Here is a 57,671-nt window from a genome sequence, read left to right on the forward strand (position 1 = left end):
CACCACGAAGGAAGCGCCCTTCGTCTATCGGTTAGGACACCAGATTTTCATTCTGGGAAGAGGGGTTCGACTCCCCTAGGGCGTGCCCAGATTTTCGATTGCAGATCACCAGAATTCTGGCGATGAATCGCGTGCAACCCCATGTCACGCAGCGTCCTTGTCCAACGCCCCCACGTAGACCAGCATCGTTTCTTGAACGACCCGATCGACCGTCAGGTAATCGATGCGCAGCTGGCTCTTCTCCTGCCATATCTGCACCCGCGACGGACTTTCCAGGAGATCACAGAGAGCCACGGCGAGCGCTTCGGGATCGTGCGGCGGCACAAGAATGCCGGCATCGCCGTGCTCCAGCAGCTGCGGAATGCCGTCGACATTTGTTCCGATGACCGCACAGCGGGCTTCGCGCGCCTCTGAAAGCACGAGCGGTGCGGGGTCGGCATGGGAGGGAAGGACAAAAATATCGGCGCCACGCATGTAGGACGAAGGATTGTCGATCGCGCCGACGAAACTGACGGCCGCGGCGCATTGCATTCTCTCGGCCATCTGCTTGTAGGATAACGCCATCGGGCCGCCGCCGACCACATAGAGGCGAGCGGTAGGATATCTCGCATAGGCGACTTCGAACGCATCCAACAAATCGGGAAGTCCTTTGCGCGGGTGGAGACCGCCGACGAATAGTATGCTCGGCGACTCCAACGTCACCGGCAGCTGCGAGCGGTCCTCAAACCGTGGCGATCCGATCGTACCGTTCAGGACGACGCGCAGCTTCTCCTCCGAAACGCCGCGCTGTCGCATCGAGGCGCTCACCGCTTCGCTGACCGCGATCACCCGCGTGCCCACCCTCATCAGCGTTGCGCTGTCCTCGAATTCGTTATGAACAGTCGTTATCAAAGGCACGCCCGCAAGTTTGCAGATAGGATACGAAAGCACCGCGCTCGTGATCATATGCGCGTGGACGATATCCGGCCGCCACGCGCGCAGATATCTGTGCAGCGCCGCGACCGACCGCAGCAAGTTCAAGGATTTTTTTTCCATGTCGATGAAGACGGTTTCGACGCCGTTGCGCGTCAGCAGTTCCTTGAAGTCGCCGCCGCCGCTGGCAACGCACACCTGATGACCGAGCTTGCTCTGCGCACAGGCAAGATCGACAGCGGCGTGCACATGTCCATTCGATCGATGGGTATGATTTAGAATATGAACAATGCGCATTGTCGAACACCATTACTGAGACAACTGCACGAACACGCTAACGGGAATATAATAGATCAGATATTCGATCGAAATAACAAAAGCTCGATGCGAGCCAGAAATACAAATAATATCATATAATTTACTCACCACCGTTCGAGACAGACTTGATGGATCGAGCGCCGTGCTGGTAGCATAGGCGACGGTGACGACTATCACCTTGTAGATGCCGTCTTTCCTTCTCCAGCCGGAACGATATCCGGCCGCAACATCGCTCTCAGGACCGATAGCAAGGGGGTTTCGTGCAAGACAAGACGAGTGGCAGGCATTCCTGCGCACCTGTATCGTCCGGCATCGGTCGTGCGCTCCGTTTCACCGCCCTCGCCTTCTTCAGCCCATCCACGGATCTGGAGACATCATGTTAGCGTCGAGAGCCCTCAAAGGTGCCAGCTGGCTTGTCTTCTCACGCTTCGTGACCAGAATTATCGATTTTCTGACGCTTCTCGTGCTTGCGCGGATTCTCACGCCTGCCGATTTCGGCGTTGCGGCTTTGGCAACATCCATGGTCGTTATCGTGGACACCGTCCTTGAGGTCCCCGTCACGCAGGCTCTGTTGCGTCTGGATACGATCGACAAAACTCACCTGGACACCGGCTTCACGCTCAGCCTTCTCCGCAGCATCGTTGTCGCCGTCATCCTCGTCGCAATCGTGTGGCCGTTTTCCGTGTTCAATCGAGATCCCTTGCTCATTCCGCTTGTCGCGGTTGTCGCCATCGGGCCAATTGCAAGAGGGTTGAACAGCCCTGGAATGGTCTATTTTGCCAGGGACCTCGGTTTCCGGCAGATTTTCCTCCTCGAAACGTTCGGGAAGGTATGCGCGAGCATCGTCGCCATCACCATCGTATTATCAGGCGGACGATATTGGGCCATCGCGGCAAATTTTGCGACGGCATCGGTCGCAGCAGCGTGCCTCTCCTATGTACTAGCACCGTACCGGCCGGCGTTTTCCCTGTCGCGCCTCAAGGACTTCGCAGGCTTCATCGGCTGGTTCAGCTCGGCGCAGCTCGTTGCCGCATTGAACTGGCAATTCGATCGCTTCCTGATCGGTGCTTTCGCAGACAAACCGACTCTTGGCCGCTATGCCGTTGCAAGCGACGTCGCTGTTATTCCCTCGCAAAGTATCATCGGCCCGGCGCAACAGCCCGTTATGGCAGCGTTTTCACGGATCACGTCCGACCCCGAACGGATGCGGACAGCATTTCTGAAAGCCGTTCGCTTCATCACGATGGTTTCGTTGCCGGTCTGTATCGGTATCTCGCTGACGGCGGATCTGGTGACCGACCTGCTGCTCGGCAATCAATGGAAGGCATCAGCGCCGCTGCTCAGCCTTCTCGCGCTATCCATCCTGCCTATCCCCTATTTCCAGACGTTGAACTCGGCAAGCCTTGCGAGCAATCGACCGCATGTCATCTTCCGGCTGAACGTCATCGATCTCTGCTTTCGCCTCGTCGCGGTTATAGGGGGCTTTTATCTCTACTCGGTGACCGGCGTCAGTATCGCGCGGGTTCTGCTCGCGGCGATCATGTTCTTTTTCTACCTGACGGAAACCAGACGGCTGCTGGCGCTTGGCATCTCCGAACAACTGATGAACATCTGGAAGATACCTGTCGCTGGCGCGGCGATGGCCATCGGCGTCCTCATCCTTCGCGAGGAGATCGCCGGTCGCGGCTGGCATGACGTCGTCGAACTAATCGTGGTGTCCATAGTCGGTGCAGCAATCTATGCCGGGACATTGCTTGGCCTGGGGATGAGGATCGTGGCGGGGGCCGGTCGTCTGGAGCTGGTCGACCGTTGACTTGGCCTCACAAGATCGCGCGCAGAAATCCGATCATCGAGCGATCCCCGACATCAAGCCGATACGACAGGCTTCGTTGAGCTCGTCGGTTCGGCAAGAGCGCGGTCAACAGCAGGAATCCGCCAAGTGCGCACTTCGTCGTCAGCGAGTTGTCGCCGTTCCAGAGCTTTTTGAGAAGCCGCAACGTCGTTGCGACCGGGACTTCGCGCCCTTCCGCGACAGCTAGATAGAAGGAGCGCTCGAGATAGAAGTATGCCTCTTCGGTCGCCACCAGATTCTGCGCCACGTCAAAACGCTGCAGGATCTGCCGCAGATGCCTCATGCGATCGACAAACCGCTTCAGTTCGCGTCGCAAGACCTGCGGATCAACGGCGCGGCCAAGACCGGAGTCGTTGCGACCATGGATCCGGTATCGGCCAAGCGGCTCGGACAGGCTCACGACATCGCCGTAAAACGGCGCCGCAAACAGCATCACGCCGTCGATCCATGGCTCGTAGTCCACCTCGACCAACAGCTCGCAAACGTCGCGCCGAAAGACATTTCCCGAGGTGGGCGGAGAGGTGTAGACGCCGGTGCGCAGGACGCTATTGGTCAGACGACCATCACGGAATCTTTCGAGTTTCGGAACCGGATGACCGGTGATTGGGGCCCCATGCTCATCGATGCGAACGAGTGGGAACTGGAGCTTTGCAACACCGCTATCGAGATGGGCTAAAATCGTCTCGAGGGCACCCGGTGCGAGTTCGTCGTCGGCGTCCAGGAAAAGCAGAAACGGTGCTTGCGTTTTCGCGATGCCATACAGGCAGGCGGCGCGCGCGCCACCATTTTCGACCCGGTAGGCTTCGACCGCCTCGGCGCGGATCACCTCCCATGACGTATCCGTCGATCCGTCATCGATCACGATCAGCTGGCAATCATCGCGTGATTGCGATGTTATGCTCCGGATCGCGTTGGATACATAGCGCTCGTAGTTGAAACAGGTGATGATGATCGCCAGCGAGGGCGGCTTGATGCCGCTTGGGCTCTCTTCCGCTGACCTCGCAGGGTGCGCATTCATAGGTTTGCCCTGGTCACCACTGTCCCGATTACCTTTGCGCGAGCGTGGCGCAGTTGCTGCAAGGCGCTCTGGACTTCACCGATCGTGGTCTTGCCTGCGGTGGCTACGAACAAGACGGCATCGGCATGCGTTGCCAAGGCCAGCGCGTCCTTGGATGCGTCGAGTGCCGGCAGGTCAAGCAGGACGTCGCCCTGAAGGCGCGCGGCATCGAGCAGTCGTCCGACCCGAGGACTGCGAAAATCCGCGAAGAGGTTCGCCTTCTTGTCGGCCGAGTGAATCGGAAGGACAGCGACGCCGTCGAGATTTCGGAAAAGTAGCTCCTGTTGCCCGCCTGATATCGCGGCGTCGGCCAGCGATGTCGGCGCCGCGACGCGTGCCTCTCCGTTCGACCTCTCCGGCCACTCCTTTTCCTGGAACAGCGTCACGTAACGCCCGCTTCCCCTGATGAGTTGGGCGAGGCTGAAGCAGAGCGTCGAAACCCCGCTGCCCGACGACCACCCGACCAGCGCTATGACGATGCTCCTCTCGCTTCGCAGGGTCGAACAGGCAATTTCAACCGACGTCCTCAAATCGCGTATCGCCGTCGCGTAGTGGCATTGCTGCTTGTGAAGGCGGCCGGTGCTAGCAGGGCCATCGCCAACATCGGGCACCGATCCCAAACATGGAACGCCGGTTTCGCGCGCCAGCTCGTCCGCGGTCAGAATCTTCCGATCGAACGCGAAGTTCAACGCCACGAGGCAAGACCCCGCAAACAGGCCAAGCAAACCGCCAAGCAGGATTATCAGCTTCGGCCGCGGACTGGCCGGGCTCAATGGCGTCAGCGCTGCACCAATGATACGGGCGTCGGCATCCGGCGTTGGAATGGCCGGCAACACACCACGCTTCATCGCCTCGTTTGCCGCCTCCACCTGCGCGTCGAGCGCGTCAAGCCTGCCCTGAAGCGCTCCGCCGCCGGCCAGTACGGCTTGAGCCTTGAAGGCGACTGCCTGCATGATATAGGCCGACACAGCAGCATTTGCGACACGGGCCGGCAGCGCGGGATCCGACGAAGCGTATTCTATCTCGATGACATAGGATTGGCCGACGCGACGCGCATCGAGGCGTTTCGCGAAGTTGCTGAAGGCTGCCCGGCGCGCGTCCGTTTCCAGCCGCCGCGTACTGTCGGAGGCGGTCGGGGGGCGGGCCTCGCCGCCCGAAGTCTCGCCACCACCCCAGAGCTTGTGCAGCGGCGACAGGATGCGATCGGCCTCGGTTGGCGCCTGTGGTCCGAGCTCGGGATTAGTCTGCAGGCCAAGGCTATCGAACACGGAGGAAAGCAGCCGCTCGGAGCGTATGATCTGCAACTCGCTGTCGGCCCGGTTGAGGTCGAGCCCTTGCTGAGCCACGCCCTCCAGTCCCGGGATAGCGGCTTGACGCGGTTCAAGCAGCAACGTTGCCGACGAGACATAGGTTCTCGGCAGTGAATTCGCATAAAGGCCCGCAGCGACAAGGCCAAGCGCCGTGCAGGCTATCAGCAGCGTCTTATGCCGGAGCGCGAGCAGGCACATGGTCCGCACGAGGGCCAGAGGCCCATCTGACCCGGCATCCGCGTTTCCGTCGTCGAACCGCCAAAGCCGCGACGAGCGCTCTAATGGCCGGAGGTTGCTGAACATCATTTCGCTTGCACCTCAAGCTCTGTGGACCGGATTGTTCTTTTCGGCAGCGTAGCGGCGCGCTCGGGTTCAAGGCGACCATTCAGGACATCTCGCAAGGCGATGAGATTTCCGCGAACGCGCCCTCGCCTGTCGATGAAGGGTTCGGGCCAGACCAGCCTGCCGAAATTGCTGACAAGGTTGCGGAGGATCTGATCCGTAGCCTGCCCTATCGTCATCGTTCCCTTGCGCAGCATGTAGAGCGGATTGACGATCTGCGAGTAACCCAGCCGTTCTCCGCTTATGCGGCCACTCTTGGCTCCCATGTGGACGCCGTAGGCTCTACCCGATTTCACACAGCGGCCACCGGTTTTTGCAAGCGTCGCGGCAAAATCACGGTCCTCCAACCAGCTGTATAGGACGAGCCGCTCGTCGAAACGCATGCCACTGATGGCGGCGACACGAAAGGCCATGTTGCAACCATAGGGGCTGTATGGCTCGGACCAGGTCCGATCATCGGGTGATGCGGCTTCCAGCAGGCGGACGGCTTCATCGAAACCGATGCCCGGCCCCTTTATCCCATCGGCAACCACGCGCCCGGTGAAGGCGGCGATGCGGCTCTCGTCACGAAAGACGCTGCCTGCCGTCGCCAGCCATTCCCCATCCGCTATGAAATCGTCGTCGAAGAACGCGACGATCTCGGTGTCCGGCGGCAGATCCCGCAGCGCCGTGTTGCGCTGGGCGGCAAGCCCGGAAGGACCGGTGAGGACCCGCACGCCAGGGGTAACGGCAAGATCGCCCGCATCCGAAGGCTCGGCACATGAGACAATGACGCCGATCGGTTTCAATGACTGTGTCTGGAGAAGACGTTTGACGGCTCGGCTGACGATCTCGGGGCGCCCGCGCGTCGCGAACACGGCAGCAATTCGAGGCTTTGCCGGTTTTTCCTTACCATACGAATTCAGGTGCCTCGACGGTTCCTGAAGAAGCGAGAGATACCCCTCGGCGGTATTCTGCCACGAGAAGAGTTTCACGCGCTCCAGTCCCCTGCCGACGAGATCGGCAGCGAGTTCAGGCGACACCTTGAGCGCACGGATATGTCCGATCCATTCGGCCGGATCGAATGGCGAGGCAAGTAAGGCCGCCGGGCCGCAGACCTCGGGCATGCTGGCGCAGTTCGAAGCAACGACCGGGCAACCGCGCGCCATGGCTTCGACGATCGGAAGCCCAAATCCTTCGGCGAAGGACGGGAACGCAAGACACAGGGCGCGTTCCAGCAAATAAGCCAGATCGTCATCCGTCACCCTTCCAAGCAGATGAACGTTTGGTTTGGCTCGAAGGTTCTCGGCGGCAAAAACGGCGCCGCTATCGCCTGCCACGACGAGATCGACGCCGATCTCGGCCAGAGCATCTGCCGCCGTGACAAGCAGGGCCAGATTCTTGTGCCGGGCGCGTGAACCGAGTGTGAGCACGAACGGTCGCTCGTTTGGATTGCCCGATGAATTGAAAAAAGACGGAGCGATTTGCGCCTTCGATGGGTCCCACGCTAGCGCGTGTTCGTGGCCATTCGCGAGAACCGCGATATCCTCGGCGCGAACCGGCAGGTAGCGTTCAATCTGGCGGGCGGCGGCGTGCGACACCGTGACGATCCTCGCCGCCCGGCGAGCCAAATATGGCTGGAGCGAGCGATAGAGCATTCGAAACCTGGGGCTGTAGCTTTCCGGCGCTGCAAATATGTTGGCGTCATGGATACAGATGATCTGATCTCGTTTCAGAACCGGGGCGGTGTTGCAGAGGCTCAGCAAGCGACCTGAAAATGCCGTCGGTAGCGATAGCTGCTCCCACGCGTGTCCCCGCAATCGACCATGTGCAACAAGAGGCGTCTTTGTCAGGCCGGGATCGGTCGCGTGCGGTGGCACTATGATGGGAGCGCTCTCGTTCCCGACCATCGCGCGGTCCATTTCGCGAACGACATTCATTGCGTAGCGCTGAACGCCGGTGGCGCTTTGCGTTAGAAATCGGCCATTTATCGCAAAGGGTACCGTTGCATTCATATCGGCTTCCTGTCGACTTCTTCAGGACGTAGGCGCGTCTTGATGGCTATGTTTGACTGATCAGCAAGCTCTGCTGGTTTCGCTGACCGGTCGATCAAGCGGGGTTTGAAACGGGGCCGACGTGCCCCTCTCAGTAGCTGCCCCGCGAGCGCAGAACGGCGGGGATCGTCCTCGCCATGATGACGACATCGCCCCATACGGTATGCTCGGTGACATATCGCACATCGAGTTCGACACGCGCGCTGTAGCTCGTGTCGCTTCTGCCGCTGACCTGCCACAGACCTGTCAGCCCCGGACGCACCCGGATGTAATCGCTGAAATGAGAACCATAGAGTTCCGCTTCGCTCGCGACGATCGGACGCGGGCCGACGAGGCTCATCTGGCCGCGAATGACGTTGAAGAGCTGTGGTATCTCATCGACGCTGCTGCGCCGAAGGAAAGCACCGAAGGGGGTAATCCGCGGATCGTTCTTCAGTTTGCGCGTGGCCTTCCATTCCGCCCTCTCCCGGGGATTTGCGGCGAGGTAACGCGTCAGAATGTCTGCTGCGTCGGGAACCATCGTGCGAAACTTGAGGCAGGGAAACACCGCCCCCCTACGGCCGATCCGAGAGTGGGCGATGAAAATCGGCCGTCCCTGGAGAACCAGAAGTATTGCGATAACCATCAGGATCATCGGCGAAAGCACGATCAATCCTGCGCCGGCAAGAAAGATGTCCAACCCGCATTTAACGCCGCCTGCGATAGCTTTCATCCGCGACGGTCCTACACGGGAAGGCCCTTTTGCCTCTCCGTGCACTTGCGTCTCGTCCAATCTGTCGAAATCCCGACTGAGATTAAATCCACTCATCTGCGAACTCCCTACAAGAGAATGACATCACTCGGGCATGTGCAGACAATGCCAAATGGCACGCAAAGCAAAGGTAACAAGGGTTAATTAGTTTGACAATGCTAATATTGCATCGCAATATAAATGAGTGCAACGCAGAATTGCCTAAGTATCAACGGCGCCGGAGCATCAACCTCTTTTTTGGTGATGGCAAGGCGTGTTTGATATATTCTTAGGCAGAAGGCGCCGGAACGAATTGTTCCTTTTTGCACGCCAAGATTGTCTGTGTTCGTGGAGCATTCCATGCGAGTAGCAATCATTCATTACTGGCTCGTCGGGATGCGAGGGGGCGAAAAAGTCCTCGAAGCTCTGTGCGATATTTATCCGTCGGCCGACATCTACACGCATGTTTTCGATCCCACGGCGATATCGGACACTATCAAGCGCCACTCTATTCGCACGACCTTCATCAACGGCCTGCCTTATTCAAGGCGGCTGTATAAGCGCTATCTGCCGCTGATGCCCATGGCATTGGAACAGATCGACCTTAGCGATTATGACCTTGTCATAAGCAGCGAGTCCGGACCTGCAAAAGGCGTCATCCCCACCTCCCCCGCCGTGCATGTCTGCTACTGCCATTCGCCGATGCGCTACATCTGGAACATGTACAACCGCTACTACCACGACTCCGGATTGATGACGCGCATGATGATGCCGCCGCTGGCGCACTATCTGAGAACCTGGGATGTGGCCACGGCCAATCGCGTCGATGATTTCGTGGCGAACTCGTCCACGGTCGCCCACCGGATCAAGAGTTACTACCGCCGCGACGCGGTCGTTATTCACCCGCCCGTCGATACGCGAGCCTTCCGGCCGGTGCCGTCGTCTGACGTTGGCGACTATTTCCTGATGGTCGGAGAACTTGTGAGCTACAAGCGCCCCGATCTCGCCGTGCAGGCATTCAATCGCCTGGGGCTGAAGCTGGTCGTTATCGGCGGCGGTGAACTGCTCAACCATCTGCGAAAAATCGCCGGACCAACCGTGACGATCCTCGGACCGCAGCCGTTCGACGTCCTCAAGCACCACTACGCACGCTGCCAGGCACTCATCTTTCCGGGAGAAGAAGACTTCGGAATCGTACCTGTCGAAGCAATGGCGAGCGGACGCCCCGTCATCGCCTATGGACGGGGTGGCGCCACGGAGACCGTCGTTGCCGGCAAGACTGGCGTGTTCTTCAATAGCCAAACTCTCGACTGCCTCATCGAAGCCATCGAGCGCTTTCGGCGCAGCGACTTCAATCCGGGCGATGCAGTCGCCCGCGCCGCGGAATTCCGTACCGAGGTGTTCATAGAGAAATTCAGCGCGTTTGTCGGAAGAGCGACAGGCGTGGTGAGCGACGTAACCAGCCTCGATTACGGCGCGCGGGCCATATCGCTGCGATAGGCAGGTGAGACGTAAGGAGTACCACCAATGCAGATCTACGCTGCCAGGCAACGCAAATATTCGACGAGTACCACGCGCCTACCGTCCGGCCGCGCTTGGGTGCGAATAGCCGTCCTCGCAATGGCCTGCGTGGGTTTGGTAGCCACACCCGCATTCGCGGAGGATTACATCCTTGGTCCGCAGGATACGTTGAAGGTACGGGTCTTCGAGTGGCGACCGACCAGCGGAACGGCATTCGAGTGGGTTCCCTTGACGGGCGAATTCACCATCTCAGCGGCCGGCAATCTTTCGCTACCGATCGTCGGGACGGTTCCCGCGGCAGGCAAGACGCTGGAGCAGGTGGCGGATTCGATCGGTGAACGTCTCCAGGCCCAGGTGGGATTGCAAAAGAGACCGAACGCCTCCGTGGAAGTGGCCGAGTATCGCCCGTTCTTTGTAACCGGCGCAGTCGCCAATCCCGGGAAGTTCAATTACAGCCCAGGCCTGACCGTCGTGCAGGCTCTCAGCATGGCCGGAGGACTTGGGCCTGCCAACGGCAACCTGATCGATCTCCAGCGCGACGTTCTCTCGGATCGCGGCGATGTCAGAACCTTGGAAGCGGAGCGACTTGGGCTACTCGCCAGACAAGCGCGCACGGATGCCGTGGTGAAGGACAGTGCCGCGGTCGTCTTTCCCGCGGATCTGACAACGCGGTCCGATCAGCCAGCCTCGGCACGGATGATGGCGGAAGAAAAGTCGCTTTTTGAAGCCCGCAAGGAATCCATGGCGAATGAGATGGATGCCCTGAGCCAGGCCAAAGTGCTGACAACCAACCAGATCGAATCCCTGAAGGCGAAGGCCGCGTCGCTCGCAAAGCAGATCGAACTTGCAAACAAGGATGTGGGCAGCGTCAACAAGCTCGTTGCACAGGGTCTAACGCTCTCGGCACGAGAGCTCGGTGCCAATCAGAACCTCGCCCAACTCGAAAGCCAGAATCTCGATGTGTCCCTCGCGCTGCTGAAGGCGCAGCAGGATCTCGCGAGAATGGACCAGGACATGGCGAATGTCCGCAATCGATATCGCGTCGACGCCCTGACCGAATCCGGCGAGGTGCGGGACAAGCTGGCGGCCAATGCGGAGAAAATACAGACAACACGGTCGCAGATCAGCAATCTAGAGGCGAACGCCCCTGCCGCAGCCGCGACGATCGACGAGAATGGCGGCCTGTCGTTCATGACCATCATCGATCGTGCACAGGACGGCGTGATGCGAACGATCGCCGTCGGCGACAACGACCTCGTGAAGCCGGGCGATGTGGTGCGCGTCGAAAGAAGCGAGAAGGCGCGTGCTCTGACCACATCGAATTGAGAGACAGAAACCCACATCAATTTATACTTGCGTAAATCGCAAATATATCGATAACATTACTAGGCCTCGATATGGAGCAGTGCTGATCGGAGCAGAAATTGGCAATATGGGCGCTTATCGTCTCGTTTGTTGTCGGCGCAGTCTGCGCCGTGCGGCTGCCCGTTTTGATCTTTACTCTGGTGGTGTCACTCGTGGCGGTCGCCTTTGCGGCAATCAGCCTTCACGCCGGTATCTCCATTGCTTCCACGGCAATCTGGACGCTGGTGTACGCGGCGGCTCTGGAAGTCGGTTACGTTCTTGCGCACGGCCTTCTCTATTTTCTCTACATAAAGCGATCCGAACGCGCCAGCAGACAGCAGCCCCCCTTAGACCTTCCATCCAAGTATTCGTCCGAGTAACGATCCCGTCCACTGTCGGAACGGCGAACATCTTTCCAGGTAACGTACATATAATTCGACGTTACGTCGGAATGCGTAGAAAAACGTCTCGCACTAAAAAATAAATTCACAAATCAAGCAAAAGAAATATCTAATATACTCCAAGGCTGCATTTCGGTTCAGTGACGCTCCGAATTGCGGCAAACTGCCCGATCTGTCGAAGAGGACGTGCATTATATGGAGAGCAACCTCGATCCGCAGCGGCCAAGGCCGAGATCGCCTCCGAACGCGCGGCTGAAGATCCTTTATATTCAACCCGGCACCAGCTCATTCGCCGGGATAGAGCGCGTCGTTCATACAATATGCTCGCAGCTGGCCGAAAAGCATGGAGACGATTTCGATATCGATGTGCTTTATACCGCGAGGAACACCCATAGACCTGACGATCGAAAATATAACACGATCGATCGGATCGCTCGCGGACGCATCCCCGTCATGCGCGCATATCGCAGTGTTATCAAGGATAAGCCGTACAGTCTGATCGTCGTGCCACAGATCGAGCGTACGGTTATCTGCATGACCGCGTGCCTCGGACTGCGTCGCAATTTTGCAATGCACCTGCACGGCAATCCGAAACGCGAGCGCAACCACTTCAAATCGAAGATACTCTTCCTGATCATGAAGATGTTCTTCCTCTCGCGGGTCTCTTCCGTTTTCGGAACATCAAGGAAACAGCTCGAGGCCTTCAAAACGATGTTCCAGAGCAACACCCCTCAGAGCTGGGTGCCGAACCCCGTCAGGAAATTCGACGGCACGGATCGGCTGAGCAGCGGCGAGAGCGGACATGTCACCTTCATCAACGTCGGCCGTTTTTCCTATCAGAAGGGTCAGGATATACTTCTGAATGCTTTTAACGAGCTTCGGAAGACACGAAGCAATGTGAAGCTCCGGCTTGTCGGCTACGGCGCTGACGAGGCCAGTCTCCAAGACGATATCAGACGGCTGCAGATCGAGAATCTCGTCAGCATCGAGCATCATCCTGATGATCCGCAGCCCGCGTTGTCATCGAGCGACGTCTATATTTCGACGTCGCGATGGGAGGGCTGGTCGCTGGCAATATGTGAAGCGCTGAGGTTCGGCCTCCCCGTCATATCAACCGATTGCGAATTCGGGCCGAGCGAAATCCTCGTCGATCCACGGCTGGGACGGCTGGTGACGAGCTGCGATGTCGCCGAACTGACTAAGGCGATGATCTACTATTGCGACAACCTGCAAAGCGAGCAATCGCATGCCGACTTCCGAAGGAATTTCATAGACCAGTATAGCCCCGAGCGGGTCGTCGACATTCATGCGGAGGCGCTGAGAGCCGCCGCAAAACAGGATCATGTGTCGAAAACCGAACAAGCGTGAGGATCGCGATGAGAACCACGGTTTCCAGGCGTAGTCTCCTGAAGGGAGCTGCGACACTTGCTGCTGTCGGCGTAACTTTGCCGCCAAATGTTGCCCGCGCCGCGGAGGAGGACCCGACCACCGGTCGGCAGATCCAGTTCGAGGACGACTTCCAGACCCTCGACTGGACAGTGTGGGATGCCGGCCCCAAGGCATCGACGGCCGATCCCGGCTTCTATGGACGATCGGCCTTTGCGAAAAAGGTCGGCGACCAAGGCTTCAATCCGTACTCGATCGTTGACGACCCGCTCGCCAGCGGCGGCAAGGCGTTGCAGATCTCCGTCAAATATATCGGGACGCCGATGAGCGTCCGGAACTACTACGGTAATACGCGTGACGAGTTCCAATGGATCTCGGGCAATATCCAGACGGCAAAATCCGATGGCACCATCAGGAAGGGGTGGCGGAAGGGATACTTCGAAGCAAGGATGCTGTTCCCCCGGCATCTTTTGACATGGCCTGCATTCTGGATGCTGAACGCCCGAAGCATTCTATTCCCGAAAACGACCGTGGAGCTCGACGTCGTCGAACACAAGGGATGGGAATACCAGCTCTACGGTGCCTATCTGCACGAATGGGGCCAGCCGGGAGAACATCACGAAGGAACCGGCGTTACGACTGATATCGACGTCACCCAGAATTACTGCCGCTACGGGATATTCGTCGACGATACGCATTGCGTTCCATTTTTTGAACGGAAGCCTGTCATCGACACCCGCACCGGCATTGCCGCCAACTGGCAGATCACCCGCGCTCCTGACATGGACAAGCACGACGACGTCTTCTGGCCGCTTCTGACGCTCGCGCTGCATCCGGACTACCCCTTCCCGAATCCGCTCAAGGAGGAGGACAAGCTGTCTCACATGCGTGTGGACTATTTCCGGGCCTACGTCTGATCAAACTCAGAGCGCGATCAGCCATTCAACGGCGGGCGTCGACTGCCGCTGTCAGCGTCGGTTCGTGCCGCTCGGGTTCGACGCTCGCAAGCCCTGCGAAGACGAAGAAAAGAAGACCGAGATCAACAAGCGCTCCCGAGACAAGCGCGCCCACCAAAAGGCACAGGCTGCCATTTCGTGCGGCAAGGCGAATGTCGGATGGCACGGTCCGATCCGTGCCTCTCCGCCGCCCGATGGCGCCGAACGCAAACAGCGCGAAAAATACCGCACCGGGTATGCCGACGTTTGACAGCAGCGCCAATGGGAAACTTGATGTGCGTGCGGTCCCGAGACCAACCCCCAGCCCCCAGGAATCCACGAAGTTCTGCAGGCCGTAAGCATTCCAGGACGCCCTCTCCACGCCCGATGCCGTGCCCGATTTGCTGAGAATGAGCAGATCGACATAATCATAGAGCGTCCTGTAGATGTCATCGTTCAACAGCACGATCAGGATAGCCACCGCCAGGATCTGCGGCGCGATAAAAGCGACGGCGGAGCTCCGCAAGCTTCCCCCGCCTACCCCGCTGCGCGCGAGAGCCGTAAGATACAACAATACGAGGCAAAGCGGCGCTGCGACGAGGCCGGTCGATGATGTCGAGAGGAAGATCAGGACAAGCGACGCCAAGGCGAGCGGACCGTTCCAGCGAGGCGCGCGCCCGCAGAGCCACATTGTGGCGGTAAAGCCGAAGGCGCCAAGGGTTGCACCCGCAAAAGACGAGGCCTCCGGCCATGAGCCTATGATGCGCTTCATTCCCGCGACCGTCTCGCTGTCGTGCAGCGCGTATTGTGCGTTTCGCATGAACTGCATGATCGCCTGTGTGCCTGTCGCGTCGGTCGCAATGTCGAGCAAGGCGAAGAGCATGTTGGCAAACGCGTAGGCAACTAGGCCCGTGGTAATCGCTGCGAAGCCTCTCCGCGTCGACGCCGCGGACACGATGATCACGAAGCAGATCAGATCAGCGACGAGATAGATCGCCTGCGTGACGTTGCTCGACACGGGACCCAACGGCACCGTTCCTCCGGTTGCGGGATATTCCGAGGTGCCCACGGGAATGATCTGCGTTGCCCCCGCCAGAAGCCGCGGCGAGAAGAAGCCGCTTGCTGCTCCATACACGACTAGGCAGGCCAGCCAGAAAGCGGGCTGCCCCGGTCGTAGCGCCTGCATCGCCGTCATCGCATTTTTTCGCCATGACAAGGTGGCGATGGCAAAGAAGAGCAGGAAAAGGTGAGCCGGCTGGATGTTGGCGGCGCCGGCGACAATCGCCGCTGCCGCACCGAAAACCGTCATGACTACAAAGACCATGGCTGCCGCGGGATAGCCCAGCAGCAGGCAACAGATCCCGGCTACGATCGTGAAAATACCGATCGGCTCCAGGCTCATGGCGTCGCACCTTCGAGGATCATGCTCACCATCGGTTCCTGGTCCAGCTTTTTGCGCCTTCGCATCTCCGGCAGGCGCCGTTTGCACTGCAGAATAACCGATATCGCCTCTCGTTAAAGCCATGCGTTCGAAGGAGGCCGGTCTGCCGGCATCTTGCGCGCCTGGCGAGGGCCTCCTGTTTTATAGCCAGTCGCGAAAAGCGCCCTTCGTCTATCGGTCAGGACGACAGATTCTCATTCTGTAAAGAGGGGTCCCAACTCCCCTAGGGCGTACCATCTGGGTAGACGCCCGGTTAGCTGGTAGGCAGGACGGAACAGCTAAGGCGCTTTCGAGCTCGCCTATCGTCGGCCTGACGACTGACTTCAGCCTTTCGCCTGTTCATACGCCTCGAATAAATCGGTTACGAGAACGCCGTTGATCCTCATTCCGGTCAAGTCGGCATCTTTGATGTCGGAATCTGCCAACGTGACACCGCTTATGGTCAAGCGCGATAGGTTTGCATTCGTGACAGCGGCACCAGAGAGATTGACGTTATCAAAGCGTGCACCGGCAAGGTTGACATCGTCAAAACCCGCTTCGCCCAAATTGCTGTCGATGAATTTTGCATTCGTCAAAACAGCGTAAAATCGTGCGTTTGCAAGATTCACGCCATTGAAGTCAGCGCCCGACATATCGGCACGATCGTAACGCGTTCCCTGCATTTGAGGGCCATCAAACGGGTCATTTCCTTGCTGATCGTCCATTGTCGGTTCCTCCAGTCGATGATGATCGCTCTTCAAAGAATACCTAACTTGTGGTGGTATCGCAAAATTCCCGATTAAAGCGAAACTCGGGACCGTATAATGGGCGCGAACATGATTTTGCTCAGACGTATTTCTCTTTTGGTCGCCCTATTCGCGGCACCAGCCGTGTGCCTAGCAGGCCAGTTCTACAAGGCCTCGTCTCTGCATGCGGCACTGCTAGAGACTCCCATAGGCAGCATCCAAAAAATGGGCACTTTGACGGCACCAGATTACGAGGCGGTCTGTATCCTCGGCCCGTATCAGGATCGATTGAACATAAACGGTGACCTCGCCGGAAGGGTAAATGCTCATCTCGCGAACGCCCAGTATTCCTCCGATGAGGGGCACTTCGCGTTTGTTTTCATCACAAGGCAAGGCATCGAAATAGAAAGGATCAAGCGTTCGGAAAAACTGGATTTCTTTGGCAATAGAAAGATGCCGGTGGCAGTTTCCGACGCCGTGCCTCGCAATTTTTCCCAGGAAGAATGTGGCAGCGGACCGTCCGCTGCCATCATAAAACTGAGATTCGATGACCGGACCTACTTCATCTTTGGTCGGGCATCGTAACGACAACAATTTGAACGATAACCGGTGAAGCCGACACCGACCCGTCGCCCTGCACGGCTCAAGCAGTTTCCGCGGGCAGCGGCTTTCGCCCCCCTTTTCTCAGCGATGCGACACCGAGCAGGAAGGGGAAGAGGCGCGAGGTCGCCAAACTCTTCATCTCTGCAATGAGCGCACAGACAAGTACCGTGATGATCACGATCGGGATGAAGGAACGGATATCGAGCAACCCCGCCTGAGCGATATAGTAGGCGGCAACTACGATCACCGTCTGATGCGCGACATAGTAGGTCATGATCGACTTGTTCAGATGCGTGATGACCCGGTTCGGGCGGTTGGCGAGCCTGCCCGCAAAGGCAAGCAGCGCAAGGATTGCGCACCATTGGAATGCCGAGCGCACAACCCGGACCGCCATCACGAGAGCCTCCGGCCTTGCTTCCCGGGGTACGAGCAAGAAGAGTGCTGCAAGCGCAGTCATCGACAGCGTGGCGAGACCGAGGCTCACCCACCGTTGGCGGTCGACCTCTTGCCAGAAGCTCCGCTCGTTGACGAGCAGCGATCCCACCATGAACATTGAGAAATATAGTGCATGCGAATAGAGGTCAGATCGAATGACCAGCGTCTCGCCGAAGATGGGATAGAGGCAGAGCCTCAGGAGCGATAGAAACGCAATCGGTGCGAGGAACAGTCCCTTGCCTTTCAGGCAACCGGCGAGGGACGTGGATATACCGGGCCAGCATCGTGCAAGCTGTGGCTGGGCGATGGACCAGACGATCATGTAGATCCACAGATAGGCCAGAAACCACATATGTTCCAGCTGAAGTTCGGACAGGACATAGGTCTTCCAGAAATCCCAATAGGAGAGATCAGGGGCGAAATTCTGCGGCGAGAAATAGACTTGCGGCGGCACAACTATGAAGACGCCAAACACGAAGGGTAAAAGAAGCTGTCGCGTGCGGGCGCTACGGATCTCGGCCATGGATCTCTTCTTCAGCAGCGATGCCGTCACCACGCCGGAAATGAAGAACAGCAGGCTCATCCGCCACGGATGGGAGCTGACCGTGATCAGATCGATCAGTTTTCTGCTATCCGATGAGTTGATCCACCACGTCTTCGTCCCGTAGATCAGGCTCGAATGGTAGATGATGAGCGTGCCAAAGCAAAGTACACGCAACGCATCAAGGTCGTGACGTCGTCCCTCTAGTCTGTCGCTCGCCATATGTCTCGTCCCCAGCCGAGGACATACAACCTGAAGAACATTTATCATATATTAATGCGATCATAACGTTTAAAGATAAACGCGTAATCGGTCAGGCCTTGGCTCCCTCCGCTAGATAATCTGAGACAACTTTCCTCAGCATTTGGGCGTCTTGAGCAGACATTCCTTCAGGCCGGAACGTCACGTTCAGCACGTCGTTTCCAGAGAAATAGCTGTAGAACATCAGCGCCGAAAGATAGCTGCCGTAGATCGAGGGGTGATTGCAGTCATAGTAGAGACTGAAGTCTTTCGGCTGGCTTTGGAGAGCCTCCCAAATCATGCCCACATTGACAAGAACGACGCCGGTCAGAGCGGCGAGACGGGCATGCTGCCGTTGGATGTTGATATGCATGTCGGCATAACCCGATGGCGACAAATCGCCGCCGGATTTTGGCATACCTGCATTCCCGGTGCACTGGTGGGTATAGCGCCAGGTCACAAACATGACGGGCAAGGATCCCTTCGCCTGGACCTCCCTGATCAGGTTCTCCGCATCATCCCATGCCGGCCCCGATTGCTGTGCACTGTACTGGTCGCTGCTCAGCACTTGCAGCACGACATGATCCCAGCGTTGTGAAAGTAGCGCTTGGGTTTCTTCGCTCTTGATATGGTCGCCAAGGCTGACACCCGGCTCCGCATCCATCTCAATGCGCAGTTTCTTGGAATAGCCGGCAGAATCGGCGATGGCTCGGACCATATGGGGCATGTCGTTGTAGAACGTGCGGCTGTTGCCGATGAACAATGCGGTCTGCTCGGGCCGCTTGTCGAAATGGTCCCGGGCCGTTTCAATGCCCTGGCTCACGTATCCATTAAATGGCGGGAGAAAAATCAAACAGGCGAGCAGGACTGCCAGCAATACGCTTATTCTTATCCGCTGCACGGCGTGACCTCATGCCATTTCGCAAGTCACGGTATGATTATCCGTTAAAACGTAAAGGATGGGTTGCACAACCAGCGAGGTAGCGAGGAATGTGCACATGAAGGACGGAACGCTGGGCCACAAAGACTGTTGTGGCGCGAAGCCGGACACCGACACGCCACCCTGCCCTTTATGGGCCTCTTCGCTATCGCGCCGGCGCTCCGTCAAGGACGCGCAGCTGGATGCGCCTTGATCCCTGATAGTGCTCCGCTCCCAATGAACCAGCGACGTGCACGTTGCCGCCGCGCGAGTTCAGCAGCAGGTTGCCGAGCTGTGTATCGGCTGCCCGGAAGGCAATGCCGTCCAACCGGGCGCCGTCCATTGCCTCCAGGGTGATCTTCACGTGCTTCTCGCCGACGACGCGGGAGTCGCGCAGCCGGTGGGCCGGAACGGCAAAGATCGGTTGCGAATGGCCGGAGCCGTAAGGGCCGGCGGTTTCCAGCCGGTCGATGAGCTCGATGTTGGCGCCGCTTGCGGCGATTGCGCCGTCGACCTTGAGCGTTTCGTTTGCCACCAAGGTCGCAACCGTCTTTTCGGCGCGCTCCGAAAAGTAGCCGCGCAAGCGCCCGAGCTTTTCACGTTCCACGGTGAGGCCAGCCGCCATCGCGTGCCCGCCGCCCTTCACGAGAAGGCCCTCATCTACTGCAGCCCGCACCATCTTGCCCATATCGAAGCCATTGATGGAGCGGCCGGAACCGGTGCCCTTGCCGGAGGGATCGAAGGCGATCGCGAAGGCGGGACGCTTGAATTTCTCTTTCAGCCGGGCCGCGATCAGACCGACGATGCCGGGGTGCCATTTTTCATGCGCGGTCACAATGACGGACGCGCCCTCGCCGTCTCCGTATTCGGCAAGGGCCTCTGCCTCGGCTTCCTGAAGCATTGCCGCCTCCATGACTTGACGGTCACGGTTCAGCTCATCGAGCCGCAGGGCGATGACCTCGGCTTCGCCGGCATCCTCGAGCGTCAACAGCCGGCTGCCGAGTGCGGCGTCGCCGATCCGTCCGCCCGCATTGATTCGCGGGCCGATCAGGAAGCCGAAATGATAGGGCGTTACCGGGCCGGCAAGTCCGGCCTTCTTGAACAAGGCAGACAGGCCCGCGTTGCCCTGATGGCGTGCGGCAATGAGGCCCTTTACCACGTAGGCCCGGTTCAATCCCTTGAGGGGCACGACGTCGCAGACCGTCGCAAGGGCGACGATATCGAGCCACTGCAGCAGGTCCATGGTGCGAACCCGTGGATCTCCGGTCTCGCGCAGCAGGCGCAAGGTCGCCACCAGAACAAGAAAGACGACGCCGGCAGCGCAGAGATGTCCCTGACCGGAGAGATCGTCCTCCCGGTTGGGATTGACCAACGCATGGCAGGGCGGCAGGTCATGTGTCACCTGGTGGTGATCAATCACGACAACGTCGATGTTGCGCCTTGCCGCAGCGGCCAGCGCGTCGTGGCTTGTCGAACCGCAATCGACAGTCACGATCAGACGTGCGCCGTTGTCGATCAGCTGGTCGATCGCCGCGGGATTGGGGCCGTAGCCTTCGAAAATCCGGTCGGGGATGTAGATCTCGGCCTTCACGCCGAAATGGGTGAGGAAGCGATACAACAGGGCTGATGAGGATGCGCCATCGACATCGTAGTCGCCGAAGATCGCCACCTGCTGACGGCCGCGAATGGCGTCAACAAGGCGTAGCGCTGCTTTCTCGCAGTCCGTCAGTGTATAGGGATCCGGCATCAAGGATCGCAGCGTCGGGTCCAGAAAGCCGATCGCCTCGTCAACGCCGACGCCGCGACCGGCAAGAACACGCGCGATCAGATCCGGCAGCCCATGCGTCTGCGACATCGCAAGCGCTCGGTTCTGGCCAGCTTGATCGAGGCGCGATACCCAGCGATTGCTGAGAACCGACTTCTCCACACCAAGGAAGGCGCGTTGTACCGGATCGGCGGCTATCTCCACCTGTTCCCTCTCTGCAGTGCCATCTGTCACCACCCCGTGACCGGAGTGGAACTCACATCTATGCGGCTTCCTGCAGGATGACAACGCTTGCGCGCAGCTTCTCCCCAGAGGAAGAAGCTGCGGCTCTTCGTCAGCTTTCCTTCGGACGCTCGATGCGAATGACCTGCGGTTCGCCGACGTGGAAGCCTTCTTCCTTGATGGCGTTGACGGCTTTGCGCACCGAGTCCTCGGTCGTCGCATGCGTGACCATGATGATGGTCTGATGATGCGACGGCGCCAGGTGCTGCTTGGATCGCTGGACTATGGATTCCAGCGAGATCTGGTTCTCCGCCATATGGGTCGCGACGCTCGCGAACACGCCGGTGCGATCGAGCACGGTCAGGCGGATGAAATAGCCGCCCTCGTGGCTCTGCATCTGGGCCTTGCGATAAGGCTCGAGCAATTTCGCCGGATGGCCAAGCACGGGAACCTGCTGGGCGCCGGGACGGCTCTTGGCGATATCGGCAATGTCTCCGAGCACGGAAGAGGCCGTTGCATTGCCACCGGCACCGGGGCCGACCATCAGCAGTTCGCCGAGAACGTCGGACTCGATCGCCACGGCATTCGTGACGCCATCGACCTGAGCGATGACGGAATCGACAGGCACCATCGTCGGATGGACGCGCTGCTCGATGCCGGTGTCCGTCCGCTGCGCGACGCCGAGGAGCTTGATGCGATAACCAAGATCGGCGGCGGCGTGAATGTCCTCGATGGAGATGTTCGTGATGCCTTCGAGATAGATATCGTCGGCCGCGATCTGATTTCCGAACGCCAGCGTCGTCAGAATAGACAGCTTGTGAGCGGTATCGTTGCCCTCGATATCGAAGGCCGGATCAGCTTCGGCGTAGCCAAGCCGCTGGGCTTCCTTCAGGCAATCCTCGAACGACAGGCCTTCCTTCTCCATCTTCGTCAAGATGTAGTTGCAGGTGCCGTTCATGATCCCGTAAACGCGCGAAATCGTATTGCCGGTCAAAGATTCGCGCAGCGCCTTGATCACGGGAATACCACCCGCGACCGCCGCCTCGAAATTCAGGAGCGCGCCCTTTTCCTCGGCGATCGTCGCCAGTTCGACGCCGTGATAGGCAAGCAGCGCCTTGTTCGCAGTCACCACATGGAGACCCCGCTCAAGAGCGGTGCGAACCGAGACGTTGGCCGAACCTTCAGCGCCGCCCATCAACTCGACGAAAACGTCGATGTCGCCCTTTGCAGCCAGATCTTCCGGCCGATCGAACCACTCGATGCCGCCGACTTCGATGCCGCGATCCTTCGTCTTGTCGCGCGCCGAAACGCCTGTAATGACGATCGGCCGGCCGCACGTAGCGGCAAGCTCGTTGCTGCGCTGCTGAATGATGCGGACGAGCGAAGCACCAACGGTACCCAAGCCCGCAATGCCGATTTTGAGGGCATCTGCCATGGATCGATCCTGAAATGTGTCATGAATGGCGGTCGCCCAACACGACCGCCGTGGAAGATTAAATCAACGGTGAGCGTTCAACGAGATGACATTGTGCATCGTCTCGTCGGCCGTCGACAGGAATTTCTTGATGCTGCGCGCAGCCTGGCGGATGCGGTGCTCGTTTTCAACGAGTGCCAGACGGACGTAGTCATCGCCCATTTCGCCGAAGCCGACGCCGGGAGCCACGGCCACATCGGCCTTTTCGACAAGCAGCTTGGAGAATTCCAGAGAGCCCAGATGGCGGAACTTCTCGGGGATCTTGGCCCAGGCAAACATCGTCGCCGCAGGCGGCGGCACCTCGAAGCCGGCCTTGCCGAAGCTTTCGACCATGACGTCGCGGCGGCGCTTGTAGACGTTGCGGACTTCCGCGATGTCGGAGCCGTCGCCGTTCAAGGCATGGGTGGCCGCGACCTGGATCGGCGTGAAGGCGCCGTAGTCGAGGTAGGACTTCACGCGCGTCAGCGCCGCAATCAGGCGTTCGTTGCCGACCGCAAAGCCCATACGCCAGCCGGGCATGGAGAAGGTCTTCGACATCGAGGTGAATTCCACCGTCACGTCGATGGCGCCTGGAACCTGAAGAACGGAGGGCGGCGGTTCGCCGTTGAAGTAGATCTCCGAATAGGCAAGGTCAGACAGCACGATGATGTCGTGTTTCTTCGCGAAGGCGATGACATCCTTGTAGAAGTCCAGCGTCGCAACGAAAGCCGTGGGGTTCGACGGATAGTTCAGGATCAGCGCCAGCGGCTTCGGGATCGAGTGGCGCACGGCGCGCTCAAGCGGGGCGAAGAAATTCTCATCCGGCTCGACCGGAATCGAACGGATAACGCCACCTGCCATCAGGAAGCCGAAGGCATGGATCGGATAAGTCGGGTTCGGGCAAAGGATGACGTCGCCTGGCGCGGTAATCGCCTGCGCCATGTTGGCAAAGCCTTCCTTCGAACCGAGGGTCGCAACGACCTGGGTGTCCGGGTTCAGCTTCACGCCGAAGCGGCGGGCGTAATAGGCAGCCTGGGCACGGCGCAGGCCGGGAATGCCCTTTGAGGACGAATAACGGTGCGTGCGTGGGTCCTGAACAACCTCGCAGAGCTTATCGACGATCGCCTTGGGGGTCGGAAGGTCCGGGTTTCCCATGCCGAGATCGATGATATCGGCCCCGCCCGCTCGCGCGCTTGCTTTCAAACGGTTGACCTGTTCGAAAACGTAAGGCGGCAAACGCCGGACTTTGTGAAACTCTTCCATTTCTTTCCCCACGGAAATGCGGCCACCGCGACCGCGCTCGAAGTTCGTCCCAATTACCGGCTGCTCGCGATAAGAACTTCAGAATCGCCAGCGCCGTATTCATCAGACTTGCGTTGCGCGGCATTTCTTTGACAGAAACCGCGCAGGCCGCGCATTATCAGGAAAAATTCATTTTTCGCTACCAATGGCAGGCTTTGCTTCCAAATTGCTGCGAAGGCAAGGCCTATTTCGTGATTTCGGAGAGCGTTTCGGGGCCATGCTCGGCCGCGAGCTTGCGATATTCTTCGACGCGGCGTTGATACTCCGCTTCGGAAATCGTGCCGGCCTTGCGCTGTGCGCCAAGCGCCGAGAGCTTGTGCTGAAGATCAGCGGCCTGCTCGTCGCTCATCTGGACGTTCGCGGCCGTCAGCGGCGCGCCAAAGGACGGATATCCATCCCGATAATGCGCAAGACCGCCTTCTGCCGGCACGCCACCCTTGGTGGGCTCCATGACAACGGCGGTCGGCGCCGCTCGTCTGGCGGCGATCTCGGCCTTTTCCTCAGGCGTTCGCATGCAGGCCGCAAGCGTCACGGCCGCAGTGGCGCCGATGAGCGCGGTGCGGATAACGTTTGCGAAAATGCGAATGCCTTTGTTCGTCATGCCTGATGTTCCAGATCCTGAGCTGTCTCGACTGTTAGATTCGTCGCAGCGACAAAGCAATAGCACGAGCGCGCGTCAGCGGAACTTGTTTTATCGATCTTTCCAGATGTACAACTCGATTTGCAGGAACATGCTGCCGCCGGAGGAAACGAGTGACCGACAGCAAGCAGGAAAACGGCGACAAGACGAAAAGCCCGGGCTTCGATGCGAAGGATCTGGATCCATACCTGATGAAAGATCCCGAGGCGATGGCGCTCAATTTCGCCCGCGCCATCGAGAATCTCGGCAAAGCCGCGACAGCCTGGCTTGCCCCGCGCGAACGCGGTGCGATGGCGGAAAACGCAGCGGAACCAATGACCGACATGGTCAAGACGCTGTCAAAGGTCACCGAATACTGGATGTCGGACCCTCGCCGCACCTTCGAGGCGCAGACGCAGCTGATGAGCAGCTACTTCGGGATCTGGATGCGTTCGATGCAGCGCATGCAGGGCGAGACGCCAGCGGAAGAGCCGGACCGCAAGGACAAGCGCTTCGCCGACGAGGACTGGCAAAAGAACCCCTTCTTCGAATTTTTGAAGCAGGTTTACCTGATCACCGCAGACTGGGCCGAAAAGATCGTTGCCGAGACAGATGGTCTCGACGAGCACACGAAGCACAAGGCCGGCTTCTATGTGAAACAGATAACGGCTGCCCTCTCCCCAACCAATTTCGTCGCCACCAATCCCCAGCTCTATCGGGAGACGATTGCGAGCAGTGGCGAAAACCTGGTGCGCGGCATGAAGATGCTGGCCGAGGATATTGCCGCCGGTCATGGCGACCTGAAGCTTCGCCAGACCGACATCAGCAAATTCGCCGTCGGTCGCGACATGGCGCTGACCGCAGGCAAGGTGATCGCGCAGAACGAGATCTGCCAGATCATTCAGTACGAGCCGACGACGGAGACGGTGTTGAAGCGCCCTCTCCTCATCTGCCCGCCGTGGATCAACAAATTCTATATCCTCGACCTCAACCCGCAAAAGTCGTTCATCAAATGGTGCGTCGATCAAGGGCAAACCGTGTTCGTCATCTCCTGGGTCAATCCGGATGCGCGCCATGCCGGCAAGGATTGGGCCTCCTACGCGCGTGAAGGCATCGATTTTGCCCTCGACACGATCGAGAAGGCGACGGGAGAGAAGGAAGCGAACGCGATCGGCTACTGCGTCGGCGGCACGCTGCTTTCGGCGACGCTGGCACTGCATGCCAAGGAGAAGAACAAGCGGATCAAGACCGCCACCCTGTTCACTACGCAGGTCGACTTCACCCATGCTGGCGATCTCAAGGTCTTTGTCGACGAAGAGCAGCTAGGCCGCCTCGAGGCGCATATGCATGAGGTCGGTTATCTCGACGGCTCGAAGATGGCGACCGCCTTCAACATGCTGCGCGCCTCGGAACTGATCTGGCCCTATTTCGTCAACAACTATCTGAAGGGCCAGGAGCCATTGCCCTTCGATCTGCTGTTCTGGAACGCGGATTCCACGCGCATGGCAGCGGCGAACCACGCCTTCTATCTGCGCAATTGCTATCTGCGCAACGCGCTCACGACGAACGAGATGGTCTTGGACGGGCAGAAGCTGTCGCTGAAGGACGTCAAGATCCCGATCTACAATCTCGCGACGCGCGAAGACCACATCGCGCCGGCAAAGTCGGTATTCCTTGGCAGCCACTTCTTCGGCGGCAAGGTCGATTTCGTGCTCGCCGGCTCCGGTCATATCGCAGGCGTGGTCAATCCGCCCGACAAGAAAAAGTACCAATATTGGGTCGGCGGTGCAGCCAAGGGCGACTACGACAGCTGGCTGACCGAAGCCACGGAAAACGCCGGCTCATGGTGGCCGCACTGGCAAGCCTGGATCGAGGCGAACAACGACGCGCGCGTGCCCGCCCGGAAACCGGGCGGTGCAGCGCTCAACGCCCTCGAAGAGGCGCCGGGAAGCTATGTGCTGGAGCGAGCCTGAGAGCATGAACAGCTCTCCGCGATCACTCCAGGAACAGGAGACTGGCCGGTGATGGCGGCAGCGGCTTCATGACGACGTCACGGAAACCCGCTGTCTTTGCCATGCCTGCAAGCTCCCGCTCCGTATAGGCGTCGCCATTCGGTGTCGTGGCCAGCATGACCATGGCAAAGGCTGCAGGGAACTCGGGCGACACGCGATCATCATTCGGAACGAACTCGACGATCGCCACGCGGCCTCCCGATTTCAGGCTCGCTCTTGCCTTCTTCAGAAGCGCCACGCAGCCATCCGTATCGAAATGGTGCAGAAAGTTCGGCAGCAGGATCAGGTCATATCCAGAGCCCCAATCGACCTCGAAGGCACTACCGGGCTTGAACGTGAAGCGTTCCGCCACCCCTGCCTTCTTCGCGTTCTCTTCGGTCACGGCAAGCACAGGTTTCCAATCGATGGCGACCACGTTGGCCAACGGCGCTACCTTGGCGATCTCGATGCCGAAAGCCCCTGGCCCGGCTGCTATGTCGAGCACCTTGCCCGGTTTTGTTGACCACGTCTCGATTTCGGACGCCAAGGCCTTGGCGCTGGCGCCGGTGAACGAGCCCATGGCGCGGGCAAACTTCACCCACACCGGATTGTCCGGCGCGACGTTCGCCAGGCCGACGGAGCCGCCGTTGCGGACGTAGGACGCGGGGTCGTCGAGAAACAGCGACAGCATCTGCGGCGCGGCCAGGAAGTCGATCGCCGCCCCCATGTAGGCGGGAGAACGCCGATCGAGAAAGGCCTGGCTTGACGGCGTCGGCATATAGTTTTCGCCGCTTTTCGTCAGGAACCCGGAGACGACAAGAAAGTCGCAGAGAATCCGGGTGCCACGCTCGGCGCACCCCAGTTCTGGAGCGAGCGAACGCGCCGTTCGCCCCTCCCCGCCCAATTTCGTAAAAAGATCGAACTCGATTGCCGCCTTGATCGCGGCGGTTTTCCGGAACGCAAACATCGCATCCACCAGCAAGGCAGGCGAAACTTCCGCATGTGTCCAAGACATCGGTTTTTCCTCCCATAACAGAGCTGCCGACGGCTTCCTCATAGCAGATTTGAGGCCGCCCGGCACGCTAGGACAAAGGAGGAGTTGCCGCGAGAGCACAGTCTTCGAGATAGCCGACGGATCAACGGGGAGCGCACAAATTTCGGCAGGCGACGCGATCACGTAAAGAGTTTGGTTACCATAATTCGTCATCCTTTGGGACAGCCGAATATATTAGCGAGCCGTAATTTGGCCTCGAAGCTTCTATACCGGCCCCGGCGAAGAAGTATCCATCTGTCAGTACCGCCGGCCTAGTAACGAGTTGTGAAAGACGAGTCTCATGGCGTTTGCGGTCGATGTGTTTGCCAATACCAGGCCTGTAGGTACGACCATATCTCGTTTTAGTCGCTCATTTCGTTTCATCTCCGGTGCAAGTCTCATTGGTGCAGGGTTTGCCGCCTCGGCGTGGGTCGTTACGACGATCGCGACCATGCACGCGATCGCCCCGGAGGCCAAACCAACCATCCGGATCGCGGTCACAGCGAAGACTGCAGCGCCCGAGCAGGCACACCAGCGCCTCATCCATGTGACGAAGTTTTCGCGCCTCGCGGCATCGGATGTCGACAAGCTGGCACAGATCACCAAGGACGGCAGGGCCGCCGCTCACGCGCGGCTTGCGAGCGCCTTCGTCGGCAAATCGGCGCCGATAACGATCGCCGAAGCGGCCCCCGCCAAGACGGTAACCGTGGTTGCTGCGGCGGTTCCTGCAACCAGGGCCAAGGATGACGTGCTCGCTCAGCAGCCAGCGCTCGTCGCCGCCGACAAGAATTCGCCAGATCGCATCGTCATCCCGTCGAAGGAAGAAGTCGCCGCGATCACCGGCGCCAACCTGCTTGCGCTCGCCGCTGCTGCCAACGAGCAAAAGGTGGCTGCTCAGCCCGGTAATAACCGGAAAGGCAATGAGCAGACCGTCGAGGTCGCCAGTGCTGCTGCCGACACCGATGCGGAAGACACGAATCCCGCTCAGTCCTTCGACCTAGTTCTGACCGACCGCGACAGCGCGGTGCCGCTGCCGATGGCTCGTCCTGATGCGCTCGGCAAGCGGCCGCAGGCCAATGACCGGGCTCAGAAGCCGGCTGAGCCGGTGCTCGCCTATGCCCGTCCCGATGTCGGCGACGACGAAGGCGAGATCCCGACGGTTCCGAAGCGGCAGAGCAATCCGATCGCGCGCAACGGCGTCGCCGTCTACGACATCTCCGCCAGCATGGTCTATCTTCCGAACGGCGAGCGGCTGGAGGCCCATTCAGGGCTCGGCAAAATGCGCGACAACCCGCGTTACGTTCACGAAAAAATGCGCGGGCCGACGCCGCCTCACACCTACACGCTGACGATGCGCGAAAGCCTGTTTCATGGCGTCGAGGCAATCCGCCTCAACCCACTCGGCGGTGCCGGCAACATCCACAATCGCGTCGGCCTCCTCGCGCATACCTATATGCTGGGCGCTCGCGGCGACTCCAACGGCTGCGTGTCCTTCAAGGACTACAAACGCTTCCTGGCGGCCTTCAAGCGCGGCGACATTCGACAGCTTGTTGTCGTGACGAGCATGCCGAACAAGCCATCCTCGACGCTGGCGTCGCTGTTCTCTTCCCGATCCTGATATCCGCCTGGATCACGAACGCCGGCCCTGCGGTCGGCGACGTGCTAAAGGCGGTCGACACGGCGGATTGGAAGGCAAATCGCGACTTCCCCATTGATCGCGATGGACGAACCCGGCATAGCTGCTCTATGTACGACTGGACAATCTCCACTAAGGCCTTGCAATGGTAAATTACATCGAAGCAGCAACCGCGCCGTCCAAGAATACGGGTGCGATCCGGCTGTACGACTCCGAAGCATTCGAGGGCATGCGCAAGGCATGCCAGCTCACAGCACGATGCCTCGACGAGTTGGCTTCGATCGTAACGCCCGGCCTTCCGACCGATGCCATCGACCGTTTCGTGTTTGAGTTCGGCATGGACAACGGCGCCTTTCCGGCGACGCTCAATTACCGCGGCTACACGAAGTCAACCTGCACATCGATCAATCACGTTGTCTGCCATGGCATTCCCGATGCCAAGCCGCTTCGCGAGGGCGATATCGTCAACATCGACGTGACCTATGTCGTCGACGGTTGGCACGGAGACTCCAGCCGTATGTACCCTGTCGGTACGGTCAAGCGCGCCGCCGAGCGGCTCCTCGAGGTGACATACGAATCGCTGCTTCGCGGCATTGCGGCGGTGCGTCCCGGTGCCCGCACGGGCGCGATCGGCGAGGCCATCCAGACCTATGCGGAAGGCGAACGCTGTTCGGTCGTACGCGATTTCTGTGGTCATGGCGTCGGATCGTTGTTTCACGATTCTCCGAACATCCTTCACTACGGCCGCGCCAGCGAAGGACCGGAGCTTCGTGAAGGCATGATCTTCACCATCGAGCCGATGATCAATCTCGGTCGCCCACACGTCAAGGTGCTCGCCGACGGCTGGACGGCCGTCACAAGGGATCGCTCCCTGTCGGCCCAGTATGAGCATACGGTCGGCGTGACGAGCCAAGGCTGCGAAATATTTACGCTGTCGCCTACCGGCCTCGACCGGCCGGGCCTGCCTCCCCTCGTTCGGTGAGCGTCGATGGCGAAAGAACCGCGCCCCGACAATGACCAGCTGTCCTTCGGGACCGCAGAAGACATTGACGAGAGAGCCTTCTTCGCCGAGCAGCCCACCAAGCCTGCCGCGCTTCAGATGCGGCAGCAGCCCAGCGATGAACACTATCATGGTCACCGCGAGCGCCTGCGCAGCCGGTTCCGCGAGCACGGCGATGCGGCGCTTGCGGACTACGAACTGCTCGAACTGCTGCTATTCCGTCTGATCCCGCGCCGGGATACGAAGCCGATCGCCAAGGCGCTGCTTGACCGGTTCGGCTCGCTTGCCGCCGTCTTCGGCGCACCGACCGCGCTGCTTCAGGAGGTCAAGGGCATCGGCGAGGCTGTGGCCCTCGACATTAAGCTGATTTCCACCGTCGCCCACCGGACATTGAAAAGCGAGCTTCGCGGCAAGCAGGTTCTCTCCTCGTGGTCCTCGGTGATCCAGTATTGCCACGCGGCGATGGCGCACGAGACGCGCGAGCAATTCCGCATCCTCTTCCTGGACAAGCGAAACGCGCTGATTGCCGACGAGGTCCAGGGATTGGGCACGATCGACCATACCCCCGTCTATCCCCGCGAAGTGGTCAAGCGAGCTCTCGAGCTGTCGGCTACAGCCCTCATCCTCGTCCACAATCATCCCTCCGGCGACCCGACGCCCTCTCGGGCGGATATCGAGATGACCAAGATGATCATCGATACGGCGAAGCCTCTCGGCATCACCGTTCACGACCACATCATCATCGGCAAGGACGGGCATGCGAGCCTCAAGGGACTACGCTTGATCTAGGCTTGCGAGCCCTTCAGGTGCCCGTCAGGTTGCGGTGGCAAAGCGAATGCATTGCAACCAACCTGTTCGGGTCACAAATGGCGAAGTTCACTTTTCCGAAACTCCGTTCTTATCGTAAGATTCTAATTCTGCCCGTGACGGCCTTCGTGCTCGCAGCAGGAAGCTACTATTCCTACCTGGCGGCAACCGACAATTTCCACGCCGTTATTCCTGGCGAGGTCTATCGGTCATCGCAGCCGTCGGCGAAATCCATTGCGAACTTCGAACAGGAGTACGGCATCAAGACTATCCTGAACCTGCGCGGCGTTTCCGACGACAAGGCGTGGTACGCCGCTGAGGTCGCACAGGCGAAGGCGTTGAACATTACCCATATCGACTTTGGAATATCGGCTGCGAAGGAACTCACGCCTGAGAAGGCTGAAGCGCTCATCGAGATCATGCGCAACGCGCCGAAGCCGATCCTCATTCATTGCCGGTCGGGCGCTGACCGCACAGGGCTCGCCGCGGCGCTCTATCTGGCAGCAATCGCAAAGGCGAACGAGCGGACGGCAGAGGGACAAATGTCGATCTTCTACGGCCATATCAGCCTGCCGATTTCCCGCGCCTTTGCCATGGATCGCACCTTCGAGAAGATGGAGCCCCTATTTGGCTTCGCTGAATCCTGATAGCGGCCTGTAAATCAATCTGCAACATTGACCAGCTACCGGTGATCGCGCGACATTTTGCGTCGCGAAATGATTCCAGTTTTCCAATCGGGGCCAGTCCATGTTCCAGTATGATCTTGTCGTTGTCGGCAGCGGCCCGGCGGGCCGTCGCGGCGCAATTCAGGCCGCCAAGCTCGGTAAGAAAGTGCTGGTCGTCGAACAGGGAAAACGCGTTGGCGGTGTGTCTGTTCATACCGGCACGATCCCTTCCAAGACGTTGCGCGAAACGGCGCTCAATCTTTCCGGCTGGCGCGAGCGCGGCTTCTATGGCCGGGCATATCGCGTCAAGGACGAGATCAGCGCCGAAGACCTGCGCCGCCGCCTGCTGATTACCCTCGACCACGAAGTCGAAGTCCTTGAACACCAGTTCGCCCGCAACCGCGTTCAGCACATTCGCGGCAAGGCAAGCTTCGTCGATCCTTCTACACTGGAAGTCGTCAAGGAGGACGGCGAGGTCATCAAGGTCACCGGCGCAAGCATTCTCCTCGCCGTCGGGACGAAGCCGTTCCGGCCCGATTACATGCCGTTCGACGGCAAGACGGTTCTCGATAGCGACGAGCTTCTGGAACTGGCGGAGCTTCCGCGCTCCATGGTCGTCATCGGAGCCGGCGTCATCGGCATCGAGTATGCAACGATCTTCAGTGCACTGGACACGGCCGTGACCGTGATCGATCCGAAGCCGACGATGCTCGACTTCATCGACAAGGAAATCGTCGAGGACTTCACCTACCAGCTGCGCGACCGCAACATGAAAATCCTGCTCGGCACCAAGGCGGATAAGGTCGAACGCCTGGATAACGGCAAGGTGGAGCTGCTTCTCGACAACGGTCGCCGACTGACGACAGACATGGTGCTGTTTGCCGCAGGCCGAATGGGCGCGACCGATACGCTCAATCTTCCCGCCGCCGGGCTCGAGGCCGACAGTCGCGGTCGCCTGAAGGTGAATCCCGAGACATTCCAGACCTCCGTTCCCAACATCTACGCGGCCGGCGACGTCGTAGGCTTTCCGAGCCTTGCTTCGACCTCGATGGAACAGGGCCGCATCGCCGCACGCGTGGCCATCGGCGCGGTCGCGAAGGAACCGCCGAAATACTTCCCGTACGGTATCTATGCCGTGCCCGAAATCTCCACCTGCGGCCTGACCGAAGAAGAGATGAAGGAGCGCGGCATTCCCTACGAATGCGGGATTGCCCGTTTCCGCGAAACCTCTCGCGGGCACATCATGGGCCTCGACACGGGGCTTCTGAAGCTGATCTTCTCGCTGAAGACCCGACGTCTGCTTGGCGTGCATATCGTCGGCGAAGGCGCGACCGAACTGGTGCACATCGGCCAGGCCGTGCTCAACCTCAAGGGCACGGTCGAGTATTTCGTCGAAAACACGTTCAACTATCCGACGCTCGCCGAAGCCTACAAGATTGCCGGCCTCGACGCATGGAATCGCATGGGCGACATCAAGTCGGAACTCTGAGCGCTGCAGCGTTTCAAGAGATCGGCCGCGTCGGATTTCGCGGCCGATCTCGCGCATTGCTTGCGCAACGGGAACGACAAGACACGGCTTGTCTTCTCCCGAACATCTGGTAGCGTTCGGTTTCGGGGGTTCACTCTTATAAGCGAGTAGCCGTGCGGAATCAGCCAGAAACTGCCGAACGTAAGTTTCAACTCATTCTCATCAAGCCGTCTCACTATGACGACGATGGATATGTCATCCGCTGGTGGCGCGCGATGATCCCCTCCAATTCGCTTGCAGCGCTCTACGGCATCGCCGCTGATTGCTCGGAGCGAAAGGTCCTCGGACCGGATGTCGGCATAGATATCACCGTCATCGACGAGACCAATACGCGGGTGAACACTGCTGCGTTGCTGCGGCAACTGAAAGCCAACGACAATTTCGGCATGGTTGCGCTGGTCGGGGTGCAATCCAACCAGTATCCGCGCGCGCTCGATATCGCCAAGCCGTTTCGAGAGGCCGGCATCCCTGTGTCCATGGGCGGCTTCCATGTCTCAGGTTGCCTGTCGATGCTCGACGGTGTCGCCGTGGGTCTCGATGCCTGCCGCGAGATGGGCATCTCGATGTTCGCAGGCGAAGCCGAAGGGCGGCTCGACCGGGTTTTGCAGGATGCGGCGGCGGGCACCCTCGCACCGCTCTACAATTTCATGAACGATCTTCCGAGCATCGAAGGCTCGGCTGTCCCGTTTCTGCCGAAGATCAACGTGACCCACACGCTGGGGCTCAGTTCGAGCTTCGATGCCGGCCGCGGCTGTCCTTACCAGTGTTCGTTCTGCACCATCATCAACGTGCAGGGCCGCAAATCGCGTTTCCGTACCGCCGACGATGTCGAGAAGCTCGTCCGGATGAACTGGGCGCAGGGCATTCACAAGTTCTTCATCACCGACGACAACTTCGCCAGAAACCGGGACTGGGAAGCGATCTTCGATCGCCTGATCGAACTGAGGGAAGTCCACGGCATTCCGCTTGGCCTGATGATCCAGGTCGATACCCTTTGCCACAAGATCCCGAACTTCATCGAGAAATCCAAACGCGCCGGCGTCACCCGCGTGTTCATCGGCCTCGAGAACGTCAATCCGGACAACTTGACCGCCGCCAAGAAGAACCAGAACAAGATCACCGAATACCGCAAGATGCTGCTTGCCTGGAAAGCACAAGGCATCATGACGCTTGCCGGCTACATTCTTGGTTTCCCGGCGGATACGCCGGAGTCCATTCGCCGGGATATCGCCATCATTCAGCATGAACTGCCTCTCGACGTAATCGAGTTTTTCGTGCTCACACCGCTACCGGGTTCCGAAGATCATCAGACCCTGTGGAAGAGGAGCGTCGAGATGGACGCCGACCTCAACATCTACGACGTCGAGCATGTCTGCACGGCACATTCGAAGATGACCAAGGCGGAATGGGAAAGCATCTACCATGAGGCCTGGTCGCTCTATTACTCGCCGGAGCACATGAAGACATTGCTGCGCCGTGCCGTCGCTACGGGCGTGCCGCTTGCAAGTCTCGTGAAGATTCTCGTATCGTTCGCGACCACGGTGCCGCTCGAGAACGTTCACCCGCTGCAGAGCGGCCTGCTTCGCCTCAAGCATCCCTCCGAGCGTCGCCCCGGGCTTCCGAGGGAGAATGCCCTGACGTTCTGGCCGCGCTTTGTCTGGCAGACCTTCACCAAGCACCTGTCACTGGGTGCGACGATCGCCAGCCTTGCAACGACCGCCTTTTTCATCGCGCGTGACAAGAAATCAAAGACCTACATGGACCAGGCATTGACACCGGTTGGTGACCATGAGGACGAGACGCTGGAGCTCTTTACCAAGACGGCGGGCGGACAGGCGGCGGTCTCGCACATCAAGAAGGTCAACGAGCTCACGCATGCCCACAGGGCGGTCTGAGGCGACTTTGCTCCTTGTGCCGCTGCTTGCATCGATCGACAGACCGGTGTGCCTCAGCCTCGCGCCGGCAGCGTTATCATGTCCAGCAGGGCTGCCGCCTGCAGTGTGTCGATGAACTCGGCGCATTCCTTCAGCTTGCCGTTCTCGAAGGTCATCTTGTCCATGATCTCTGCATCGTATTCCGTCGCGCCAAAACGCATGCGACCTGCGCGATGAACCAGCGCGACATCCCCGTCGATATGGATGGATACGAAATCGATACCGCGCATGTCCCAATTGTCGATCAGGTATTGCATCGTCGCGCGAAGCGCCTCAGCGCCGACGACCGGGTCGGTCAACGGCGAAAGGTGTTGGTCGCCGGCGACACGAAACATGCAGCCATCATCGAGAAACGACATCAAGCCGTCGAGATCGCCTTGCACCCGCGCATGATAGATTCGTCGCACCACGTCCCTAAGGTCATCATTGGAAGCCATCGTCCAATCCCCCGCCTGAGATACGCCAGTGTGCGTCCACGCTATCGGTAATGCAACCAAATCGTGTGCGTCTCCACTTTGGGAGTAGGCCGGCTCGTTAGGTGATGCCGGAAACGAAAAAGCCCCGCACAAGCGGGGCTTTCTGCAAACTGGACTGGCCGGAGATTACTCGGCGCCTTCCTCGGAAGCCTTCTTCTTCGGAGCGGCCTTCTTCTTCGGAGCAGCTTCTTCGCCTTCAGCGGCGTCTGCCTTGGCAGCTGCCTTCTTCTTCGGAGCGGCCTTCTTGGCTTCCTTCTCGGAGCCTTCGCCTTCTTCGTCAGCGAGCAGCTCTTCCTTGGTTACCTTCTTGTCCGTGACTTCGATTTCGGTCAGCAGATGGTCGATGACCTTCTCTTCGAAAATCGGTGCGCGGATCGAAGCAGCTGCACCCGGCTGGCTGCGGAAGAATTCGAGGATCTGCTTTTCCTGACCCGGATACTGGCGCAACTGGTCGTAGATTGCGCGCTGCATTTCGTCTTCGCTGACTTCGACGCCGGCCTTTTCGCCGATTTCGGAGAGAACGAGGCCGAGGCGAACGCGACGCTCAGCAAGCTTCTTGTATTCTTCGCGAGCCTGCTCTTCCGTCGTGTCTTCGTCTTCGAAGGTCTTGCCGGACTGAGCGAGATCGTTGGAAACCTGGTTCCAGATGCCGTTGTACTCGGCGTCAACAAGCGACGTCGGGGTCTCGAACTTGTAGAGTTCGTCGAGCTGGTCGAGAATCTGGCGCTTTACCTTCTGGCGGGTCATCGAGCCGTACTGCGACTCGATCTGGCCGCGAACGATTTCCTTCAGACGATCAGCCGATTCGAGGCCGAGCTTCTTGGCCAGTTCGTCGTTGATTTCGACGTCGGCAGGAGCGGCAACGTCCTTGACCGTGACGTCGAAGGTGGCTTCGGCACCAGCGAGGTTCTTGGCCGGATAGTCAGCCGGGAACGTTACGTTGATGGTCTTTTCGTCGCCAGCCTTGGTGCCGACCAGCTGCTCTTCGAAGCCGGGGATGAAACGGCCGGAACCGAGAACCAGTTCGGCGCCCTGATCGGTGCCGCCGTCGAAGGCAACGCCGTCGACCTTGCCGACGTAGTCCATGGTGATGCGGTCGCCGTCGGCAGCCTTGCCCTTCTTGGTCTCGTAGGAACGGGCGCTTTCAGCAACCTTGAGAACCTGCTCTGTGACCTCTTCGTCGGAGATGTCGACGACTTCGCGCGTGATCTTGATGCCCTTGTTGGACTTCAGTTCGATCGGCGGCAGAACTTCGTAAGACAGCGTGAACTCGAAATCCTTCTGAGCGGCGAGGATCAGTTCGGCTTCGTCCTTGTCCTCGGTCATCGCGATTTCAGGCTGCGTAGCGGACTTTTCGCCGCGCTCGGCCAGAATCGAGGTCGGCTGTTCGCGGACGATCTCGTTGACGAGGTCGGCCATGATGGACTTGCCGTAAACCTTCTTCAGATGAGCGGCAGGAACCTTGCCCGGACGAAAGCCGTTGATGCGGACCTTGTCCTTCACGTCGGCAAGACGCTCGTTCATCTTGGTTTCCATGTCCTTGGCCGGGATTACGACCTTGATTTCGCGCTTCAGCCCTTCAGCGAGCGTTTCGATAACCTGCATGTCTTCCTACCTTCAATTCGTGGCGGCCGTGCCCAGACGCCGTTCGTTTCGATGAGCACGACGCCGGAAAGTTGCCGGGCGTGGCCTGTTCTCAATTCTTGTTCGTTCCGTTTGAACGGAACGGCGCTTGCTGCCGGGTAATCGAGGGGCACCGGTTCCGGTCCCTCGCCTGCAAGCCAGCTTTGGTGCGGGTAGAGAGACTTGAACTCCCACGCCTTGCGGCACCAGAACCTAAATCTGGCGTGTCTACCAATTTCACCATACCCGCGTTCTCAAAAACCGCATGCATATGCCTGCACATGAGGCCTTCCGGAGCGCGGCGTCTCTATATCACCCGATTTGGGAGAGGCAAAGGAAAAATGAAGGGCAAATGACAGGGATTTCGCCCATTACACAGTCCAATGCACGCAGGTTCGCTCTCTCAATAGATTGGTTCGTCGTAAGCGGGCTTTCCGTCGACCAGAAGGCTTCGGATTTGCGACGTTCCGTTGCGCGCCACGCGAACGGCAATCGACACGTCCCCATCCTGCCTCGCCTGCTCGAGCGCCATGCCCGCTCCCTCCGGCACATAGTAGCGCTCGATACCGTAGTCGACGTGAATATTGTCGGTCGTCTGGGCGCCGTAGCTATAAAAGGGTTGGCTGCGGAGAACGACGGTATCCGCCTGCTCCGGCAACCCCTCGAACGATGATTCTGCAATGCCCCAGAAGCCATCGTCCTGCCGCTTCACGCGCACCCACAGGGTACGCTCGCCGGCATCGGTCGGTATCGCGCCGACGATCGAATGAACGGGTACCAACGAGATGTCGTAGTTCAGGACGACATAATCACCGCGCAGGAAGTCGCGGGGGTCGACCGGCGCGGTCCGCAACATCACGTCGGAGCCATGGCGCAGGATCGCAGCGCGGCTCTCTATGATGTAGCCGACAATCACCGTCTGCAGCGTCGCGACAAAGATGCCTGCGAGCAGATAGCGGCGTGTCCCAAGGCGTGAAAGAGAAAACATACTCATTGGCTCGCCTCCCCGCCTACCGACGCGAAGCGACGTTCGAGGCGTATGACGACCCACGCAACCAAAGCGACCAGCACGCCTGATGTCAGGAAGAGGCCGGACGTACCGATGATGGATCCGACGGTCACGGAGGCGAGGTACAGCATTTCACCGGCAAAGATCAAATAGGCCATATATCGAACCGCGCCATTATCGCGCCCCTGCAGGGCGATCGCCAGGATTGCGGCGGCAAGTGTCGCGACACCGAGCACAACGAGCCAGCTGCCGCCGTCAATTTCGACATGCAGGAAGAACAGTCCAATCACGGCAATCAGGAACGCGTAAAAAGCGGGTGCTGCGCCCGCGCTTTTGACGATCGCCACAAGCGGCGCCGGTGGTAGGCTCACCAGAATCAGCAGCGCCATCCCGACAACGGCATAGGCCAGCGCAAGCCGGGGATCCGAGTGCAGCGTGTAGAGCCAGGCGAGCCAACCAACCAGCAGCAGATAAGCAAGGTGCCGGGCGCGATCGGCCCCGGTGTAGCGCACCAGAGCGATGATAACGACCGCCATGAACGGTGCGACCCAGGGGTCGGCGCCCAACCAGCGCATATCGAACGCGCTCAGATATACGCCAAAACTCGCCCATGCCAGAAATCCGGCCACAGCGGTGAGGACCCCGGAGCGAAAGAGAATTGCCGAAACCACCGTCACGCCGAACCAGAGATACATTACGGACTGTTCGTCGCCCGAAAGATGATACATCTGTCCGACAAGCGAGATGGCTCCGCCGAAGCTCAGCGCCCCGATGACGAGAAGACCACTGGCGACGCCGACGGAATCGCGCTTGAGGGCAGCCGCCGCAGCCAGATGCGTCACCCATATGACGGCCAGCACGACGCCGACGCGGACGAGCCGCGGAATCGCCTCCCAGTTTGAGGCAACCACGAGCAGGACGGCGGCCGCCAACAGAATCGCGGCCAGAATCATCAGGACGCTTCCGAGACTGAAGCTTGCCGGACGATCGTCGAACTCCTTCAGCAGGATTTCGGCCGTATCCTTGCCCAACAGTCCCTTGTCGACCCACAAGGACAGGTCTCTCTGCAAACGCCCGCGGTACATTCCCCACTCCGCCTTATGCGCAAATCGCGCCTCCACACGGCCTTTTATATCCATGGAAACGCGCTTGAGAAACGCCCAATGCCAAATTCCTCACCATTCAAATTTGGTTTCCAACTTCAGGAATGGCTAATGCCGCGGCGTTACCCTGAAGCCAATCCACCAAAGCCATGCAGCAGATGCATGTCGACCATGAAAATATTGCACTGCAAAATCTGAATAAGTCATACTATTTAGTTTGCAACAGCCCGAGACGTCGATTGCTTTAGCGAACTGACTGTTTCTGGCGAGAAGAATTCGGATCTGCGCACTCCTCCTCCCAGCGCGTTCCGATAGACTGGCAACACTCCTCCTCCCAGTTGTCAGTCGCCTTCATGACGCCTGCCGGATCCTCCCCCGGCAGGCGTTTTGATTTTCCAGCCTTTATGTTTCAACGGCTTATGCCATCCATCTAGGGCGAAGTGCTCCGGGAGCGTGTGTCCTGAACGCACCCGCGATGCTACGCGCGTCGGCGACGCCCTGAAATCGGCCGCAACGATAAATTTTGCTCATTTCTTGACCAAACCGCATCCGAAATGCGGATTTCACAGCGAAAGAATTGCACGGGGCGCATAGGTGATCTGAATTCTTGTCTGTGGCGCCGTTTTGCGGCGCAACATATATTTAGATCCATCAGATCAAGGCCAGCGCCCGACACATGGCAGCCGGCGGAAACGAACCTCAGGAAGGACTTCAAAATGAACATCGCACGCTCTTTCAACAACTGGCGCAAGTACCGTCAGACGATCACCGAACTCGGCCGCATGAGCAATCGCGAACTGCACGATCTCGGCATCGACCGCTCCGACATCCATCGCGTTGCTCGCGACGCTACTCGTTGATTTCTAGGCGATCTGCGCCTCCCAGCCGATCGCTTCCCAAGACGCCCGCTGCCTCTGGCAACGGGCGTTTTCTTTTTGTCCGCTTCCCCGTTCGACACCGCTTCCTCAGCGCCCTGCTCACTAAATGATGCGAGCCCGTTTTCTGAGCATTCAATGCACAAATGCATGGCAGGCGCCTAATATTTGCACTGCACAATACGCAAGCAAAAGCCTATATGAGTGCCAAGCGCTCAGACGGCGATCATGCTGCTGACGACATTCATTCTAGGAAGACCATCATGAACCCGATCCGCATCGCGAAGAGCTGGCTCAGCTATCGCCGCACGCTTAGCGAACTTGGCAGCCTTTCCAACCAGACGCTGTCTGACATCGGCGTAAGCCGTTACGAAATCCGCAACATCGCTTCCCGCGCCTTCCGTTAATCGCCTGGCGCGCGAAGCTTCCAAAAACGGCGCCATGACGGCGCCGTTTTTTGCGTTTGGGGGAGACTGTTTGCGCTAGGATCTAAAACGGCTGCCAGGTCATCGTGACATCAACGCTTCAGCAAGCGGTTAGGGCTCACATCGACGCCGGTGTCGCTATAGGCGGCAAGATCACCCTGGCAGTTGCTGCTGGCGAGCAGATAATCGGGGCCGGCAGCTGAGGCGCTGTCGAGCGCAATCTTATAATAGCGCTCCAGGTATCCGTGTAGACGCCAGTCCTGTCCAACGGATCCGCAGGTGGAGATGACGTCGTGACAGTTGTTGGCGTCACAGACCTGCGTAGCGATCTTTCCTGCATTCTCGATCACATCAGCGTCGTCACCCGGTCGCCCGATTTCCATCCCAACATACAGGCAGGAGAGCACGAATGCGCCTGCGAGCACCGATTGCGCCCAACGCAAAGCCCGCTCGGAACATTCATCAAGCAACCGAAGCAGAACCGGAGCGCATGCGATGGCGAGCGCACCAGAAAAATATGGCAGAGAGGGATTGAAGTAAAAGCCGGACACGCGGGGGCTGACAAAGAGCGGCAGCGACGCGGAACATCCGACAGCAGCCAGAAAGAGCGCACCACGAACAGCTTCACGTCTTCCGGTATTTGCCGAGGCGGCGCCACGAGAGAAGAAGCCGATCACCGATATTACGAGCGCAGCAACCAGCGGATAGGCAAGAACGCGAACGAACGTGCGCAGAGCCGACAATCCGCCACCAGCATGGCCACGCTCTCCGGAAAGGCTGGTCAGCAATTGGATGGAGACATAGCGCTCGATTGTGCCTCGTGGCCCTTCGAAACTCCAAAGCAAGCAAAAGACCACTGCGACGACAGCGATGAGCAACACGCTATCGACGATCGCATCCGCAATACGGGGACGCTGAAGGCAAAGCCAATAGAGACCAGGTGTCGCAAGCGGGAAGAGACCAACGGGGCCCTTCGCCATCAGAGCCAGCGCTGTTGCCAGTCCGGCAAGTGCCACGAACGACATTCTCCGGATCGCGCTTACCGAATGGCGATCGTCGTACGCGACGACAACCAACAGGACCGCAAGCGATGTGAAAACGATGAGGAGGTTTTCAAGCATGCCATTGGCGAAGGCCCAGGAAAAGCGACCAGCCACAACCGTCAACACCAGCGCAAGAGGCAGAGATCGGCGCATCGCGGAGTTGCGGCCGCTTAACCGATCCCAGATCAGCGCCATGATGCAGAGACTGATGCCGAAGGTCGCCAGCGAGAAGCATTTCTCGACTACGATCGTATCGCCGAACACCCTAAAGAGCAGCGATTGTAACCACATCATCAGCGGCGGGTGCTCCGCGAATACCGGGAAAAGCGCCTTTGAGAATTGCGGTTCCCAAACAGTGCCGATCCCCTCCGCGAGGTTACGAGCAATGCTGGCATAGATCAGTCCGTCAAAAAAGAACGACTGCCGGACGATATCAGGCATAACCTTCAGGCACACGGCGATGGCCACGAGCAACCACAGGATCGTGCCTACACGATTGGCGCGCGCAATCCTCAGGGCCGCGTCCTTCACTTCCAGATGAACCTGTTGGCGATCACAAACTTCCAAACCGTGTCAATCGCGATGCCGGCGAGCGTGGCGATGAACACCACATGCACCAGCCGCTCGTAGGTGAGCGTCGCCGCTGAGACGTTGGCAACGATCCCAACCGCCGAGACGGTCAAGAACTTCAGATAGCCCCAGAATTTCCCCCAGCCGCGCAAGCGTCGGTCGCGGAATGTCAGGAGATTGTTCAAAAGAAAATTGCCGGTGGCGGCTATCAGGGTCGCCACCGTCTGAGCGATCGTGAAGGGAACCAGGAGCGACAGGGCAAAATAGAGGACGGCGAAGTGGACGAAGATGCCGGAGCCGCCGACGAGCAGGAAGGAAATCAGACTGACCGGGACAAGACCGCCGGTCATCTTGCTCAGCAGGAACGTGACGAACTTCCAGACCACGTAACTGTCGAGCTTCGACTGTCCTGCAAGGCGAACACCGAAATCAAAAGGAACCTCGGCGTGTCGCAAAGCCTTGTTGGAATACAGAATATCCAGAAGCAGCTTGAAGCCGGGATCGCCGAGATGCGGCGCGGTTTCGATGAAGCTGTCACGCCGGATGACAAAGAAGCCGGTCAGGGGATCAATCAACTTGCGACCGAGCACCCGGCTGCTAAGCCAGTTCCCGAACGTCGACAGCTTCTGCCGGATCGGAGAAAGACCCTCAAGCTCCTGATCCTGCTCCAGTCGGCGTGCCGCGCTGACGATATGGAGCTTGTCGCTTTCAAGCCGTTCGGCCATTTCGTTGATCACTGCAGGGTCATGTTGGCCGTCCACGTCCATAACGCAGAGAAGCTCGCCCCTTGCCGAAAGCAGACCTTGAATGCTGGACTTGGCAAGACCGCGGTCGCTCAATCGCGTGATCGCGCGGATACGACGATCCTCCAGGGAGTAGTCGAACGTCTTTTGCCCCGTTCCATCAGGTGAATTGTCGTCCACAAAGATAATTTCCCAGTCGAACTGACCGAGAACTTCTTTTGCACGCTCGATGAACGGCGCGATATTGTCCGATTCATTATAGGTCGGCGCAACAATCGACAATTTTCTCTGCAACAAATGTAGCTCCAACGGGCTTTTTAAAGCGCACTAGCAAAGAGCGACTGCTAAAACAAGTAATCGCTGTACCGAATAGAGGTTGTACACTGCGGGATCACTGCACTTGGATTTTCAAGCAGTGTTCCCGGCACCAAATGAATTGTCTGCTTCGCTCCCGATTGCGGTCGGATCGCGGCTGAATCTTTTCAAATTGTTTCTGGCAAGCCGGATCTGGTCAGAACGTCGTCGCCAAATTCATTGGCGAGTACATAGCTCGCAAGCATCGCCTTTCCACGCCGCAATTCTCCGGTTTGCAGTCACGGCCTCTCATGGTAATCAGCCGCCATGATCAAGACCTCTCCCTACTCTCCCATTCACGTTATAGGCGGCGGCCTCGCTGGCTCGGAAGCGGCATGGCAAATCGCCAATGCCGGCGTGCCTGTTGTCCTGCACGAAATGCGCGGCGTGCGCGGCACGGATGCCCACAAGACCGACGGATTGGCCGAGCTTGTCTGCTCGAACTCCTTCCGATCGGACGATGCCACCAGCAATGCCGTCGGCGTCATCCATGCCGAAATGCGCATGGCGGGATCGCTGATCATGGCATGCGCCGACAAGCACCAGGTCCCCGCCGGTGGCGCGCTCGCGGTCGATCGTGACGGCTTTTCCGAAGCCGTCACCAAGGCAATCCACAATCATCCATCGATCACGGTCGTCAGGGAAGAGGTCGAGGGCCTGCCTCCGAAGGAGTGGGATCTCGCCATCGTTGCGACCGGCCCGCTGACGGCCCCTTCCCTTGCAAGCGCCATTCAGGCCGAGACCGGGGCCGATGCCCTGGCGTTCTTCGATGCCATTGCGCCGATCGTCTATCGCGACAGTATCGACATGGACATCTGCTGGTACCAGTCGCGCTACGACAAAGTCGGCCCTGGCGGGACCGGCAAGGACTACATCAACTGCCCGCTGGATCAGGAGCAATACAACGCCTTCGTCGATGCACTGATCGCCGGCGATACGGTCGGCTTCAAGGAATGGGAAGGCACGCCCTATTTTGACGGCTGCCTTCCGATCGAGGTGATGGCTGAACGCGGACGGGAGACGTTGCGTCACGGTCCGATGAAGCCGATGGGCCTGACGAATGCACACAATCCCACCGTCAAGGCCTATGCCGTGGTGCAGTTGCGGCAGGACAATGCGCTCGGCAGCCTCTACAACATGGTCGGCTTCCAGACGAAGCTGAAGTATGGCGCGCAGGCGGATATCTTCCGCATGATTCCCGGCCTGGGCAACGCCGAGTTTGCACGCCTCGGCGGGCTTCACCGCAACACCTATATCAATTCGCCGACGCTGCTCGATTCCTCCCTGACGTTGAAGTCTCGGCCGGGCCTGCGTTTCGCCGGCCAGATCACTGGCTGCGAAGGCTACGTCGAGAGCGCCAGTATCGGCCTGCTTGCCGGCCGTTTTGCCGCGGCGGAACGCAAAGGCGAGACTGCCTCCCTGCCGCCCGCAACGACAGCGCTCGGCTCGTTGCTCGGCCATATCACCGGCGGCCATCTCGTTACCGACGAAGAGCCCGGCAAGCGGTCCTTCCAGCCGATGAACATCAACTTCGGTCTTTTCCCGGAGTTGGAGCCCGGTTCCATCGTCAAGCCGGAAGGCGTCAAGCGCTTCCGCGGCAAGGACAAGACCATCATGAAACGGCAGCTGATTGCCAAGCGCGCGCTTTCTGACTGCGCCGAATGGCTCGGCCAGCCATTGCCGCTGCCGGAAACAGCAGCTTAAAGCCAGTTCCCTGCTCGCGTCTTCAATGCGCGAGTAGACCACCTGCCTTTTTCCATGCGTCGATACCGCCCTGTATATGGGACGCCGTCGCAAGGCCGGCGTCGTGCGCCGCTTCCACCGCCATCGCCGAGCGCTCGCCGAAAGCGCAGTAGAAGATCAGCCGCTTGCCGGTGGAAGCAGCAAGCTCGTGGAGCATGCCTCCCTGTCCAATCGCGTCTTCCAGCGTCTGATACGGCACATGAAAGGAACCGGGTATGGTGCCATTGCGATGGCGCTCTTCGTTTTCGCGCAGGTCGACCAGGGCAATATCCGACCGTCGCGAAAGATCGAAGGCCTCCTGCGCCGTCACCGCCCAACCGTGGCTCCGGACCTCGTTCTGATCGAAGCCGACATGCATGTTCGCCGGCACTGCGACGTCCATCATCTTCGGGCTCGCAAGCTTCAGATTGTTCATCATGTCGGCATACTCGTCGACCGACCGCACCTGCAGGCGAGGATTGAACGCCCGCTCTTCGCCGATCGTGGAAACCGTGTCGCCCTTATAGTCGTGAGCCGGATAAACCAGCGTCGAATCCGGCAGCTTCAGAAGCCGGCCAAAGATCGATTCGAACTGGGCGCGCGGGTCACCGTTCTGGAAATCCGTGCGACCCGTGCCCCGGATCAGCAACGTGTCTCCGGTGAAGACACGATCCGGCAGTATGAAACTATATGAATCATCTGTATGGCCGGGCGTATAGATGACATCGAGCGACAGGCCCTCGATCGTCAGCCGGTCGTTGTCGGTCAGCCGCATTGAAACGACATCGGCTTTCGTCTGCTCACCCATGACGGTTATGCAGTGTGTCTTGTCCCGCAGAGCGCCGAGACCGGTAACGTGGTCTGCATGCAAATGTGTGTCCACGGCTTTCACGAGCCGCAAATCGAGCTCGTGAACGAGCCGCAGATAGTGGTCGACCTTCTCGAGAACCGGATCGATAATCAACGCCTCACCGCCGCGCCGGCTGGCCAGCAAGTAGGAATAGGTGCTCGACGCCGGGTCGAAAAGCTGACGGAAAATCATCCCTCGCCTCCTGCTTTCGACGACATGACGCTATGCGAATGTGGCGTTATCCGTGCGGCTGAGGCACTATTCGGATATATGGCTTCGGTGCTGACCAGCCTTGCGGATACTGCTTCTTGGCTTCTTCGTCGGAAACCGATCCGGCGATGAAGACATCGTCTCCGCTCTTCCAGTTCACCGGCGTCGCGACCTTGTGCTTCGCCGTCAGCTGCAATGAATCGATGACTCGGAGTACCTCATCGAAATTGCGACCGGTCGTCATTGGATAGACGAGAATGAGTTTGATCTTCTTGTCCGGCCCGATGACGAAAACATTCCGCACAGTCTGGTTGTCAGCGGCACTGCGCGTGGCAGGATCGCCGGAAACCAGCGCCGGCAGCATGTTGTAGCGTTTGGAAACAGCGAAGTCGATATCCGCGATCATGGGAAAATTCGGCCGGACGCCCTGCGTTTCCTCGATATCCTTCATCCACCCGGCATGCCGTTCCATCGGGTCGACGGAAAGGCCGATGATCTTGACACCACGCCGATCGAACTCCGGCTTTATCTTCGCCATATAGCCGAGTTCCGTGGTGCAAACCGGCGTGAAGTCCTTTGGATGAGAAAAGAGAACGGCCCAGGAGCTGCCGATCCATTCGTGGAAACGGATCATCCCCTGTGTGGTCTTGGCTTCGAAATCCGGGGCAACGTCATTGATCGAGAGAACCATCATGCACCTCCCTTGCGCTGTTAAACAGGCCTCCAACATTTACCGAATGGGTAAATCTTGCGCCTATTTCGTGCGCGAGGCAACGCAAAAGCTCGACGTTGGCGGCCCTGCCAGTCGGTGTGCGGTTGGGGTAGCAGTGTATCTACCGGAGCGGGTGCGCTTCCGATTTCAATGATGGTTGGCTGCCGACGGATTGCTCGCGAGATGCTTGTCGGGATCGGCCACATAGTTTCCGAGAAGCCAAAGCGACACTTCGGAGGCTTCCTTCGGTGAAGAGAATTCGAAGGTCGCGCTGTGATGCGGTGCATCGAGAAACTGGATGCTGAGCCCCCTTCCCGTCTCGGAACTCAACACGCGGACGCGTCCCGGTTCGATCAGGTGGCAGGAATAGTGGCGCTGCATGTTCTTCATGAAGCCCGCCTTGTTATCGTGCAACCGCACGAAAACCGCCTGCCCGTCCGCCGTGGCCTGTAGCTGTCGTATCGCTTCATTCGGAAAGGCACGGTTGAATTCGATGATTGCATGGCCGGTGTCGTGCAGACCGTCCTCTTCGTTTTGCGACGCCATGCGCGTTGCGATAAAAGCGACCAGAATGACGAGCGCGAAAATAACGCCCCAGACTATAATGCTCACGCCGCTCTCCATTCGAGACAACCAGACAGTATGCTTCTAACCCATGAGACTTGTGCGAGTTTGAACATTCGTCAGATTTTCCTGCGCATCAAGGCGAGCGTCATGCGGATCTGGCGCCGCCACTGCGGTTGCTGCGGCGAACGCTCTAGGATTTCAGCACCCGATTTCTGCGTCTTGACCAGCACATGCTCGGCCAGCGACGCAGGCAGAAACGCCGGGAAAACAGCGGCCGGGATCTCGACATGTCGCGCCTTGGCGAGGTGATCGCGGCCGAGGCCCGCGAATGCTTCGATCGCGGCCGATATCCGGTTCTTGTCGTCGCCTGCGAGGAAGGCATCGCGGTCGAGCCCGGTAGCGGAGAGGATCTCCAGGGGTATGTAGACCTGGCCACGGTGACGGTGTAACGGCATCAGCAGAAGCAATCCCGCGATCGCCTGGGCGACGCCGGCATGCCCGGCCGCTTCGGCCGATCGTGCCGCGTCGTCAGGGGCAAGAACGATGCTCGTCAACTGGATCAGGGCCGATGCGGTTTCGCCCGCATATCCCTCAAGGGAGCCGCGTGTCTCCATCGGGTCGTCGTAGAGATCGAAAATACGAGCATCGATCATATTCAGCAGCGTCTGGCGCGGCAGGCGATGGGCATCGACACAGGCCAGCAAGGCGGCCGCGACCGGATTGGCCTCCGTCGACCCATGGGCATTGCCCTCCAGCAGATCGCGCCAATATTGCATGCGAACCTCGCCGGGAAGCGGTTCGTGCACGAGGTCGCGGATACGGGCAAGTTCAGCGTTGAAGGCGTAGAGCACGGCGATTGCGCCTCTTTTGTCTTCCGGAGAGAGCAGGCAGGCAAGGTAGCGGTCGCGATCCATGTCGCGTAGCATCGCCAGGCAGATGTCCTGGTTCGTCATCGATTGATCAGCCATGTTCAGATTGCGATCAAGGCGGCGGCAACTGCGCGCGATTCCATCAGCATGATATTGAAGGTGCGCACGGCGGCGCCGGTGTTCATCGGATCCGATGAAATGCCCGCCGCCTTCAGGGCTGCCTTCAAGTCCGCCGGCATTGGACGCATGTCCACGCCGGTGCCGATCAACAGGAACTCGATGTCAGCTGCCTCATCGATAACACGCTGAAGATTCTCGACCGACAGCGGTTTGGTCGCATCCATGTCCCAGCCGTGAATGCCGGAAGGAAGGCAAAGGATGGAGCCACGGTGCGACATGTCGGCGAAGCGAAATCCACCATTCCCGTAAGTATCGATCGGCGCGCGCCCGGGAAAATGCGCTTCGCGTATCTCTATGCCTCTGGCCATATGCTCACACTGCCGGGTTGCCGCTTTTTGTTTCGGGCTCCGGTACTTTTCTGTCTTGGTCGTTGTCCAGCGTTTCCGGCCGAAGCTTGAAGGCTATCAGCACCGGCGCCGCTATGTAGATGGATGAAAATGTCCCGACGGCAACGCCGAAGAGCATCACGAAGGCAAACGTGCGCGTAACCTCGCCGCCGAGCAGCGACAGCGCTGCCAGCGCCAGCAGCGTTGTCGCGGCGGTCAGCACGGTTCGGGAGAGCGTCTGATTGATCGAGGCGTCGATGAGGATCGGCAACGGCATCTTGCGATACCGTCTCAGGTTTTCTCGCATCCGGTCGTACACCACGACGGTATCGTTCAGCGAATAGCCGATAATCGTCAGAAGCGCCGCCACGCTTGTCAGATTGAATTCCATTCCAGTCAGAACGAACAAGCCGAGGACCAGAATGATGTCATGAAGCGTCGCCACGATGGCGCCGATCGCGAACTGCCATTCGAAACGGGCCCAGATGTAAACGAGGATGACGATGAGCGATGCCAGAACGCCGAGCGTTGCGGCCCGTGTCAGCTCGCCCGATACGGCCGGTCCAACCACCTCGACTCGACGGAAATCATAGTCGCCGCCGAGCTCGTCACGCATCAGCGTGACGGCAGACTGTTCGGCATTTTCTCCGCCGCCCTGCGGCTGCAGTTGCACCAGCGCGCCCGCAGGATCGCGCAGCTGACGCGCCGAGATTTCTCCGATGTTGAGATCGCCGAGCCGTTCGCGGATGTCGCCGACATCAGCACGTCCCTGCTTCGCCCGCAGTTCCACGATCGAGCCGCCCGCGAAGTCCACGCCCATATGCAAGCCGACGGCTGCAAAGCCAACCATGGCTGCGATCGAGAGGGCCGCCGAAATGGTGAAGGAATATCTGCGGATCCCCATGAAGCGGATATTGGCGCGATCGAAGATGCCGGTGTTGATGTCCCGGGGCAGATGTCGCGGATGACGCCGGTGGAGCCATCGGACGACAATCCAGCGAGTGAGCGTAAACGCCGTAAATACAGTCGCGAGGATGCCGGCGGCAAGGGTGATCGCAAACCCGCGCACGGCGTCGTTGCCGAGAAAATAGAGGATGACCGCGCCGATGAAGATTGTCACGTTCGCGTCAAGAACGGTCAAGATCGCACGGTTGAAGCCGTTTTCGATCGCTTCGGCAAACGGGCGTCCGGTTTTGGCCTCGTCGCGAATGCGCTCGTAGATGAGGACGTTGGCGTCCACCGCCATGCCCATGATCAGCACGATGCCGGCGATCCCGGGAAGCGTCAGCGTCGCGCCGATCGCACTCAGGAAGGCCAGTATCAGCAACAGGTTCATGACGAGCGATATGGCGGCGATCACGCCGAGCCCGCGATAAAACGCAAACATCAGAGCGGCGACGAGGACAGCGGCAACGATGCCCGACCATATGCCGGCACGAGCCGACTCTGCTCCGAGTGCGGGGCTGACGGTCCGCTCTTCGACAGTGGTCAACGTTGCCGGCAAGGCGCCGGCGCGCAGCATCAAAGCGAGGTCGTGAGCACCATCTGCGGTGAAGCTCACCGGTATCGCGCCGGTTCCATCGAGGATCGGCGCGTTGATCAGCGGGGCGGCCATGACCTGATCGTCGAAGATAATCGCGAAGTGCCGGCCGATGTTCTGCCGCGTTTTCTGCGCCAGCCTTTCGGTGCCTTCCGCATCCAGCTTGTAAGCGATGGAGACGGACGAGCCATTCACTACCGACTGAACGTCAACGATGTTCTTGCTGGTGACGAAATCGGTTCGATCGACAAGATAGGGAACCGGAGGATCGTCCAGCGAATAGAGAACCTCCGATGTCGCAGGCCAGCGTCCGGAAATTGCCTCCTGCCCGGACATGCTCTCGTCGATCATCCGCACAGAGATCTTGGCGGGCTCATTGATGATGTTCTTCAGCCGCTCGACGTCCACGTCACCCATGACCTGCAGGTCGACACGGTCAGCGCCTTCAGGGCGAACGACGAAATCGACGTCACCGAGCGCTTCCACACGGCGGTTCACAACATCGACGGACTGTGATTGGGCGGCCAAGGTGCCGGCATTCACGGCATCGTCGGAGATAGCGAGCGTAAACTGGCCGGTCTCGTCATGGCGGACAATAAGATTCGGCGCAGCGCCACCCCAGAAACCGCTCTTCAGGCTGGCAACCAGCCCCTCGAGCGCCGTTGTCGCTGCCGGTATCTGTTGCGCGTCGGCGATCTTGACGCTCACCGTTTGGTCGTTACCGGTCAATCCGGTGTAACGAATATTGGCCTGTCGCAGATTGTTGCGAACTCCGGCGACGGTATCCTCAAGCAACTCCCGGACGATATCGGTGCGCTCAATCTTGAAAAGAAGGTGGGTTCCACCGCGCAGATCTGCTCCGAGATCGATGCGACTATGGGGCAACCAGTTCGGCAGGCGCTCAAGCGCCCTGTCCGATAGGAGATTGGGTGTGGCCGCCAGCACGGCGACCAGCAAGACGAACCAGATCAGAAGGGTCTTCCAGCGGGAAAAATGAAGCATTTTTACTCGACTATATCCGACCCGGCCAATCCGGTTCGCGCTAAAGCAGGCTTATTACGCGGCGTCAGCCTTGACCGGCTCACCCTTCACGCGCACTTCCGAAATGCCGGTACGAACGATGCGAACGCGGACGCCGTCTGCAATTTCGACTTCGACTTCCTTGTCGTCAACGACTTTGGTGACCTTGCCGACGAGGCCACCGCCGGTGACAACCTGGTCACCACGGCGAATTGCCTTCAGGGTTTCGTCGCGCTTCTTTGCCTGCGCGCGCTGCGGCCGGATGAGCAGGAAATACCAGACGACCATCAACGGCACGAACAGGATAATCATTTCAAAGCCAGAACCGAACGGCGACGCCGCGGTATCGGTTGCAGCCTGGGCAAATGCCGGGGTGATGAACATGCTAAACTCCTCAAACTCTGCCGGAGGCGGAATGTCGCCTTTTCGCGGGTGGCCGGACTATAATTATGGTCTTTGCGAATGCAACAGGAACGGCCGGAAACCGTACCGATTCCGCTGCCTCTTAACCTTTCCGCTCGTGAATTGCCATGCTACCCCGCTCGGAAAAGACCAAGGCACACAGCCAACCGCGCTCGAAGGAGTAAAAGCAATGGCCGAAGATCTGAACCACGTCATTCTGGCGGAGCTCCGCCGTCTCGCGAACGCCGTCGAGCGTCTGGCCGGACCGGCGCCGGTTACCAACGACTGGACGGCGGCCGACTGCTTCGTCTGGTCCCCCGCCCGCCTCCACCTGCAGCCTGTCAAGCGGCCGAACCGTATCGCGCTGCAACTGATCCGCGGCGTCGACCGCGTGCGCGACATCCTGCATGAAAACACGGTCCGGTTTGCCGAGGGCTTTGCCGCCAACAACGTCCTGTTGTGGGGCGCTCGTGGCATGGGCAAGTCGTCACTCGTGAAGGCTGTGCATGAGGACGTCCGTCGCGAAAGCGGCGTTTCGCTCAAACTCGTCGAGGTCCATCGGGAGGACATTGCAAGCCTGCCGACGCTGCTCGACCTTCTGAAAGACACCCCTCACCGCGTCATTGTCTTCTGCGACGACCTGTCTTTCGACCATGACGACACCGCCTACAAGTCGCTCAAGGCGGCATTGGACGGCGGCGTCGAAGGGCGTCCGGACAATGTCCTTTTCTACGCAACCTCGAACCGTCGCCATCTGCTGCCGCGTCACATGATGGAGAACGAGCAGTCGACGGCCATCAACCCGTCCGAAGCCGTTGAAGAGAAGGTTTCCCTGTCCGATCGTTTCGGCCTGTGGCTGGGCTTCCACAAGTGTGGGCAGGAAGACTATCTGAAGATGATCGACGGCTACGCCGACCACTTCGAACTCCCGCTCGATCGCGCAAAGATGCACGCCGAAGCGCTTGAATGGGCGACCACGCGCGGCGCCCGATCCGGCCGCGTCGCCTGGCAGTACATCCAGGACCTCGCAGGCCGGTCGCGGATCGCGTTAAACCGCGCCTGAGGCGCAGAATTCCGTCAGAAACGACAAAAGCCCGGCGAACTGCCGGGCTTTTGTTTTGTCCTCGAGACGCAATACCTATTCGAGGAAAGTGATCGGGTTCACCGGCGTCGCATCCTTGCGGACTTCGAAGTGAACCTGCGGCTGCTTGACGTTGCCGCTCATACCGGAGACAGCAACCGTCTGGCCGCGCTGGATCTTCTGGCCACGCGTCACGCTCAGCGTGTCAGCGTTGCCGTAGACGGTCACGGTACCATCGTCGTGGCGGACGAGAACCGTATTGCCGAGTTCCTTGAGGCCATTACCGGCGTAGATGACGACGCCGTTTTCAGCAGCCTTGATTGCCGTCCCCTGCGGTACGGAGATATCGATACCGTCGTTGCGGCTGCCGTTGACGTTGGCGCCGTAGGCCGCGATGACTGCACCGCGGACGGGCCAGCGGTACTTGCCGATACCGGTTGCTTCCGGAGCCGCAGACGCGACGTCCTTCTTGGCGGCGTCATCAACCGTCTCGGTTGCCACCGGCGCCTTGTAGGTCGCAGGCTGAGCCTGAGCGGCCGTTGCCGGAGCCGAAACCGGCTGCGCAGCAACCTTCGGCTCACCCTTGGCGGGGATCGACGCCGTCTTCATCGCGTCCGGAGAACCGTTCGGGATGTTGAGTTCCTGACCGATGCGGATCGAACCAGCCGACAGATTGTTTGCCGCCTTCAGATCGTCGATGCTCGTGCCAGTCGCCCTGGCGATCTTCGCAAGCGAGTCGCCCGGCTTCACGACATAGCTGCCGCCAGCCCCCTTGGGCCCCTTGCCTGCTCCAGCCGGCAGCTTGCCAGCCTGATCGGCACTTGCCATCGACTTGTCCCGTGCCGAATTCGCACCTGGAATGACGGCGACGTTCTGGTCCTGTGGCTTGCCCGGCTGCGGCTGCTGGCCGCCCTTCGACAGATCAGCCGCCTGAGCCGACGCCTTGGCTGCATTGCCGCCGTTGAAGGTCGGAATGAGAATGATCTGGCCGGGCTTTGCAGCAGCGGCCGTCTTCAGGCCGTTGACGCGGAGGATTTCCTTCTCCGGCACGCCGTAGCGGTTGGCCAGCGTTGTGACGCTTTCGCCCGGACGGAGCGTGACCGAAGGCGCGTTCGTTGCCGACCAGCCTGAAACCTTCTTCGGGGTCGAGCCGGTGACGATCGCATCGGCGTCAACCTTCGGCGGAACGAGAACCGGCGCGGACTTCTTTGGCGTTGCTGTCGGGAAAGGCTGAGCAAGAGCAACCTGCCGCTCGTGGGCAGGAGCCACAGCACCGGGCGCCGAGAGTTCTGAGCGCTGAACAGAGACAGGAGCCGAGGCCATCCGCGCATTGGAGCCGTAAGCCGGCTGAGCGGGATAAGGCTGGCTCATAGCCTGCGAGCGAGAGTAATCGGGCTGCTGCATGCCGCCGCCCTGCAAGTCGGCCTGCGGCACCGGATCAGCCTGAAGGCCGCTCATATTCCTGCGAGGAATGGAGTTTGTGGTCATCTGATCCTGGCCGGCGGAGGAGAACAAACCACCAAACCGTGTCACATCGGAACTACACCCCGTTGCGACACTTGCCAGTAAAGCCGCCATCACCACATTACCGGCAGACTTCCCAAACCTTGACGAAAGACTGAAACGCATGACTCGACCCACTGAGAACGCAACCTTTTGTGGGTTTATTAAAGCGCGTTAGTATTACCACGTGGTTAAGGCAGCGAAATCAGCGCGATTTTTTTGAGAGATTGCTAACCATAGCCGCCACGCGGCGCGTTTGCCTAGAGTTGCGAGGCCACCCGCGGGACGATCGGCAGATAGGGAGAATTGAAGAGTTCTTCACGCTCGAAGCGGCTGCCGGTCTTCGTCAAGCGGACGAGGCGACATTCGCTTTCAGAGATCATCAGAGGGGCGATCATCGATCCGCCGGATACCAACTGATCCGTGTAGAAGCGCGGCATGGAATTGAATGCGGCGGTGACGATGATACGATCGAAGGTTCCCTCGCCCTGCAATCCCGCGCTGCCGTCGGCCTGGCGCACGATCACGTTCCGTATGCTCAACGCTTCCAACCGCTTCTGAGCATTGGTCGTCAGCGTCTTGTAGCGATCGATCGTGAGGACGCGTTCGGCCATGCGAGCGATAACCGCCGTCATGAAGCCGCTGCCGGTGCCGACTTCGAGCACCCGCTGGCCTGGCTTGATCTTCAGCGAATGCAGAATCTTTACCGCCAGATCCACGCCCTCAAGGAAGGAGCCACACTCAATCGGGATGGTCCGGCTGGAATAGGCGTGCTCGGCGAATTGCGGCGGCACGAAAACCGATCTCGGCGTCTGCTCGACAGCGGTCAGCAGATCGATATCCGATACGCCCGCTGCCCGCAGGCGCAGAACAAGCGCCGCAAAGCCTTCCTTTTCGACAAGACGTGTCGTCAACGCTAATTACTCCGTACCAGAAAGCGCCCGCGCCAGGCGGTCCTGTACGGAATAATCGGTCAGATCCAGTTTCAAAGGTGTTACCGAAATCTTGCGATGTTTGAGAGCGTGGATATCCGTGCCTTCGTTAAAGGCGCCGGCGCGCTCGCCAAACTTCAGCCAATAGTAGGGGAAACCTCGACCATCGGCCCTCGCGTCGACCTGCAGATTGAAGGCCATCTTGCCCTGCGAGGTGACATCGATACCCTCGACCTCTTCCGGTCGGCAATTGGGAAAATTGAGATTGAGGAACGTCCCGTCCGGCAGGTCGAGCGGTATCAACCTATCGAGAAGTGCGGGCGCATGTGCCTCGCAGACCTCCCAGGGGACAGTCCGCATGCCGTTCTCGTAGACATAGGCCTGGCTGAGCGCGAACGAACGGATGCCCTGCATCGTTCCCTCGATCGCGCCGGCAATGGTGCCGGAATAGGTCACGTCGTCAGCGACATTGGAACCGGAGTTCACGCCCGACAGAACAAGATCGGGCTTGATGTCCATCACCTGCTTGATGCCCATGATAACGCAATCGGTCGGCGTGCCCCGCAAGGCGAAGTGCTTATCCGAAATCTTGCGCAGACGCAGAGGCTCCGACAGGCTCAGGGAGTGCGCAAGGCCGCTCTGATCCGTTTCGGGCGCGACAATCCAGACGTCGTCGGAGAGTGTTCGCGCAATCCGCTCCAGCGCCGCAAGGCCTTCTGCATGAATGCCGTCGTCGTTGGTAAGCAGAATGCGCATGGTCTCAAGCTGCCTTTTCGATCTTCGTCAGGCCGCCCATGTAGGGCACCAGCACGTCCGGTACGGTCACCGAACCATCCTCGTTCAGGTAGTTTTCCAGAACCGCGATCAGGCAGCGGCCGACGGCGGTGCCGGAACCGTTCAGCGTGTGAACGAAACGGTTGGTCTTGTCTTCCTTGCCGCGATAGCGGGTGTTCATGCGGCGCGCCTGGAAATCGCCGCAGACCGAGCAGGACGAGATTTCGCGGTAGGTGTTCTGGCCGGGCAGCCAGACCTCGAGATCGTAGGTCTTGCGCGAGCCGAAGCCCATGTCGCCGGTGCAGAGCGTCAGCGTGCGGAAATGCAGGCCGAGGCGCTTCAGCACTTCCTCGGCGCAAGCCGTCATGCGCTCATGCTCGGCGATCGAGCTTTCGGCGTCGGTGATCGAGACCAGCTCGCACTTCCAGAACTGGTGCTGGCGCAGCATGCCGCGGGTGTCGCGGCCGGCCGAGCCCGCTTCCGAGCGGAAGGACGGGGTAAGTGCGGTGAAGCGCAGCGGCAGCTTGTCGTGCTCGAGGATCTGCTCTCGAACCAGATTGGTGAGCGTTACTTCGGCGGTCGGGATCAGCCAGCGGCCGTCCGTCGTGCGAAACATGTCCTCGGCGAATTTCGGCAACTGGCCCACGCCGAAGACCGCCTCGTCGCGCACCATCAGCGGCGAGCTCACTTCGGTGTATCCGTGCTCGCTGGTGTGCAGGTCGATCATGAACTGGCCGAGCGCCCGTTCAAGCCTTGCCAACGGGCCGGTCAGGACGGTGAAGCGCGAGCCGGAGAGCTTGGCGGCGGTTTCGAAATCCATGTAGCCGAGGGCTTCGCCGATCTCGTAGTGTTCCTTCGGCGTATGGTTCCAACGCGGCTTTTCGCCCGTCACGCGGGTAACGACGTTGTCGGCCTCGTCCTTGCCGACGGGGACGTCCTCATGAGGGACGTTCGGAATGCGCGAGAGGGCGTCGTTCAGTTCTTCGGAAAACGCGCGATCGTCTTCCTCGGCGGCCGGCAGCAGGACCTTGAGGTCGGCGACCTCGGCCTTCAGCTTCTCGGCCAGCTCGGTGTTCTTCTGCGCCATGGCAGCACCGATCTCCTTGGAGGCGGCGTTACGGCGGGACAGCATGTCCTGGACCTTCTGAACGGCCGTGCGGCGCTTCTCGTCCAGCGCGATCAGGCTTTCGGACAGGGGCTCGGCACCACGCTTGGCAAGGGCCGCGTCGAGGGCTTCGGGATTCTCACGGATCCATTTGATATCGAGCATCGTCGTTCCAGGTCGTTGTAAAAAAGGATGACCCGGCCGAAGCCTGACCGGGCCTCGACCGGATATTGGAAAGCGCTCATCGAGGAATTGCGGTGACGCTAGACGTTGTCCGTCTTGGCAACATCCGACGAATCGTCAGCCTCGGTAGCCGCATCGCGCGCACGCTGGCGTTCCACGAGTCGCGCCGCGTAGATGGCAATCTCGTAAAGAATGATGGTCGGCAACGCAAGGCCGATCTGGGACATCGGATCGGGCGGCGTCAGCACCGCGGCGGCGACGAAGGCCATGACGATCGCGAACTTGCGCTTCTCGCGCAGCCAGTCCGAGGTCAGCAGGCCGACGCGGGCAAGCAGCGTGGTGATGACGGGCAGCTGGAAAACCAGGCCGAAGGAGAACACCAGCGTCATGATGAGGCTGAGATATTCCGAGACCTTCGGCAGGAGCGAGATGGCGACATCGCCCTCGCCCGGCGCCTGCTGCATGGTCAGGAAG

The 57,671-nt window shown here is 59.4% G+C and carries 49 protein-coding genes, 3 tRNA genes and 1 pseudogene (1 of these 53 running past the window's edge); 20 read left to right on the forward strand and 33 right to left on the reverse strand.

Features of this window, described 5'->3' with window-relative positions; genetic code table 11:
- Positions 1-13 precede the first annotated feature (13 nt).
- A tRNA-Glu gene (locus ASE04_RS17850) sits at positions 14-85 on the forward strand.
- Between the two features lie 59 nt (positions 86-144).
- Here ASE04_RS17850 and ASE04_RS17855 read toward each other — a convergent pair.
- Positions 145-1,209, reverse strand: a complete 1,065-nt coding sequence (locus ASE04_RS17855; RefSeq protein WP_056819733.1) for a glycosyltransferase family 4 protein — start codon at positions 1,207-1,209, stop codon at positions 145-147.
- A 397-nt stretch (positions 1,210-1,606) separates the two neighbouring features.
- Between ASE04_RS17855 and ASE04_RS17860 the strand changes: the two genes are divergently transcribed.
- Positions 1,607-3,043, forward strand: coding sequence for an oligosaccharide flippase family protein (locus ASE04_RS17860; protein WP_056819736.1), 1,437 nt, complete (start codon positions 1,607-1,609; stop codon positions 3,041-3,043).
- A gap of 7 nt (positions 3,044-3,050) precedes the next feature.
- Here ASE04_RS17860 and ASE04_RS17865 read toward each other — a convergent pair whose 3' ends face one another.
- From ASE04_RS17865 to ASE04_RS17880, 4 genes are all read right to left on the reverse strand, one after another.
- Positions 3,051-4,100: a glycosyltransferase family 2 protein gene (locus ASE04_RS17865; RefSeq protein ID WP_056819739.1), complete on the reverse strand. Its 1,050-nt coding sequence runs from the start codon at positions 4,098-4,100 to the stop codon at positions 3,051-3,053.
- On the reverse strand, positions 4,097-5,755 hold the full coding sequence (locus ASE04_RS17870) for a Wzz/FepE/Etk N-terminal domain-containing protein (RefSeq protein ID WP_056819742.1): 1,659 nt from the start codon (positions 5,753-5,755) through the stop codon (positions 4,097-4,099). The genes ASE04_RS17865 and ASE04_RS17870 overlap by 4 nt, the downstream gene beginning before the upstream one ends.
- The gene (locus tag ASE04_RS17875; RefSeq protein ID WP_056819746.1) at positions 5,752-7,785 is read right to left on the reverse strand and encodes a glycosyltransferase; all 2,034 of its coding nucleotides are present in this window, start codon (positions 7,783-7,785) and stop codon (positions 5,752-5,754) included. The genes ASE04_RS17870 and ASE04_RS17875 overlap by 4 nt, the downstream gene beginning before the upstream one ends.
- Positions 7,786-7,915: 130 nt before the next feature.
- Positions 7,916-8,536, reverse strand: a complete 621-nt coding sequence (locus ASE04_RS17880; RefSeq protein ID WP_056819749.1) for a sugar transferase — start codon at positions 8,534-8,536, stop codon at positions 7,916-7,918.
- 378 nt (positions 8,537-8,914) lie between these two features.
- Here ASE04_RS17880 and ASE04_RS17885 point away from each other — a divergent pair, with 378 nt between their 5' ends.
- The 5 genes from ASE04_RS17885 to ASE04_RS17905 all read left to right on the forward strand — a co-directional run bounded on the left by ASE04_RS17885 (position 8,915) and on the right by ASE04_RS17905 (position 14,123).
- Complete coding sequence (locus tag ASE04_RS17885) at positions 8,915-10,054, forward strand: glycosyltransferase (protein WP_200960736.1); 1,140 nt, start codon at positions 8,915-8,917, stop codon at positions 10,052-10,054.
- A gap of 27 nt (positions 10,055-10,081) precedes the next feature.
- The gene (locus tag ASE04_RS17890; protein WP_056819752.1) at positions 10,082-11,401 is read left to right on the forward strand and encodes a polysaccharide biosynthesis/export family protein; all 1,320 of its coding nucleotides are present in this window, start codon (positions 10,082-10,084) and stop codon (positions 11,399-11,401) included.
- A 98-nt stretch (positions 11,402-11,499) separates the two neighbouring features.
- Positions 11,500-11,799: a hypothetical protein gene (locus ASE04_RS17895; RefSeq protein WP_244490450.1), complete on the forward strand. Its 300-nt coding sequence runs from the start codon at positions 11,500-11,502 to the stop codon at positions 11,797-11,799.
- A 216-nt stretch (positions 11,800-12,015) separates the two neighbouring features.
- On the forward strand, positions 12,016-13,188 hold the full coding sequence (locus tag ASE04_RS17900) for a glycosyltransferase (RefSeq protein WP_056819755.1): 1,173 nt from the start codon (positions 12,016-12,018) through the stop codon (positions 13,186-13,188).
- An 8-nt stretch (positions 13,189-13,196) separates the two neighbouring features.
- Positions 13,197-14,123, forward strand: coding sequence for a glycoside hydrolase family 16 protein (locus ASE04_RS17905; protein ID WP_056819758.1), 927 nt, complete (start codon positions 13,197-13,199; stop codon positions 14,121-14,123).
- A 25-nt stretch (positions 14,124-14,148) separates the two neighbouring features.
- Here the strand turns inward: ASE04_RS17905 and ASE04_RS17910 are convergent, their stop codons facing one another.
- Positions 14,149-15,543, reverse strand: coding sequence for a hypothetical protein (locus tag ASE04_RS17910; protein WP_056819761.1), 1,395 nt, complete (start codon positions 15,541-15,543; stop codon positions 14,149-14,151).
- Positions 15,544-15,742: 199 nt separating this feature from the next.
- Between ASE04_RS17910 and ASE04_RS17915 the strand changes: the two genes are divergently transcribed.
- Positions 15,743-15,818, forward strand: a tRNA-Glu gene (locus ASE04_RS17915).
- An 87-nt stretch (positions 15,819-15,905) separates the two neighbouring features.
- Here the strand turns inward: ASE04_RS17915 and ASE04_RS17920 are convergent.
- Entirely contained in the window at positions 15,906-16,286 is a 381-nt protein-coding gene (locus tag ASE04_RS17920) for a pentapeptide repeat-containing protein (protein ID WP_056819763.1), read from the reverse strand.
- Positions 16,287-16,385: 99 nt separating this feature from the next.
- Between ASE04_RS17920 and ASE04_RS17925 the strand changes: the two genes are divergently transcribed.
- Positions 16,386-16,892 (forward strand): hypothetical protein, encoded by a 507-nt coding sequence (locus ASE04_RS17925; protein WP_056819765.1) that lies wholly within the window; start codon positions 16,386-16,388, stop codon positions 16,890-16,892.
- Between the two features lie 58 nt (positions 16,893-16,950).
- Here the strand turns inward: ASE04_RS17925 and ASE04_RS17930 are convergent, their stop codons facing one another.
- From ASE04_RS17930 to ASE04_RS17955, 6 genes are all read right to left on the reverse strand, one after another.
- Positions 16,951-18,108, reverse strand: a complete 1,158-nt coding sequence (locus ASE04_RS17930) for an acyltransferase family protein (protein ID WP_056819767.1) — start codon at positions 18,106-18,108, stop codon at positions 16,951-16,953.
- Positions 18,109-18,199: 91 nt separating this feature from the next.
- Positions 18,200-19,003 (reverse strand): DUF4886 domain-containing protein, encoded by an 804-nt coding sequence (locus ASE04_RS17935; RefSeq protein WP_056819769.1) that lies wholly within the window; start codon positions 19,001-19,003, stop codon positions 18,200-18,202.
- A gap of 208 nt (positions 19,004-19,211) precedes the next feature.
- Positions 19,212-21,014: a single-stranded-DNA-specific exonuclease RecJ gene (gene recJ / locus ASE04_RS17940; RefSeq protein WP_056819772.1), complete on the reverse strand. Its 1,803-nt coding sequence runs from the start codon at positions 21,012-21,014 to the stop codon at positions 19,212-19,214.
- A 130-nt stretch (positions 21,015-21,144) separates the two neighbouring features.
- A complete protein-coding gene (locus ASE04_RS17945; protein WP_056819775.1) occupies positions 21,145-22,467 on the reverse strand; it encodes a homoserine dehydrogenase in 1,323 nt (440 codons plus the stop codon).
- Positions 22,468-22,530: 63 nt separating this feature from the next.
- Positions 22,531-23,748, reverse strand: a complete 1,218-nt coding sequence (locus tag ASE04_RS17950) for an LL-diaminopimelate aminotransferase (protein ID WP_056819781.1) — start codon at positions 23,746-23,748, stop codon at positions 22,531-22,533.
- A gap of 223 nt (positions 23,749-23,971) precedes the next feature.
- Entirely contained in the window at positions 23,972-24,388 is a 417-nt protein-coding gene (locus ASE04_RS17955; protein WP_056819784.1) for a hypothetical protein, read from the reverse strand.
- A 106-nt stretch (positions 24,389-24,494) separates the two neighbouring features.
- Between ASE04_RS17955 and phaC the strand changes: the two are divergent.
- Positions 24,495-26,379 (forward strand): annotated as a pseudogene (phaC, locus tag ASE04_RS17960) (class I poly(R)-hydroxyalkanoic acid synthase).
- Positions 26,380-26,401: 22 nt separating this feature from the next.
- On the opposite strand, the gene ASE04_RS17965 reads toward phaC, so the two are convergent.
- Positions 26,402-27,412: a class I SAM-dependent methyltransferase gene (locus tag ASE04_RS17965; RefSeq protein ID WP_056819804.1), complete on the reverse strand. Its 1,011-nt coding sequence runs from the start codon at positions 27,410-27,412 to the stop codon at positions 26,402-26,404.
- A 319-nt stretch (positions 27,413-27,731) separates the two neighbouring features.
- Between ASE04_RS17965 and ASE04_RS17970 the strand changes: the two genes are divergently transcribed.
- The 6 genes from ASE04_RS17970 (at position 27,732) to ASE04_RS17995 (ending at position 34,961) form a co-directional block, all read left to right on the forward strand.
- Complete coding sequence (locus ASE04_RS17970; RefSeq protein ID WP_056819809.1) at positions 27,732-29,048, forward strand: DUF2778 domain-containing protein; 1,317 nt, start codon at positions 27,732-27,734, stop codon at positions 29,046-29,048.
- 163 nt (positions 29,049-29,211) lie between these two features.
- Positions 29,212-30,048 carry a type I methionyl aminopeptidase gene (gene map / locus ASE04_RS17975; protein WP_056819812.1) on the forward strand — a complete coding sequence of 279 codons (837 nt, stop codon included), beginning with the start codon at positions 29,212-29,214 and terminating at the stop codon, positions 30,046-30,048.
- A gap of 6 nt (positions 30,049-30,054) precedes the next feature.
- Positions 30,055-30,855 carry a RadC family protein gene (gene radC, locus ASE04_RS17980; RefSeq protein ID WP_056819815.1) on the forward strand — a complete coding sequence of 267 codons (801 nt, stop codon included), beginning with the start codon at positions 30,055-30,057 and terminating at the stop codon, positions 30,853-30,855.
- A gap of 77 nt (positions 30,856-30,932) precedes the next feature.
- A complete protein-coding gene (locus ASE04_RS17985; protein WP_056819819.1) occupies positions 30,933-31,520 on the forward strand; it encodes a tyrosine-protein phosphatase in 588 nt (195 codons plus the stop codon).
- Positions 31,521-31,620: 100 nt separating this feature from the next.
- Positions 31,621-33,027, forward strand: coding sequence for a Si-specific NAD(P)(+) transhydrogenase (gene sthA / locus ASE04_RS17990; protein ID WP_056819821.1), 1,407 nt, complete (start codon positions 31,621-31,623; stop codon positions 33,025-33,027).
- 152 nt (positions 33,028-33,179) lie between these two features.
- Positions 33,180-34,961 carry a B12-binding domain-containing radical SAM protein gene (locus ASE04_RS17995; RefSeq protein ID WP_056819824.1) on the forward strand — a complete coding sequence of 594 codons (1,782 nt, stop codon included), beginning with the start codon at positions 33,180-33,182 and terminating at the stop codon, positions 34,959-34,961.
- Between the two features lie 53 nt (positions 34,962-35,014).
- Here ASE04_RS17995 and ASE04_RS18000 read toward each other — a convergent pair whose 3' ends face one another.
- The 5 genes from ASE04_RS18000 to ASE04_RS18020 all read right to left on the reverse strand — a co-directional run bounded on the left by ASE04_RS18000 (position 35,015) and on the right by ASE04_RS18020 (position 39,193).
- A complete protein-coding gene (locus ASE04_RS18000; protein WP_056819827.1) occupies positions 35,015-35,437 on the reverse strand; it encodes a nuclear transport factor 2 family protein in 423 nt (140 codons plus the stop codon).
- Between the two features lie 165 nt (positions 35,438-35,602).
- On the reverse strand, positions 35,603-37,081 hold the full coding sequence (tig, locus tag ASE04_RS18005) for a trigger factor (RefSeq protein ID WP_056819829.1): 1,479 nt from the start codon (positions 37,079-37,081) through the stop codon (positions 35,603-35,605).
- A 183-nt stretch (positions 37,082-37,264) separates the two neighbouring features.
- A tRNA-Leu gene (locus ASE04_RS18010) sits at positions 37,265-37,349 on the reverse strand.
- A gap of 153 nt (positions 37,350-37,502) precedes the next feature.
- Positions 37,503-38,093, reverse strand: coding sequence for a GDYXXLXY domain-containing protein (locus ASE04_RS18015; protein ID WP_056819832.1), 591 nt, complete (start codon positions 38,091-38,093; stop codon positions 37,503-37,505).
- Complete coding sequence (locus ASE04_RS18020) at positions 38,090-39,193, reverse strand: DUF2157 domain-containing protein (RefSeq protein ID WP_056819834.1); 1,104 nt, start codon at positions 39,191-39,193, stop codon at positions 38,090-38,092. Before ASE04_RS18020 ends, ASE04_RS18015 begins: the two co-directional genes overlap by 4 nt.
- 734 nt (positions 39,194-39,927) lie before the next feature.
- Between ASE04_RS18020 and ASE04_RS30200 the strand changes: the two genes are divergently transcribed.
- Positions 39,928-40,071 carry a DUF1127 domain-containing protein gene (locus ASE04_RS30200; RefSeq protein WP_082597397.1) on the forward strand — a complete coding sequence of 48 codons (144 nt, stop codon included), beginning with the start codon at positions 39,928-39,930 and terminating at the stop codon, positions 40,069-40,071.
- Positions 40,072-40,349: 278 nt separating this feature from the next.
- Positions 40,350-40,493 carry a DUF1127 domain-containing protein gene (locus ASE04_RS18025; RefSeq protein WP_080725599.1) on the forward strand — a complete coding sequence of 48 codons (144 nt, stop codon included), beginning with the start codon at positions 40,350-40,352 and terminating at the stop codon, positions 40,491-40,493.
- Between the two features lie 110 nt (positions 40,494-40,603).
- Here the strand turns inward: ASE04_RS18025 and ASE04_RS18030 are convergent, their stop codons facing one another.
- Both ASE04_RS18030 and ASE04_RS18035 read right to left on the reverse strand, forming a co-directional pair.
- Positions 40,604-42,085, reverse strand: a complete 1,482-nt coding sequence (locus ASE04_RS18030) for an ArnT family glycosyltransferase (protein WP_244490451.1) — start codon at positions 42,083-42,085, stop codon at positions 40,604-40,606.
- Entirely contained in the window at positions 42,082-43,164 is a 1,083-nt protein-coding gene (locus tag ASE04_RS18035) for a glycosyltransferase (RefSeq protein ID WP_056819840.1), read from the reverse strand. Before ASE04_RS18035 ends, ASE04_RS18030 begins: the two co-directional genes overlap by 4 nt.
- A gap of 324 nt (positions 43,165-43,488) precedes the next feature.
- On the opposite strand from ASE04_RS18035, the gene trmFO reads away from it, so the two are divergent.
- Complete coding sequence (gene trmFO / locus ASE04_RS18040) at positions 43,489-44,925, forward strand: methylenetetrahydrofolate--tRNA-(uracil(54)-C(5))-methyltransferase (FADH(2)-oxidizing) TrmFO (RefSeq protein WP_056819844.1); 1,437 nt, start codon at positions 43,489-43,491, stop codon at positions 44,923-44,925.
- A 22-nt stretch (positions 44,926-44,947) separates the two neighbouring features.
- Here the strand turns inward: trmFO and ASE04_RS18045 are convergent, their stop codons facing one another.
- The 7 genes from ASE04_RS18045 to yajC form a co-directional block, all read right to left on the reverse strand.
- On the reverse strand, positions 44,948-45,985 hold the full coding sequence (locus ASE04_RS18045) for an MBL fold metallo-hydrolase (RefSeq protein WP_056819848.1): 1,038 nt from the start codon (positions 45,983-45,985) through the stop codon (positions 44,948-44,950).
- A 46-nt stretch (positions 45,986-46,031) separates the two neighbouring features.
- Positions 46,032-46,694, reverse strand: a complete 663-nt coding sequence (locus ASE04_RS18050; protein ID WP_056819851.1) for a peroxiredoxin — start codon at positions 46,692-46,694, stop codon at positions 46,032-46,034.
- A gap of 168 nt (positions 46,695-46,862) precedes the next feature.
- Positions 46,863-47,327, reverse strand: a complete 465-nt coding sequence (locus tag ASE04_RS18055) for a hypothetical protein (protein ID WP_056819854.1) — start codon at positions 47,325-47,327, stop codon at positions 46,863-46,865.
- A 71-nt stretch (positions 47,328-47,398) separates the two neighbouring features.
- Entirely contained in the window at positions 47,399-48,250 is an 852-nt protein-coding gene (locus ASE04_RS18060) for a phytoene/squalene synthase family protein (protein ID WP_056819858.1), read from the reverse strand.
- Between the two features lie 2 nt (positions 48,251-48,252).
- The gene (locus ASE04_RS18065) at positions 48,253-48,639 is read right to left on the reverse strand and encodes an Mth938-like domain-containing protein (protein ID WP_056819860.1); all 387 of its coding nucleotides are present in this window, start codon (positions 48,637-48,639) and stop codon (positions 48,253-48,255) included.
- Between the two features lie 4 nt (positions 48,640-48,643).
- Positions 48,644-51,199 carry a protein translocase subunit SecDF gene (gene secDF, locus ASE04_RS18070; RefSeq protein WP_056819864.1) on the reverse strand — a complete coding sequence of 852 codons (2,556 nt, stop codon included), beginning with the start codon at positions 51,197-51,199 and terminating at the stop codon, positions 48,644-48,646.
- A 54-nt stretch (positions 51,200-51,253) separates the two neighbouring features.
- Positions 51,254-51,601, reverse strand: coding sequence for a preprotein translocase subunit YajC (yajC, locus tag ASE04_RS18075; protein ID WP_056819867.1), 348 nt, complete (start codon positions 51,599-51,601; stop codon positions 51,254-51,256).
- A 208-nt stretch (positions 51,602-51,809) separates the two neighbouring features.
- Here yajC and ASE04_RS18080 point away from each other — a divergent pair, with 208 nt between their 5' ends.
- Entirely contained in the window at positions 51,810-52,682 is an 873-nt protein-coding gene (locus tag ASE04_RS18080; protein WP_056819870.1) for an ATP-binding protein, read from the forward strand.
- Positions 52,683-52,757: 75 nt separating this feature from the next.
- Here ASE04_RS18080 and ASE04_RS18085 read toward each other — a convergent pair whose 3' ends face one another.
- The 5 genes from ASE04_RS18085 to tatC all read right to left on the reverse strand — a co-directional run.
- Positions 52,758-54,329: a peptidoglycan DD-metalloendopeptidase family protein gene (locus ASE04_RS18085; protein ID WP_056819873.1), complete on the reverse strand. Its 1,572-nt coding sequence runs from the start codon at positions 54,327-54,329 to the stop codon at positions 52,758-52,760.
- 134 nt (positions 54,330-54,463) lie between these two features.
- The gene (locus tag ASE04_RS18090) at positions 54,464-55,117 is read right to left on the reverse strand and encodes a protein-L-isoaspartate(D-aspartate) O-methyltransferase (protein WP_056819876.1); all 654 of its coding nucleotides are present in this window, start codon (positions 55,115-55,117) and stop codon (positions 54,464-54,466) included.
- A gap of 6 nt (positions 55,118-55,123) precedes the next feature.
- Complete coding sequence (gene surE / locus ASE04_RS18095) at positions 55,124-55,891, reverse strand: 5'/3'-nucleotidase SurE (RefSeq protein WP_056819880.1); 768 nt, start codon at positions 55,889-55,891, stop codon at positions 55,124-55,126.
- 4 nt (positions 55,892-55,895) lie between these two features.
- Positions 55,896-57,179, reverse strand: coding sequence for a serine--tRNA ligase (gene serS / locus ASE04_RS18100; protein WP_056819883.1), 1,284 nt, complete (start codon positions 57,177-57,179; stop codon positions 55,896-55,898).
- Positions 57,180-57,277: 98 nt separating this feature from the next.
- Positions 57,278-57,671: the final stretch of a twin-arginine translocase subunit TatC gene (gene tatC, locus ASE04_RS18105; protein WP_056819886.1), read on the reverse strand. The gene runs 434 nt beyond the window's last position; the window shows 394 of its 828 coding nt (coding positions 435-828); the start codon falls outside the window, past its right edge; it ends in the stop codon at positions 57,278-57,280.

The organism is Rhizobium sp. Root708 (genome assembly GCF_001429725.1).
GTDB lineage: Bacteria > Pseudomonadota > Alphaproteobacteria > Rhizobiales > Rhizobiaceae > Rhizobium.

Coding starts and splice junctions, on each gene's coding strand:
- ASE04_RS17855 (WP_056819733.1), bottom strand. CDS start 1,209: ATGCGCATTGTTCATATTCTAAATCATACCCATCGATCGAATGGACAT.
- ASE04_RS17860 (WP_056819736.1), top strand. CDS start 1,607: ATGTTAGCGTCGAGAGCCCTCAAAGGTGCCAGCTGGCTTGTCTTCTCA.
- ASE04_RS17865 (WP_056819739.1), bottom strand. CDS start 4,100: ATGAATGCGCACCCTGCGAGGTCAGCGGAAGAGAGCCCAAGCGGCATC.
- ASE04_RS17870 (WP_056819742.1), bottom strand. CDS start 5,755: ATGATGTTCAGCAACCTCCGGCCATTAGAGCGCTCGTCGCGGCTTTGG.
- ASE04_RS17875 (WP_056819746.1), bottom strand. CDS start 7,785: ATGAATGCAACGGTACCCTTTGCGATAAATGGCCGATTTCTAACGCAA.
- ASE04_RS17880 (WP_056819749.1), bottom strand. CDS start 8,536: ATGAAAGCTATCGCAGGCGGCGTTAAATGCGGGTTGGACATCTTTCTT.
- ASE04_RS17885 (WP_200960736.1), top strand. CDS start 8,915: ATGCGAGTAGCAATCATTCATTACTGGCTCGTCGGGATGCGAGGGGGC.
- ASE04_RS17890 (WP_056819752.1), top strand. CDS start 10,082: ATGCAGATCTACGCTGCCAGGCAACGCAAATATTCGACGAGTACCACG.
- ASE04_RS17900 (WP_056819755.1), top strand. CDS start 12,016: ATGGAGAGCAACCTCGATCCGCAGCGGCCAAGGCCGAGATCGCCTCCG.
- ASE04_RS17905 (WP_056819758.1), top strand. CDS start 13,197: ATGAGAACCACGGTTTCCAGGCGTAGTCTCCTGAAGGGAGCTGCGACA.
- ASE04_RS17910 (WP_056819761.1), bottom strand. CDS start 15,543: ATGAGCCTGGAGCCGATCGGTATTTTCACGATCGTAGCCGGGATCTGT.
- ASE04_RS17920 (WP_056819763.1), bottom strand. CDS start 16,286: ATGGACGATCAGCAAGGAAATGACCCGTTTGATGGCCCTCAAATGCAG.
- ASE04_RS17925 (WP_056819765.1), top strand. CDS start 16,386: ATGGGCGCGAACATGATTTTGCTCAGACGTATTTCTCTTTTGGTCGCC.
- ASE04_RS17930 (WP_056819767.1), bottom strand. CDS start 18,108: ATGGCGAGCGACAGACTAGAGGGACGACGTCACGACCTTGATGCGTTG.
- ASE04_RS17945 (WP_056819775.1), bottom strand. CDS start 22,467: ATGGCAGATGCCCTCAAAATCGGCATTGCGGGCTTGGGTACCGTTGGT.
- ASE04_RS17950 (WP_056819781.1), bottom strand. CDS start 23,748: ATGGAAGAGTTTCACAAAGTCCGGCGTTTGCCGCCTTACGTTTTCGAA.
- ASE04_RS17955 (WP_056819784.1), bottom strand. CDS start 24,388: ATGACGAACAAAGGCATTCGCATTTTCGCAAACGTTATCCGCACCGCG.
- ASE04_RS17965 (WP_056819804.1), bottom strand. CDS start 27,412: ATGTCTTGGACACATGCGGAAGTTTCGCCTGCCTTGCTGGTGGATGCG.
- ASE04_RS17970 (WP_056819809.1), top strand. CDS start 27,732: ATGGCGTTTGCGGTCGATGTGTTTGCCAATACCAGGCCTGTAGGTACG.
- map (WP_056819812.1), top strand. CDS start 29,212: ATGGTAAATTACATCGAAGCAGCAACCGCGCCGTCCAAGAATACGGGT.
- radC (WP_056819815.1), top strand. CDS start 30,055: ATGGCGAAAGAACCGCGCCCCGACAATGACCAGCTGTCCTTCGGGACC.
- ASE04_RS17985 (WP_056819819.1), top strand. CDS start 30,933: ATGGCGAAGTTCACTTTTCCGAAACTCCGTTCTTATCGTAAGATTCTA.
- sthA (WP_056819821.1), top strand. CDS start 31,621: ATGTTCCAGTATGATCTTGTCGTTGTCGGCAGCGGCCCGGCGGGCCGT.
- ASE04_RS18000 (WP_056819827.1), bottom strand. CDS start 35,437: ATGGCTTCCAATGATGACCTTAGGGACGTGGTGCGACGAATCTATCAT.
- tig (WP_056819829.1), bottom strand. CDS start 37,081: ATGCAGGTTATCGAAACGCTCGCTGAAGGGCTGAAGCGCGAAATCAAG.
- ASE04_RS18015 (WP_056819832.1), bottom strand. CDS start 38,093: ATGAGTATGTTTTCTCTTTCACGCCTTGGGACACGCCGCTATCTGCTC.
- ASE04_RS18020 (WP_056819834.1), bottom strand. CDS start 39,193: ATGTACCGCGGGCGTTTGCAGAGAGACCTGTCCTTGTGGGTCGACAAG.
- ASE04_RS30200 (WP_082597397.1), top strand. CDS start 39,928: ATGAACATCGCACGCTCTTTCAACAACTGGCGCAAGTACCGTCAGACG.
- ASE04_RS18025 (WP_080725599.1), top strand. CDS start 40,350: ATGAACCCGATCCGCATCGCGAAGAGCTGGCTCAGCTATCGCCGCACG.
- trmFO (WP_056819844.1), top strand. CDS start 43,489: ATGATCAAGACCTCTCCCTACTCTCCCATTCACGTTATAGGCGGCGGC.
- ASE04_RS18045 (WP_056819848.1), bottom strand. CDS start 45,985: ATGATTTTCCGTCAGCTTTTCGACCCGGCGTCGAGCACCTATTCCTAC.
- ASE04_RS18050 (WP_056819851.1), bottom strand. CDS start 46,694: ATGGTTCTCTCGATCAATGACGTTGCCCCGGATTTCGAAGCCAAGACC.
- ASE04_RS18060 (WP_056819858.1), bottom strand. CDS start 48,250: ATGGCTGATCAATCGATGACGAACCAGGACATCTGCCTGGCGATGCTA.
- ASE04_RS18065 (WP_056819860.1), bottom strand. CDS start 48,639: ATGGCCAGAGGCATAGAGATACGCGAAGCGCATTTTCCCGGGCGCGCG.
- secDF (WP_056819864.1), bottom strand. CDS start 51,199: ATGCTTCATTTTTCCCGCTGGAAGACCCTTCTGATCTGGTTCGTCTTG.
- yajC (WP_056819867.1), bottom strand. CDS start 51,601: ATGTTCATCACCCCGGCATTTGCCCAGGCTGCAACCGATACCGCGGCG.
- ASE04_RS18080 (WP_056819870.1), top strand. CDS start 51,810: ATGGCCGAAGATCTGAACCACGTCATTCTGGCGGAGCTCCGCCGTCTC.
- ASE04_RS18085 (WP_056819873.1), bottom strand. CDS start 54,329: ATGCGTTTCAGTCTTTCGTCAAGGTTTGGGAAGTCTGCCGGTAATGTG.
- surE (WP_056819880.1), bottom strand. CDS start 55,891: ATGCGCATTCTGCTTACCAACGACGACGGCATTCATGCAGAAGGCCTT.
- serS (WP_056819883.1), bottom strand. CDS start 57,179: ATGCTCGATATCAAATGGATCCGTGAGAATCCCGAAGCCCTCGACGCG.